We start from the raw sequence: 57,671 nt of genomic DNA, 5'->3' as shown, positions 1-57,671 counted from the left end.
GCCTACTCGGCGCACTTATCTATTCTTTTGTCGGTGCAAGTAGCGCACAAGCCCTTACACCGCAGGAAGCCACCCTGCAAATGAACAAAGAAAATGCCCAAGTGCTCGATATTCGAACAGCCGAAGAGTTCAATAAGGGCCATATTCTTGGTGCAAGTCACATCTCGTTCAATGATCTGCAACAGAAAGGGGTCGGCAACCTTGAAAAGCACAAAGAGAATCCCATTATAGTGGTGTGCGCAACCGGAGCCAGCGCTTCTCGCGCTTGTTCACTGCTTAAAAAGCAAGGTTTCAGTGCGCCATACCGCCTTAAGGGCGGCATGCTGGAATGGCAAAATGCTAAATTGCCAGTCAGCAAATAGTGGCCGCACCGATGACAGAAGTAGTTATCTACACCACTAAGTGGTGCCCATACTGCATCAGAGCAAAGGCACTGCTGGAAAAGCTGTCGCTCAGCTATCAAGAGATAGCGGTCGATGGCCAGCCAGCACTGCGAGAAAAAATGATGGAGTTAAGTGGCCGTCACACAGTTCCACAGATATTTATCGATGGAACCAGTATAGGCGGATGTGACGACTTGGTGGCACTGCATAACGGCGGCAAATTAGCAGCGATGCTGAGCCGCTAACAAAGGATATGGCAACACAAGCCACATCACAGAATTCGAACATATTACATTTAAGGTTAAGAAAATGGCTGAAGAACAAAAAACAAACGGTAGCGCAGAACAAGCAGCGGCTCCTCAATTCAACATCCAGCGTATCTACACTAAAGATATCTCTTTCGAGACACCTAACTCTCCATCTATCTTCAAAGCTGAATGGAAGCCTGAAGTGAAGCTGGACCTGGACACCAAGAGCAATAAGTTAGATGACGCTGCTTTTGAAGTCGTACTGTCGCTGACAGTGACTGCAAAAGTTGGTGATGAAACAGCATTCCTGTGTGAAGTACAGCAAGCGGGTATCTTCTCTATCGGCAACATGCCTGAGCCACAGTTGGCGCATACTCTGGGTTCTTTCTGCCCTAACATCTTGTTCCCATACGCACGTGAAGCGGTCAGCAGCTTGGTTAGCCGTGGCACATTCCCGCCACTGAACCTGGCACCAGTAAACTTTGATGCCCTGTTTGCTAGCTATGTACAGAAGAAGCAAGCTGAAGCCGCTCCAGCAGGCGCAGACGCATAAGTGATGAACGCTAACGCGTATGATATTACTGTGCTGGGGGCGGGGTCTTATGGCTCCGCCCTTGCTATTTCTATTGCCCGTAATGGCAATAAGACGCTGCTATGGGGTCATGAAGCTGATCATGTCGAGCAGCTGATTAAAGAGCGCAGTAACGAAGCATTCCTTCCCGGCATTCCATTTCCTGACACGCTGGCGCTGGAAGCTGACTTAGCAACTGCCGTTGGCGCATCGAAAAATATCTTGGTCGTTGTACCCAGTTTCGCTTTCGGTGATGTCCTTCAGCGCATGAAACCCCATTTGCAAAAAGGGGCGCGCGTAGCTTGGGCAACGAAAGGTCTAGAAGCTGACACCGGCCGGTTGCTACAGGATGTCGCCAAAGAGATCCTGGGTGACAGCTGTTCACTGGCAGTGATCTCCGGCCCCACTTTCGCGATGGAAGTCGCCAAAGGCCTACCCACAGCCATCGCGGTAGCTTCAACCGATGATGATTTTGCTACCAAGTTAACCGAACTGATGCATAACGATTCCCATTTTCGGGTCTACCGCAATCAGGACTTTATCGGTCTGCAACTTGGCGGTGCGGTGAAAAATGTGATTGCGATTGGTGCTGGCTTAGCCGATGGCTTAGGCTTTGGTGCCAATGCCCGAACCGCACTGATCACCCGCGGCTTGGCCGAGATGATCCGCTTAGGTGAAGCGCTTGGCGCACAGCCTAGCTCATTCAACGGCATGGGCGGCCTAGGAGATCTGGTGCTGACCTGCACCGACAATCAGTCGCGCAACCGTCGCTTTGGTTTGGCCCTCGGCGCTGGGCAATCGCTGCAAGAAGCTGAACAAGGTATTGGTCAGGTAGTTGAAGGTTATCGCAATACCAAAGAGGTGTACCTGCTCGCCAAACGCCTGGAAGTAGAAATGCCTATCACTGAGCAGTTGTATCAAGTGCTTTATCAGGGCAAGCCGCCAAAACAAGCGGCCGCCGCATTGCTAAGCCGCGATCAAACGTTCGAATAGCTAAGTGCCGGGGGGGCAATGACACGAACCCGGCCTTTTCCTTCATCTTTGGCTCGATAGAGCGCTTTATCTGCTTGCTGCAGTAACCAATCCTCATCCACACCGCGAAGATCTGTAGCGTGACATTCGGCGATACCGATCGAACAGTTCAACGCAATCTCGCTGGGCAGCTCAGTAATATTGGCCCATTGCAGAAGTTCCGGCATGAAATAGTGCCGCTGTGCCAATTTATGTAGTAACCGTTCAGCCACCACCTGCGCCTGAGTAGAGTCCGTGTGAGGGAACAATACAACAAACTCATCTCCGCCCCAGCGGGCAGCGACATCTTCATGGCGTAAACAGTTCTCTAGCAAACGAGCAAACTCTTTGAGCACTTCATCACCGACCCCATGACCTAAGGTGTCGTTTATCACCTTAAAATTATCCAGATCCAGATAGGCCAGCGAGCAGATTTTTGCCCCACACTGTTGCCGGATCGCCGTTAATTCCTGTTCCAATCTGGCTTGCAGTGCTTGCCGGTTGAATAGTCCGGTCAGTACATCGGTCATCGACATTTTCAATAACCGTTCGCTATGTTCCAACTGCTGTAATTGGCCGCCTAACTGACGGCTCAACAGCTGCAATGTGTCCTGATCTTGGCGGTCAAAGTAGCGGTTACAATCAAATGCACAAAGGGTCAAAATAGCAGTCAGTTCGCCACTGCTAAATAGAGGCAAGCTGACTACTGAATCATAGGTTGCTCGCTGACCACCCTCCCCTTGAAAATGGAGTCGATTGTCGACCATGATCCGTTGACTCGCTTGCACCTGCATCAAATAGGAGCTGACCTGAATATCTTCAGTCAACTCGCCTACTTGCGTCCAAAGCTGCCAATGCTCGCCCTGCCGACGATGGATCAACCCAGCCTGTAGGGTAAAATTACCGCACACCATTTTCAGGGTTTCAAAAGCTAATTGCTGAGGGCACGGGTAGCGCTCCGGCAAGGATTGCAGACGACTGATCAGCTGGATCTCACGTAACCGCTGATTCGCCTGACTCAATTTTGTGTCCTGCTGGGTCATGATCACCAGTTCATCGAGCTGTAATGACACTGGCGTTAATGCCTGATTGGGCAAGGTGCTGGTATCCACCGGCAGATTAATCTCAATATCTGACAGCATCGCCATAAACAAACGGCGAAACTTGGGCAGAGCCAAGCTATCACACATCTCAAGACTGGTAGTGAGGAGCGCATTACATGCCTGCCAGTCACCTTGACGACTGTAGACACTCACGAGCTCCATATAGCATTGCGGCAGCAGGCGTGAATCCATGTCCACCACTTGCCCCAACAAGGTAGGAGCGTCTTCGAAACGCTCCCTTGCGCCAGCGAGATTACCGGTGGCCGAACAGATAGCCCCTTGCAGTAGCGAGCGTAAAAACAGTCCTGTGCTAGATGGTCGAAAAGCCAGTCCACGCATCCGATCTAAGGATTGTTGCGCGCGCGCTAACTCACCCAGTTTAGCGTGACAAAATCCTTTGAGGCTGAACACATCATAGAGATTACGAAATGGAAAATGGGTCAGTTGCCGAATACGACAAATTTTCACCAGACGATCTAACACATGGAGCGCATCACGATAGTTACGCGTACAAAAATAGAGCCAAGCAAAATTATATAAAGTGACAACTAACTCACTGTAATCACCGAATCGACGTGCTGTCGCATAAGCCGCCAAATACTCTTTCTGCGCCTGCGGGTACTGCTCCAATAAGGTATTAAAATAGCCAATACCATTGTGCATTCGCACGATTTCCAGTGCTTCACCCAACTCTTCGCGGATCCGCGAACTGACGCCGAAGCAGCGGAATGTTTGATGGTATTGAGAGTTGTATGAGTAAATAATGCCCTTGCTGTGATAGCCTGCGGCGATGCCCTGGCGGTGCCCCATCGCTTTTGCCAAACTAATCGCTTGGTCAGTCACAACAAGCGCTGCGCTGGCTTTTAGCTGCTCATAGAACCGTAAATAATTGTAGTAATTACGCAAACAGTAGAGGCGCGAACAATCCATCTGATAGCTTTGTAACAGTTGGTTGAGCCGTTCAAACTCCTCAATATCTACTGGCGTGGTCGATTTATCGTGGGCATAGAAGTTGATAAACAGTGACTGAGCCCGAAACTTGTCATTGTCAGCGGCTTCCGCCACCTGCCGTGCCATCTGGGCATTTTGCAATGCATACTCGAAGCTCTGCCGCCGCACTTGTGTCAGCGATATCAAACACAGCAATCGCACATGGCTTTCGGGGCAGCTCAGTAACGCTTCCGCTTCCTGCAGCTGTTCCATCTCATTCAGCGCATCATCTAGCTCGCCTAAATAAAGCAGTGCTTCGGCAAGCCGCAACTGAATGCGCATCCGTGCGGTGTCAGAATTCAGTTCGCCGGCTAACAGATAGCGCGCAACCTTGACCGCCTCAGGCCAAGCCATCAGCTCCATGTTCTGCGACATCAATGCATAGCTTGGCTTATGTTGCACATGGGATTGCTTCGCCAGCTCAACCTGAGAGAAGCAAGCTGGAATGCTGTTAAGTAGATAGTGATCGTCCAACCAATCTAGAAACCCCTCCCAGCATTCATCGTCCTGCCGATGTGCCAAAGCGTATTGGGTATCCAAACAGACCATCACCATCACTGGGGCGGCTAGGCCAGCACTAACAAAAGCCTTTAACATCTCAATGGCGGATGCCGAGGCGTAATGCCAGCCTGTCACCACAATCACGGTGGGCTCAGCAAGCAGCACCTCAACCAGCTTAATCATCGCCAAACGCAACCGATCTTGTTCAAAATAGAGATCGTCAAGCACTGGCAGTTCAGTTCGCTCTGCACTGTTGCCGCCCAGCCAACCGGTTAATACCTGCTGTAACGGTTTATAATCGGTGGCGAACATCGCCATCTCATCAGCATCGAGATGGGACTCCAACATCCGCGTACGAAACAGGTCAAATAGGCTGTTATAAGGTGAGAACTCTGCGGATTTATAGTGTGGTAAATGCTTTACCGCCACGCCCTGCTGATTGGCAAAAGCCGTAGTAAAACTCAGGAAGCGCTCAGGCTCCTGGCTTTGATAGAAGCTAAAGGTAGCCTGCTCTTCATTGGCTCGCTGCCAATTAAGTTGCAACGCATCTGAAAATACCGACTGCTTAACGGACATTCCTTGGCCTGATACCTTGGGCGATATAAATAGGCAAAAAAATATACAGTATCAGGATTTTTTACACTGTTGCTTAGCTCACACTTCAACCGTAATCAGCCTATGTGAGTGAAGGGTAATTGAGCTGGCGCAAACCTTCATAGGTAATAATGGCGACCGCATTCGACAGGTTCAACGAACGGCTATCTTGGCGCATCGGGATCCGTATACGACTGTCACTTTCTATTGTATTAAGCACATCATCTGGCAGACCCCGCGTTTCCGGACCAAACAGCAGAATATCACCCGCCTGATAATTCGCCTGATGAAACGGCTGACTACCTTTTGTGGTGCATGCAAACACACGGGATTCAGGTAATGCCGTACGCAAAGCGGCTAGGTTTTTATGCCGTTTTACTGCCGCAAATTCATGGTAATCCAGCCCGGCTCGACGTAACCGTTTGTCATCCCAATCAAACCCTAGTGGTTCGATCAGGTGCAGATGGCAACCAGTATTGGCACACAGGCGAATAATATTGCCGGTATTCGGGGGAATTTCCGGCTCAAAAAGTGCGATGTTTAGCATGGGAGTCCGTCGTCGTGAAACCGCTGGCCACTCTACCAGATCCTGACGCCGAGCTCACCCATGACAAGCGATGTCCCCCAAGTATTCACTCAGCAGAGGGAGCCTTATCGTCACACATAACCCACCGAGTTCACTGCGCTGCGCCATCACTTCGCCAGCATGCGCTTCCACTGCGGCAGCCACAATCGCCATGCCGAGGCCAATGCCCCCATTTAACTCTGGCGTTCTGGCATCATCCAAGCGATAGAATGGCCGAAAGATCTGTTGTAGCTGATTATCTGGCACTCCGGGGCCATCATCTTCAACCCGTATCTCGCAATATTCAGCGGTCAGGCGTAGTGATGTCTCGATGCGCTGAGTGGCGTAGCGAATGGCGTTGCGCAGCAGGTTATCGATCGCCCGCGTCAAAAGTAACGGCTCAGCCCGATAGTGCACCTGGGGCTCCCCATGCAGCGTCAACGTCAGATGACGGTGATTGGCTTCAATCGTGGCATCATCCACCACCGACGATAGCAGGGCAAACAGATCCACCGGTTCCAAGCTTGCGCTACGGCGCTGCATTCTCGCCAACTGTAACAGCTCGGCGATCATCTCCTCCAGTTTCAGTGATTCGCTCTCGATACGTGACAACAGAGAGGACTCCCCTTCACTGCGTCGCATCAAACCGATCGCCAACTGCAAACGCGTTAAAGGGGAGCGTAATTCATGACTGACATCCCGCAGCAACTGGTGCTGCGCTTCAATCTCTGTACTCACCGCATCAGCCATGTCACTCAGTTGCCGGCTCAGCTGCCCCACTTCATCCCCACGCCGTAACAAGTCCTGCTCTGGTCTCGCCTCCAGATCACCGCTGGCTAGGCGCTGAGATACTCTGCGTAATTGGTGCAGTGGCCTTCCCAGCCGCCAAGCAAGCAAGCCACACAGCAATCCGCTCAAGACCAGAACACTACCAAACAGTGACCAGGGATGCGCCAAAATAGTGGGAAGAAACGGCAATGGCGTGTCTTTCATTGGTCGCCGCGTTACTACCTGCCACGCTTTGCCACGAATCTCAGCCGTCCACGGGCCGGCATAAAACCAGTCATCGTCTATGACACCGCGAGGCCGACCATCTGCAGCACTGGTCATCAGTAAAGAGATCACCACATCCGGCATTGGCCGGCTTGGCATCTCTCCCTCAGGGTCGATAAGAAACCAACGCTTTCCCTCCCCCGGAGGCAGACGCTCATGGCGTCGTGCTTTGCGCTCTATCTGTTCAACAAACCGATGCATATGCTCAGCCTTTCCTTGCGGAAGCAGAAAGAAAGGTTCATAGAGAAAACGCGGCAACAGCAGCACAATCAACAACATGCTGATCAGTGTCAGCCAAAACCAGAGAAACAGCTTTAGGTAGAGATTGGCTTTAAAACGTATCAATACTGTTCCATCCACAGATAGCCTTTACCCCTGACAGTACGGATCCAGTCACTTTCATCCGACCGTTGTGGCAACTTCTTGCGCAGGTTACTGACATGCACATCCAAGCTACGATCAAACGGATGCAAAGCACGCCCTAACACCGCTTGGTTGAGATAGTCCTTCGACAAAATCTCGCCCTTTGCTTTGACCAATTGCAGCAACAGGGCAAATTCGGTTGATGTCAGGTCCAGTCGCTCATCCTGCCATTTTGCTTCTTGCCGACCTGGATAGAGGCTTAACTCACCGACACTCAGTCGATCGCTTGTCGGTTCATCGCTTTTGGATACATTGGTGCGTCGCAATATGGCGCGCATCCGAGCCAACAGTTCACGATCACTGAACGGCTTTGGCAGATAATCATCAGCACCAAACTCCAACCCCAATACACGGTCGGTTTCTTCACCACGAGCCGTTAACATCAACACCGGCGTATCTTGATGCTGACGCAGCTCCTTCAGCACCGCCATACCATTGAGCCCAGGTAACATGACATCCAGCAAAATCAGATCAAACTGCGTCGTTCTGGCCTTGGCCAAGCCCAGTTTACCATCGTGAACCATGGTTAACTCATAGCCATCCAATGCCAACAGCTCCGCTAACAGTTCGCAAAGTGCGCGGTCATCATCGATGATCAATATCTTCAAACTTACCTCCACTTTTCAGCAAACTAAGCAGGCGTGACACAACTGCTAAGCTAGCAGCAAACTGCAAAAGACCTAACGACATGATACGAAAGATACACAACAACCGCAGAGGCCTTTGCAAATCTTTACTTAACCAAACCCCAGTTTGCATTCCAGTTCATACACTATGCCGTAGTTAAGCAACGCTCAAAGGAGCCTCCCATGTTAAAACGCAATCTACTTGTACTTTCGCTAGCAACCGCCTTAGTCGCCCCCATTGCCATGGCAAAACCTGGCCCAGGTGCCGGTAAGAACGGGATGCGAGAAGTGATCTCCCAACTCGACCTGAGCAGTGAACAACAAACCCAGATCAAAGCGCTATTCCAGGCACAAAAAGAGCAGCGTAAAGGGCAAAAGTCAGGTCAGCGCCAGCAGATGAAAGCCGACATGGAAGCCTTGATCACTGCCGATAGTTTTGATGAAAGCAAAGCACGTTCGCTGATCGAACAACATAGCCAGCGGATGGAAGATCGCATGGTGCAACGCCTCCAGATGCAACATCAGATCTATCAATTGCTGACACCAGAACAACAGGCTCAATTCCTGCAACTGATTGAACAGCAAAGAGATGAAAAGCGGGCTGAAAAACGTGGCAAGGGCAAATCGTAAATTTGTTTACGGTTAAAGTATCTGTCACAGAGATAACGATATACTAGGGTCATGCAAAATGATCCTGAACACTATGCGCGACTCGTACGTCGCGCAGCACTCGCTGCCACACTAACCGCCACCCTATTGATCGTAGGCAAGCTGATCGCCTGGCTAGGTTCTGGCTCAGCCAGCTTATTGGCCAGTTTGACCGACTCACTGATGGATGTCGCGGCTTCTCTGCTCAATCTAATGGCGTTGCGCTATGCCACTCAGCCTGCGGATGACCAGCATCGCTTTGGTCACGGTAAGATGGAAAGCCTTGCTGCCGTGGCACAAGCCATGTTTATCGCTGGCTCTTCCCTGCTATTGATCCTGCATGGTATCGATCGGCTGGCCCACCCTTCGCCGATTAACCAGGTCGGCATGGCAGTATTCGTCATGGTGCTGTCAACCATCGCCACTGCGGCACTATTGCTGTATCAGCGCTACGTCATCAGCAAGACCGGCAGTTTAGCAATTAAGGCTGACTCCCTGCACTACCGTAGTGATCTGTTAATGAATCTGGCGGTATTACTCGCCCTCGGCTTATCGGCCTGGGGGCTAGGCATGGCAGATGCTGTGTTGGCGATAGCCATTGGTCTGTATATGGCGTGGAGCGCGAAAGGGATCGCCGAAGATGCTATCCAACACCTCTTAGACCGAGAGTTACCGGAACAGGAAAAGCAGCAGATCCAAAGTTTGGCTGAAGCCCACCCTGGCGTCCACGGCATCCATGACCTGCGTACCCGCCAAGCGGGTGGCACCCGTTTTGTGCAGATGCATGTGGAATTAGCCGATGAGCTGCCCCTGGTAGATGCCCATCAGATCGCCGACGATATTGAAGCCAAGCTGAAAAAAGCCCTCGGCAACTGTGATGTGATTATCCACCAAGATCCAATCTCTGTGGTCACAGCCAGTCGCGCAAAAGAATGACGATACTCGTCAAACTGCTATGATGTCGGCCTGACACAAAAATTGTTCCACTTAAGTGCTAGTACACTTAGGTTTTATGGGAGAGATGGCCATGCCATTACTAGACAGTTTCACCGTAGATCACACAAAAATGCACGCACCCGCGGTTCGTATTGCCAAGAAAATGAGCACGCCGCATAAAGACCCTATCACCGTTTTTGATCTGCGCTTCTGCATCCCCAATGAAGAGCTCCTCAGTGAGCGCGGCATTCATACTCTGGAACATCTATTTGCCGGCTTTATGCGCGATCACCTGAACTCCGCCGACGTCGAAATTATCGATATCAGCCCGATGGGTTGCCGTACAGGCTTTTACATGAGCCTAATTGGTGTGCCAAGCGAACAGCAAGTGGCTGATGCCTGGCTGGCGGCGATGCAAGATGTCATCGCTGTGGCATCACAAAACGACATTCCTGAGCTCAATGAGTACCAGTGCGGCACCTATTCTATGCACTCCTTGGATGAAGCCAAGCAGATCGCGAGTGACATCATTACCCGTGGTATCAAGGTCAACCTAAATGACGAGTTAGCCTTGCCGGAAGCGATTTTAAAAACGCTTTAGGCCACTGCCGACAGCTCGTTTTTATCGCCTAACTGAGGGGCTAGCAACCCCACCCCTCAGTTAAAGAGACACCTTTCTAACACTCGGCTTTGATGGAACTGCTGTGATGAAGAGCCAGTTCAGATACCTGCTGCTACTGCGTGCCAGTTTACTCATTCTTCTCAGCCTGTTGATGCTGCTGCCTGCAGAATGGCTCGGTTCAGGTAGTCAACAACCCATCGCCACCCTATTGATCGCCTCAGGCACTTTAGGATTAATCTTCACTGCGTGGGCGGTGCGTCATGGCCATGGATTAAATACCCTCCACCTGTTTATTCAACTGCTGCTGGACACCGCCTTGCTAACTTGTTGGCTTTGGTTCAGTGGCGGAGCCAGCAACGCCTTTGTTTCACTGTTGCTACTGCCCGTTGCACTCGCCGCAATCTGCCTACCCCGCTGGCTTCTGGCCTGGCTAACCATCGCCGCTTTGGGCGCTTACACCCTCTTGCTCTGGCAGCTCCCCACCAGTCATCACGGCCACCAGCAGATGCAAAGCCACTTCATTGGCATGTGGGTCACCTTCCTCGCCTCAGTACTGATGATCACGCTGTTGGTGGCCGGACTGGCAAAACGCCTACAGCACAAAGAAAAAACCATCGCCCTATTACGGGAAGAACAGCTGCGTCACGAACAACTACTGACGCTGGGGATCGCTTCAACTCAGGTAGTTCATCAATTTGCCACCCCACTCAATACCATGCAGTTAGTCGCTGAATCGCTACAAGAACGCTATCCAGACGAGGAGTTAGTGGCTGACTTGCAGCGCCCTCTCTCGCAATGCAGTCAACAGTTATCGCAGTTCCGAAAAACCGCACAGCAGAGCCAGATCCAGCAACAGCAACCCTGTTCGCTGATACAACTGATGAATCAGCTAAAAGAGCAAACCCTGTTGTCGCTGCCCGCCGCGCAGTTAACTTTGCCCACCCAGGTTCCGGCGCTAACTGTCATCGATGATCCCGCGCTGGTTCCCGCACTAATGAACCTTATCGCCAATGCGTTTCAGGCCAATCAGTACCACTGCGAAACAACCGCCGAAGTGATCATTAATTTTCAACGCGAAGCACAAGGCGTACGGATAGAGATCCGCGACTTCGGTCCCGGCATAGAGAACTCACAACTCACTCAATTGGGATTGGAACCGGTGCCAAGCAAGCAGGGCTTAGGGGTCTCTCTGCTGCTCAGTCATGCCACATTTGAACGTCTCGGTGGACATTTGACGATGGCGAACCACCCGCAGTGCGGTGCCATCGCCACTGTTTACCTGCCGATGGCAGAAGATCAGGAGGTAGAGAGTGACACGCCTGCTGATCATTGATGATGATCTCGATTTCAGCCGCATCGTTGCCAACAGGCTAAGTAGCCAAGGGTTCGATTGTGCCGCCACACACCATACCAGTGATGCGCTACTTGCCGCTCGGGAGCATCAGCCAGAATGCATTCTGTTAGATATGAAGCTAGCAGATGACAGCGGGCTGAACCTTATCGCACCACTCAGGCAGCTGTTACCTGACAGTCGCATCGTATTGCTTACCGGATACGCCAGTATTGCGACTGCCGTTGCAGCGATGAAAGCAGGTGCCGATGACTATCTGACCAAGCCCGCCGACACAGCCACTATGACAGCGGCCTTAACTGGCTGCAGACCCGCCCCCACCATGAGTGAGGCACCGATGTCACCGGAACGGCTTGAATGGGAACATATACAGCAGGTGTTAAAAGCCAACCTCGGCAACGTGTCTCATACCGCCAAGCAGCTCAATATGCATCGCAGAACGCTGCAGCGGAAACTAAAAAAACGCCCCGCATCAGAATAACGGGGCGGCCTAAAGGCTTAACTATCAAGCAACCGAATAGCTAAGCGTGAGAGTGGCAAAAGTTGCCGCAGAGCTAAAACAGGTAGTGTCCCTGAAGCCAAACGGTGCGACCCGTACCGGGTAATCGTTCTGCCAACGCCAGTTCGCTGCCGTTGACCCGGTTGTATCCCGCCAGATGATCCTGATAGGCGTGATCCAATAGATTTTCTACCCCGGCCCTCACTTCAACTCCGCTCTGCCATTGGTAATTAAGCTCAAAGCCGACAATGGCGTAACCGGCGGTGGTTTTTTCATTATTGGTAGCAGAGACATCATCCTGCGCAGCATAGCCATGCCACTGCAGCGCCATCTGCCACTGCGAGATCTCATATTGCAGGTAAACGCCCATATTCGGCGGCGCTATGCGGTAAAGGTTGTCATCAATATCCCGACGCTTGCCGCGGATATAGGTAGCTTGGCCACCTATTGTCCATGCGGTACTCAACAGCCCATACCAACTGAGATCAGCGCCATAAAGCTCGGCATCCAAATTACTAAACTGCAGCGGCTCCTCGGCACCCATCATGGCAGCCACATTGAGAACCGCATCATCGGTCACCGGTGTTCCCTGAATATAATCATCAATACGCTGGTAGAAAACGCGTGGTGAGATAAACCAATCGTCAGACAAGTAATCAAGCCCCAGATCGATCTGCCAGGCGGTTTCGGGGTCAAGATTAATATCACCGACATAGGTTTTTCCATCGGCCAAGCCCCCAGTGGACTGCATCGGTAACCACAAATAGCGCTCTTGATAAGCGGCGGCACGCTGCTTGATCCCCAGCCCGACCACCCCACGCCAGCGCGGAGCCAGTTGGTAACCAGTAACAAAGGCGATATCGGCCAACGTATCGTCAACGCTTTTATCCGCCTGATTAAAATCCTGCATCAAGCCGCCAATATTGGGGTTCATCATCGCCGCTGAATGGTAGATATCTCCGGCATCGGCTTCGACATATTTAACCCGCGCCCCCCCAAGCCAATCCCACCCTTGGCGACTGCCTTGCCACTCAACGAAAGCACCAAACCGGCGATCTTCCACATCATTAAAATTTTCCACCAAGAACATGGCATTATTAGGGTTGGTGATGGTGGCATCATGATTGGAGATCACGCCATCCAATCCGAAAAGCAGTGTTTGTGTCTGCTTCTGTTCGGTGTTTAATTCGTGCGCTAACGTTAATCGCCAATCAACACTGTCACTGGTCGCTTTGGTCTTACGGTATCTTTGTGGTGAGCTATTTTGTCGCAAGCGATAGTTATCCATCACATGATCCGCATCGGTATAACCCACCAGTGCCGTTACCTCGCCGAGCACAGTTTGATAGCCACCTTTCAACGCCATACGGTGGGTGCGAATGTAATCAATATCCATCGGTAAGGCGGGTGTACCGGCGTCCTTGGTGTCTAGATATTGATATTCCCCGCCCATGTAGCCGGCAGCGAGGCGATAGCGATAATCGACGCCACCAGAGCGCTTGTGGTATTCAGTGGGTTGGATATCACGGCCATCGCCATCCTCTTGGTCATCTCGGCCATACAGATCTTCAACGAACAACACCGCCCCATGATCTTGCGAACTCAGATGCAAACGCCCAGCCAGATCAGAGGCTCGGCCATTGTCTTGATAGCCAGCGCGGGTTTCACCATTAATCGCCAGATCTTGACCCATGGTAAAATCTGCTTGATACGCTTGCGAGCTAACCGCGCCCCCTAAGGTGTCCATACCGGCGCTGACTGGCGCAACACCGCGGAACACCTGCAACTGCTCAGTATTAATAGCGGGCGCATAGCTTAATGGCGCATCCATCGCATTAGGGCCTGCTCCCACCACCGGACGCCCCGCGACAGAGACGCTGACACGATCACCATACAGCCCGCGATATTGAGCGATCCCCGACACCGGACCATTCTTATTGACGTCAGCGCCAGGTATCGCTTTTAGCCAGTCGGCGACATCCGGGGTTGGGGTTGGCGCTTGTATTTCGCCCATCCACTGACCGACATGCCGCTGGCCGTGCACTTCAATATGTTCAATTTCGTCGGTTTCCCCGTAGGAGGGCGGAGACAAAAGGCACAGGCCAGTCGCAAGCAGGGGTGGCAACAACACGGCTTTGTTCATCATTGTTATTATGAAGTTTTTGAAATGTAAGGGAGTTGTAGCTATTTTCGATGCAGGTAATAGCGGCGGGCAATCAACAATCGACGAACTGCGACAACTTGTCGCAGTTCATTTTTCGATACTAACAGTGTAAATAGCTTAGGGCGTAAAAGCCGGAAGAAGCAGACACATCAGACAATACTCACTGTGCCTTTTTCGGCACGCCCGCCTCTGGTTGTAGTAGCTCAGCACTAACATGCACTTCAGCCGTGTGATTGATCTTGGCAAAGAAACTGCGGTTGCGCCCTGCGGCTTTGGCTTCATAGAGTGCTTGATCCGCTCGTTTTAGCAGATCACCCATATCATCGGTAGGCAGCGCCACGGTCAGTCCAAAACTAACCGTAAAGCGCGGTTCATCCAGTAACGCTGCCAACTTAAGACGAATACGCTCAATCAGTATCTCAGCGCCATCCCGGTGGGTCATTGGCAGCACAATCACAAACTCTTCACCACCGACTCGCGACAGACTGTCGCTTCTACGCAGCTGGCGCCGCACCTGATCACAACAGCGTACCAGCACCTGATCACCGACATCATGGCCAAAGTTGTCATTAATCGATTTAAATTTGTCGATATCAAACGTGGCCACCGCAAGAGGATGGCCATAACGGCGTTGACGAGCCAGCTCACTTTTCAGCAACTCGGTAAGATAGCGTCGATTCCAACAATGAGTCAGCGGATCTCGCAACGATTTCTCTCGTAATTCCACTTCTAAAAGCTTTTGCTCACTGAGGTCCAAGCAAGATCCGACATAATTAGTCACCCGACCACGTTTATCTTTTATCGCATGGATCTCCACCAACATAGGGTGGCTGCGCGCATCCGCTAACTGACACCATACTTCACCCCGCCAAAAGCCCTCTTTCAATAAACGCTTTACCATCAACGCATAAAAAGTGGGTTTATGCTCAGCGGACTTCAGCATATCTGGCAGCTGGCCAATAATTTCTGTTTCTTTATAACCAGTAATTCGCTCAAAACTGGGATTTACATCCTGCACGTGTCCTTGCTCATCGGTCACGATCACCGCAGACATCGATTCCACCATCGCTTGAGACAAACGCCGCTGATGCTGGGCTTTAGCCCGGCCGCCACCAATACCGCCAGCAATAATCGCGAGCAAAAATACTAAGCCAGCACTTATCGATAAGGTCACCAACATACTTTTGATTGGTTCCATGGCGGCCAACTGGACGGCATTATCAGAAATGCGGAGCACCAAATAAAAAGGCTTTCTAAATTTTCGTTCCGGATCGACACGGTTGTACACAAAAGTCGCATGATTACCGGTAAATACACCGCTATGGGTGCCCACGCCTTGAGATTTCACCGTTGCCCAGGCTTCCGGGTAATCATTTTGAAACTTGTGGTGACTGCGTGATGGATAGCGGTTGCCATAAATTTTTGTCATATCGTGGTGGAAGGTGTAGTACCCGTCCTGACTCACCATCATGGGCTCACCCACCACCATCTGCGGCAACGATCTTAGACGAGCAACGAGGCGATCGGCCTTCAACGTCAGCATTAAGTAACCGGCTTTTTTGCTGGCAAACTCTATCGGTGTAAACACCCGAATGGTCGCGTCTAATGGCACGACTGGTTCGTTTTTCTCATCTTCACGGAACTCAGGCGGGGGGTAGTATTTCTCATCAGAGCCTAGCTGTTGCACATAAGAAAACTCTAAAGAGTTAGCCCAATTAAATTTTTCCTCACTAGGTAAGCGTGTAATAGAGCCATCTTCGAGCCGATAACTGCCGACCAACTCCTGGCCTGTCAAATCGATTAGAGCGAGTTTTTGATAAGCGAGTCCCGCTTCTAATATGGCAACCCAGTGTGCTTCAACAGCATGTCGGCGCCCGGCAGTATCACGGATCAAATAATCCCTGACCAAACTGTGATGCGACAACAGCTCCAAGGTTTCGTTGATCAACTCAATCTTATTGTTGAGGACCAACTCCGCCACCGCCAATTTGTTCGCCGCATTACCAATCAAGGTATCCGTTTTCAGCGCTATCACTTTGTTGTAGCTTTGAAAACCGACAGCCACCACGAGCGCTTCAAGAACAATGAACGTCGCAAAAAAATAGCCGAAAAATGCGCCCCAAGAACGTCGCCTCATAAACCAACCACTCACTACCTATCGATTGCTAACCTACTGAATCAATAGTAGTAGAGAATGGCCGGCTACTCTGTGGCTTATGTCGTTAACGTTCCGCTAATGCGACCTGCATCCGCTTTATCGCTTGTTCAAGGGTGGCGTGGGTGCAACCAAAGTTCAAACGAATAAAAGAAGGTGCGCCAAAATCGCGTCCAGGGGATAAACCCACACCCGCTTTTTCAAAGAACTGATGAGGACAATCCAACTGCAGTTCGCTGGCATCAATCCAAGCCAAATAAGTCGCTTCGATATGCGCCAAAGACAACCCGGGCATCCCGGCGATCGCCTGCTGTAAACGATCTCGATTACCACGCAGATAATCTAACTGCGCAGACAACCATTCATCACCGTCACGGTATGCCGCTTCTGCAGCGGTATAACCCAACAGATTAATATCCGGCACAATACCTCTTTTGGCACGGATAAATTTTTGCCGCAGCTCTGGGTTAGGAATGATCGCAAATGAACAGGCTAAACCGGCAATATTAAAGGTCTTTGAAGGAGCCATTAGCGTCACGGTGCGCTGCGCTGCATCATCATTGAGGCTGGCGAATGGCACATGCTTTGCGTCTTCATCTAGCAGCAAGTCACAGTGAATGTCGTCGGAACAGACGGTCAACTGGAACTCTTCGGCCACTGCTCTAATAGCCTCCAGCTCGTCACGGGTATAAACGGTTCCCCCCGGATTATGTGGATTACACAGCAACAACAGCTCAGCATCGGCTGCTTGACGGCGCAGTTCATCCAGATCTAACTGCCAGCGACCATCAATCAATAGCATGGGGGTTTTAAGTAGCTTGCGCTTGGATAACAGCACCGACGACATAAACGGAGGATACACAGGCACTGGCGTGATCACCCCAGCCCCTTCACTGGCAAGAGAGCGGGTCGCCACATTCAAGCCACAAACCAGCCCGGGCAGATAAACAATCCAGTCAGCTTCGATCTGCCAATCATACAATCTAGCCATTCGCTCGATAATGGTCTGATTCAGCGACTCTGGCGCTAAGGTGTAACCAAAGACGCCATGGGAGATCCGTTGATGCAATGCATCCATCACCGCTTGGGGAGCACGAAAATCGGTATCAGCCACCCACATAGGTAAAATATCTTGTCCCTGGTAACGATCCCACTTCTGACTGGCCGTCTGTAAGCGATCGACCGGCGTATCAAATAAGTTTCTCATCGACATTCCTCATATTTATTCCTTGCATGATAAGGAGTGTGGTGGCAAAAGTGTACCGTGGAAATAATAACTATTACTTGGAAATCACAATGCTCTGGATCGTCGTGAGTTTTGGTCTGTTCGTTGTTCTATCACTGTACCTCTATACCCGCTCAGAAGTATTAAAACGGGATCTTCATCTTTCCCGCCGTCAACTGCGGCAAGCGGTTGGCAATAGCCACAATCGCGATCAATTCTGTTTACTGCTGGTGAAAGAGGTGCAGCAGCTTTGCCTTTATCAACTGAAGCGTCAACCAGCGACTGATGACACCCCATGGCGACTGCTGTTACTGGAAAAGCTTATCGACGTATGCAGTGAAGAGATGCAACGTAAGACCAAACCCAGTGAGCTATTCATTGTGCATGAAAAACGTGGTCTAAATGCCATCTCGCTGGAACAGTGGCCGCATTTTATTGCCAGACAACCCGAAGAGTTTCAGCATCTTTGGCGCCAGGACAATGGCGAAGCATTCATACAATGTTGTCGTATGCTTGCCCAGCAGAACGCCAAATCGGATCGCCCCGCAAGCCAAACCATTGCGGTATAAATTCAATCAATATCCTTCATACTAGGTAGCAATTGACCGCGACAAAGGTTCGCGGTTACTCTGCCCTGTCAATTGCCTGATCCATTACCTAATCAGAGGCCATATGTCCCGCTATCTCGTTATTTTTTGCACGCTTTTTTTCGTTTTTTCAGCCTCAATTCAAGCTGAAACTGACACCGACTCAACCATACCGGCAGAGAAACGAGCGGCAATCATGAAGCTGATGGAGATCACTGGCTCAGATCAGATGGGTAAGATGTTCGCCGATATGTTTATCAAGCAAAGTGCAGCCGCCATGCAGCTGGCCTACCCAGATATTCCCGCTCGCGCCATTGATGTCATTGCTGATGAAGTTAATCAAGTCGTCGACGAAGAGGTCGCCAAAGGCGAGCTACAACGCTCACTCATGCCTGTATACCATCGCCATTTCACGCTCGAAGAGCTAAACGTATTGCTCGCTTTTTACGAGTCGCCAACAGGGCAAAAATCGATCCGCATCATGCCGCAGTTAACGCAAGAGAGCACATTGATTGGTCAGGCTTGGGCACAGCAACTTAGCGGTAAATTGCAATTGCGCCTCAGCCAGCGCTTCCAGCAAGAGGGTCTGCTACCCTCAGCTAATAAGCCTGCAGCAACAGAATAACCGGAATGGCTAATGCTATCTGAATCTCAACTGAACGCAGCGCAAGCGGAGTCGATCCAAGCGGAATTGGAGCAGATTGTCTGTCGCGGGCGCTTCGCTGGGATCAATGAGATTGCATTAGATTGGGCCTGTTACCACCCCGAAGGCGCCACCGAGGTCGTACTGGTGGTCAACGGGCGAATAGAAAGCCATTACAAATATTGGGAAACCATCGCTGAACTGGTCACCGCTGGCTATGCCGTTTTTACCTATGACCACCGTGGCCAAGGTGCTTCGCAGCGGATGACGCAAAACCCACACAAAGGTTACGTCGAAGCATTTCACTATTACAGTGACGATCTCCACCAGCTCTGCCAACATGAGTTATGGCCACGACAGTACCAGCAGACTCACTTACTGTGCCACTCAATGGGCTGCTGTGTCGCCGCTCACTACCTGATTGCCCATGCGCCTCATATCTGTAGTGTTGCATTTTGTTCGCCGATGTTTCAGATCCACAGTGGCAAAATACCTGAGTTCTTGGCCAAGCAATTAGTAAACAGCTGGGCTTTCTGCAGCCGATTATGCTGCCACCTATTTGGCGGTGAACCCGGTTATTTTCTGTTTGGCTCCAATTACAAAGACAAGCCCTTTAACAACAATCTGCTCAGTCACAGTAGCGCCCGCTACCAACTATTTCGCGCCCTTTACCAATCTCGTCCTGAATTACAGCTAGGCAGCCCAACGCCACAATGGGTCGAAGAAGCCGTGCAGGCCTGCGCTGCCGTGCTGCAGCATGCACACAAAATACGCCTGCCCATCCTTATTCTGGAAGCAGGTGATGATGAGATAGTCGACCGGCGAGGTATCGTCGCCTTTACCGCCGCAGCGCAAGAGTGTCGACACCACTGTATCGATGGGGCTAAGCACGAGCTACTGATCGAAGCGGACCAATTTCGTCAGCCAACGATGCAAGCCATACTCTCATTTTTTGCCCAAAATAGCGCCAAAGCGGGGCTTCAACACTAAACTTAACTAATCCATGTTGTTGCGGAGTACCATGATGATAAAAGCGATCGTTTCAGATCTTGACGGTACCTTACTAAACGACCATCACACCGTTGGCGACTACACCCAACGCGTATTGAATGCATTGACTCAGGAAAAAGGGATGAAATTGATCCTTGCCTCCGGTCGTCACTGGGCGGATGTCGAAATGATCCGGCAAAAGCTCAACATGGAGATTTTTCTCATCACCAGCAACGGCTCTCGCGTCCACAATCGTGAGGGACAGTGCATCTTTCGCCATGACATTCCCGCACCACTGGTTGAATCTCTGCTACAAGAGCAATTTTCAGACAATATTAAGATCAATATCTATCAAGATGACAACTGGTGGGTGACGCGCCCACACCCGGAAATATTAGAATTTCATAAGGATTCCGGCTTTAAATATCAGATTGTGGCTCACGAAAAGCTGCCAACATCGAATGTCGCCAAGCTATTTTGGTTAGGTGAACACGAAGAGCTGCTCGCACTGGAAAGCCGTCTAAAAGCCACCCATGGTGACGCCCTCAGTATTGCGTTCAGTTTACCTATCTGCCTGGAAGTCATGGCTGGGGGCGTTTCCAAAGGAGAAGCACTGAAAGTGGTAATGGATGCCAAAGGCCTGACAAGCGATCAAGTCGTTGCCTTTGGCGATGGCCTCAACGATCAACAACTCCTTGAAGTTGCAGGTCATGGCGCCATTATGGCCAACGGCTCAGACGAATTAAAACGCAGGCTACCAGGCCTCCCGGTGATAGGCAGTCATGTCGATGAAGCCGTCGCCCACTACTTGAGCGAGCACTTCTTAAGCCAATGATTAGTGCTGGGTTTGCACGCCAAACGCAACATCACTAATAAAGAGCTCACTTAAATGCCGTGATGATTGCCGCATTTTGTTACAACTTCTTCACAAACTGGCTCAAATTTGAGCTGAATTATGGTATTTTTAGCCGAACCACGTGCATCATACGTGTAATTACCAGTTTGTATTGATTCATCAGATTCAGGAAGTCGACATGCTTCGGTTGTTAGTAATGCTTTGCCTCGCTTTCTCGCCACTGGCACAAGCAAAGATATATCAGTGCCAAGATGGTTCATTTCAAGACACGCCCTGTGCCGACGCACCAGGCAGTGAAGTCAATGTACTGGCATCACCAGGTAGCAAACCCAAGGCAGAAATTTGGGGTGGGCTAGATGAGCCTGCAGAGTCTGACGGGCAAGTAGTCCACACCACCAAAGGCCATCAATGCCAAATGGACTATCAAACCCGCTCCGCAATCAAAGACGGTATCCGTGCTTGGACAGTTCGTCGTTGCATGACGATGGCGCAGGTGCGGAAAGTGAGTCGCGGTCTCGACTTCCGTGAGTACAGCCACGTCAATGGTGAAGGCTCAGAAGTTGTAGAATGGGTATTTCAGGATTACCGCCCGCAACGCGTGGTATTTATTGAAGGCTTGGTCGTGGATATGCGCTAACGCGCGTATCCTTCATTCCCCGTTATTTATCACCACTTAATCTGCAAACTCAGCTCACATCTCCCTCGATCAAGCTTGAAAAAATGCCTTGATCAACAATACTTTCCCTACACTAATCAATAATCTTCTTTGATATTGAATAATCAGGTTGAACCACGTTTCGCGGGAGAGTATTCATGCTGATGCCAATGCATCTCGATAATCAAACCATTATCGCCATGGTGGTCGATAATATGGAAGCGATGCGCAAAATCACCAGCGAACAATTACGCAAACTAGGGGTAAAAGAGGTGATCCACGCCAAAAACGGCGCTGATGCTCTATTACAACTAACCAAACGCCGAGTAAACATCATTCTTAGCGACTGGAACATGCCGCAAATGAGTGGCTTTGAGCTACTAGAGCAGGTAAAGGAAAACCCTTCAACCGCGAATATTCCCTTTATTTTGATCACTGCCGATGCGGAACGCGAGCATGTACAGCAAGCGATTCAGATGGGAGTGACCGACCTACTGGTAAAACCCTTTACCACTGGAGACTTAAGAAACCGTGTAATCAAAGCGCTCACCGATAAGCCAAAAGCCGCTAAAATACGACGCTCAGCCTCAGAACAGAAAGCCGCCGGTAGCTCAGCAGACGTCAAACAAAGTAACGCCCAACCAACCATTTTAGTGGTCGATGACACCCCAGATAATTTAATGTTGATCTCCGGATTACTAAAAGACACCTATCGTCTTTTATTGGTCAAAGATGGCGCCAAAGCGATCGAAATCACCCAATCAGATACGCCCCCCGACCTCGTACTGCTCGATATTATGATGCCGAAAATAAGTGGCTATGACGTTTTGCGCGCCATGCGGCAACATCCGCAGTCAGAAAATATTCCTGTCATTTTAATCACCGCCCTCCACGACATAGAGCATCAACTGAAAGGGTTCGACCTAGGCGCTGTTGATTACGTTAAAAAACCGATTGAGCCACAGCTTTTAAAGCTACGGGTACGTAACTTAATGAGTTACGTCATGCATCATAAGCAGTTGCAGGATGACTATGACACCATGCTCGAAAATCGTGAGTTACAAGATGAAGTGGAACGGATCCTGAAGAACGATCTCACGTCGCCATTAGATGACATCATCAAACTCGCCGAACAGATCGGTACCCAGCGAGGCATTGGCCCTGACATCAAAGAGAAAGCGATGCAGATCGATGAGATGGCACTGCATATCTTGAATATGGTGAATCTCTCATCCGAACTTTACAAAGTTGAATCGGGTCAATTCACACTAAAACCCAAACCCTTTCAACTCTTACCCTTGTTGGAGAAGCTGTTTGAGCAGGCAAAAAACAGCTACGCCTCAAAACGTCTCATGCTGTTTCTCAACCATGATGAAGAGGACTTGTCATTAAAAGCCAATGCCGATCCGCTTTGGTGTTACTCAATTTTTTATAATTTGATCCGCTTTGCCTGTGAATCGGCACCAGATAAAACTCAGGTATCTTTGACACTCAGGGCACGGCAGCAACTCGAGGTGATCATCAATTTCTCCGGTGTTTTGACTGCTCAGCAACAAGCAACGCTGTGGCAAAAAAATGCCAAACATCAACATGCTATCGGTAATTACACCGCCAGACTACTCACCGAGGCGCAAAGTGGCCGAGTGGAAAGCTCCAGCGATGAGATCAATGACAACACCAGCATCATGATCGCGCTGCCACAGGCTGCTTCACGATAATGACCATGTCGGGAGCTATCTCTCATGCCAGTTGAGGTGATCTTCGGCCTCGGTATCTTGCTGTTGCTAGCACTGCTGGTTAATGCTGCACTGCTATATCGTTCAACGGTACGCGCTGTGACTACACATCGCAGTGGCCAACGCTCCAAACTGCTCGCCAGTACTGCCATTTTGTTACTACTCGCCCTGATTCTGCTGATCACCCAAGCCGGCTTAGCGACATCTAAAAAACGGATGCAAAATCAGGCGGTGGATACACTGGCGGCCGTGACTGACACCATGGAAGCTGCCCTGGTCAGCTGGTTGGATGGTTGGAAATTCCGGGCGACATCCGTGACCGGCTTTCCTCGCTTTAAACATCTGACAGCTGATTTACTGAAAGTACCGCCTAACGCGATAGCACTAAAACAAAGTGCACCGCTGCAGACCCTACGGGATATGTTCCAGCGTGTTCGCGATAGTTATGGTGATATGGGCTTCTTCATTATCAGTCCAAACCGAATAAACATCGGCTCGATGCGGGACGATAATCTGGGCCAGATTAATATCATCGACCATTATCACAGCTATTTACTTGCCCGCGCTTTCAACGGCGAGACTGTGCTTATTCCCCCGATGCAGACTGACGTGGCCTTGCCTACGAAGAGCGGGGAGCTAAGCCATAATGTTGCGACCATGTTTATTGCCTCACCGATAAGAGATGATAGTGGCGAAGTCATCGCAGTGTTGACCTTGCGTATCGACCCTATCGGTGAGTTTCGTTCTCTCACGGTCAGCGGCCAATTCGGCAGTTCGGGGGAATCCTACTTTGTCAGTGATGATGGACGTATGCTTTCCCCTAGCCGATTTGAACCCTCACTCCAGGCCATGGGGCTGTTGGCAGAAGATACCAGTTCGGTGCTCAACGTTACCCTAAACAATCCTGGCCGAGATCTCCACGATGCTCCCCTACAACCATCAGAACGAGACTCTCTTCCGCTATCCTTCAGCGCAGCGCAGATCGCTGCGCAGAGTACCGGTAGCCATAGCGAAGGCTATATGGATTATCGCGGGATCCAGGTGCTGGGCGCATGGCGCTGGGTCGACGAATTGGGCTTCGGAGTCGTCACTGAGATCGATCGTAATGAGGTATTAGAAGGCTATCTAGAGCTGAGAAACATTATCTCCGTCATCATTGTCTGTATTCTATTGCTATGTCTGATGATGGCATTACTCATCTTTTGGATAGGTCGCGAGGTCACCCTAAAGCTGCAGCAAGCCAATGCCCAACTCGAACACAACGTAGCTGAACGAACCTCCGATCTCAAAGACCGCGAAAATATGCTGTGGACGTTGTATGAATACTCCCCTGTCGCCTATGCCAGCCTCAACAGCGATGGTGGTTTTATTAAGCACAACGCGGCCTTTGCCGAACTGCTCGGTTATGACCGTCATGAATTTGAGCGTCTGACTTGGAACAACTTGTTACCCCCAACACAAGTCGAGGCAACGGATACCGCCTTTGATCACCTCGCTGCAGGCGACGAGATAAAAGATAAAGATGTCATACTACTGCGGCACGACAACACCAAGGTGACTGTCTCGCTGTCGGTAAAACCGACCGAAAACAGCAACGAATTGAACCTCTCTGCGTTAGATCTCTCAGCCCGAGAACAAGTCTTACAGCAACTTTCAGCCAGCGAATACCAGTTCCGAACCCTGACAGAGAACCTGCAAGGCGCCATCTTCCGCTATGAAATACACAACAATAATCTGGCACATGCCAACGCCGTCTATATCAGTCCACGCTGGCAAGAGATCATCGGTTTTCCAGCAGAAGACTACCTTGGCAGTCAACCAAAGCGGAAGCTGTCGGAACTCATAATCACGGAAGATCAACACATCATTCCGCAAGCGTTATTCATATCCCAAAAAGAGCGCAAGCCGACCGATGTAACAATAAGACTGCACCGAGGTGGTGATGCCAATGACATGAGGATTGTCAGCATCAGTGCGTCATTCAATTTTGACGAACAGGGTATAGCAACCCTGTTCGATGGCACCATGTTCGACATTACCGAGCAACAACAGCTGCAACTAAAGCAGCAAGAGAGCGATGCGCGAATACGCAATATTCTGGAAACCGTTCCTGACGGTATCATCGTTATTAACCAACAAGGGATAGTCGAAACATTCAGCCCTGCCGCCGAACGTATGTTTGGCTATGCCGCCTCAGAGGTGGAAGGACAAAATGTTTCCATGCTGATGCCCGCAGACATCGCAATTCAGCACGATAATATTTTAGCCAATTACTATCCTGGCAAACCCTCTAGCGTCGTTAACAATGAACGTGAAGTGACAGGTAAAACTAAAGCTGATGAAGAGTTTCCGATGAGCCTGATGGTTGGCAAATCAACTCGAAATGACCAGCTCAGCTTCACCGGTATTGTCAGAGACATCACTAAGCGCAAACAAGCAGAGGACAAACTGAAAGAGAGCGAAGACCGACTTGATGCCGCTTCATCAGGGGCCGGTCTTGGGGTCTGGGATTACTATCCCACCCAAAATATCGTCATGGTCAATCAACATTTCGCTCATATGCTGGGCTATTCAGCCAAAGAGCTCCTGGTTTCCAACGAGAAATGGTCAAGTATCAAAGGGGGACATCAAGGCCTGCAGCAGGTGATCCACCCTGATGACAGAAGCATTAACGATGAACATTTAGCTGAACTAAAAAGAGATCCCAGCGCCCCTTATCAGAGCGAGATCAGACTAAAGCAAAAAGATGGTCAATACCGCTGGTTTTTAAACGTTGGTCAGGTCTCACGCAAAGATAGTCGAGGCTACCCAGTACGATTCAGCGGTGTATTTCTGAATATTCAAAAGCAAAAAGAGCTACAAGCGGAGACCTCCAAGGCAAAAGAGATAGCAGACTCAGAACGACAACGGGCAGAAGAGGCTAATCAGGCGAAAAGTGACTTTCTCGCCAATATGAGCCACGAAATCCGCACCCCAATGAACGCGATCATCGGCATGTCGCATTTGGCCCTGCAAACAGAGCTCAGTCATAAACAAAGAAACTATATTGAAAAAGTGCATCGCTCTTCAGAAGCGCTGTTGGGCATCATCAATGACATCTTAGACTTCTCGAAAATCGAAGCTGGCAAGCTGGATATTGAATTGATCCCATTTCGTCTCGAAGACGTGCTAGATGGTTTAGCCAATCTTGTTGGGCTTAAAGCTGAAGAAAAAGAGCTGGAATTGCTGTTCGATATTGAGCCTGACCTGCCCACAGCACTGATAGGTGACCCCCTGCGTTTAGGGCAGATCCTAACAAACCTGGGTAACAACGCAGTGAAGTTCACCGAGTCTGGCGAGATAGTGATCTCAGTAAATAGCAGTAAGCTCAGCGATGACTCAGCCACTCTCTCTTTCGCTATCAGAGACACTGGCATAGGGATGACGGACGCACAGCAAGCCAAGCTGTTTCAACCCTTTACCCAGGCCGACAGCTCCACCAATCGGAAGTACGGTGGCACAGGACTGGGGCTGGCCATCTGCCGCAAATTAACAGAGTTGATGGGCGGCGAGATCAGCTTACAAAGCCAACCAGACGTTGGCAGTACATTTAGCTTTACCCTGACATTTCAAAGACAACAGGTGGAGCTCGCCCCCACACGAGCTGGCGAAGATGCCGTGGCCAAGCTCAATATCCTGGTGGTTGACGACAATGCTTCAGCCAGAGAGATCCTTTGCAGCCAGCTATCCCGCTTTGGTTGCCAAGTAGATGCTGTAAACAGTGGTCAGCTGGCCATTGAAGCCCTCCAGCAACAGAGTTATCAATTGGTCTTGATGGACTGGCGCATGCCTGCCATCGATGGTGTAGAAACAGTGAGAAGAATACAAAATTCCACACTCATCGAGCCGCAGCCAAAAATTATTATGATCACCGCTTATGGCCGCGAAGAGTTATCTGCCGCCGCCCATGGTATAGAGTTTCACGGCCTACTCACCAAACCCCTGACCCCCTCATCACTGCTTGATGCGCTCATGCTGGCAATGGGGCACCAGGTCGCCGACATTAGCCGCCACCAGCAGCGGCAAGGGCTCTCGCTTGACGCGATAGACAGATTGCGAGGCGCGAACGTTTTGGTCGTCGAAGACAACGAAGTCAACCAGGAGCTGATTGAGGAGCTACTGACACAACAACAGATCAAGGTATCCCTGGCAAATCACGGTGAACATGCATTAGAACTGCTCAATGAGACCAGCTTTGATGGGATCCTGATGGATTGCCAGATGCCGGTGATGGACGGCTACACCACCACCACTCTGATCCGCCAGAATCCGGAATGGAAGAGCTTACCTATTCTCGCCTTAACCGCCAACGCCATGGCGGGAGACCGTGAGAAAGCAATCAAAGCGGGTATGAACGACCACATTCCAAAACCGATTGATGTACAAGAGATGTTCACCACAATGGCACGCTGGATCACACCGGCGACACCGATCCAACGGCAACCGGAAACTACTGAGACAGCTGGTGCTGACGCAGAAGCTATGCCCATACCGGAGATCGCTGGTGTGAACATCCAAGAGGGGTTAGCCCATACTCAGGGAAACCATTCGCTCTATCTCAGATTACTCTCAAGGTTCGCCACGAGTCAGGCGGCGATGCCAACTCGCTACCGCGATGCTTGGCAGCAAAATAATCAAGAAGCTGCAGTAAGGGAAGCGCACACGCTAAAAGGTTTGGCCGGCAGCATTGGCGCCTCACAACTCGCCGAGCAAGCGACATTGCTGGAAACTGCAGCACTGGCAGGTGATGTAGCCGAAGAGTTAGCCCAAGAGGTTGAATCTCAGCTTGAACCGCTGATAGCGGCACTTAGTGCATTAAATAGTGATAGTGCTGAACAAACGACCGGATCGGCAGAGGCCGCTCCTATCGACAAGAAGCTCGCAGAGGAAATCCTCAACCAATTGGCTGAGTTGGTGAGTAATTATGATGCCGATGCCGGTGATTATCTCGCTGAAAACAAAGCGGTATTACAAGGCAACACGCTACAACCGCTGATCAACAAGCTCAGCAATGCTATCGATGAATATGAATTTGAAACCGCTCAGGCAGTCGTAGAGCAGATGAAACAAGTGATCATTTCGCCGTAACTGACGGCGACTAAGAGAGTGAGGTGAAGGACGTGACGAACGATAAAGCAACGATCCTGGTGGTCGATGACACGCCAGAGAACATTGACGTTCTGGCAGGGTTGCTAAGAGATGATTACAACGTCAAAGCAGCTAAAAATGGCGAGATTGCGCTGAAGATCGCTCATTTGTCACCCCCTCCTGAACTGATCCTACTAGACATCATGATGCCTGGCATTGATGGCTACGAGGTGTGTCGCCGACTAAAAGAAGACCCCGTAACCAAACATATACCGGTGATCTTTGTTACCGCCAAAATCAGTCCGGAAGATGAGCTACGCGGCTTGGAGCTGGGAGCTGTGGACTACATTACCAAGCCCATTAGCCCACCAATTGTTAAAGCTCGGGTAAAGACCCAACTGGCGCTCTTTAACCAAAACCGAGAACTCGATAGAAAGGTAAAGGAACAGACCGCAACCATCGCTGAAACCCGGCAAAAAGTGATTGAGCGCCTCGGCCGTGCCGCTGAATATAAAGATAATGAAACGGGGATGCACGTTGTTCGGATGAGCCATTATTCACGGATACTAGCGGTCGCCGTCGGCATGAATGAAGCCGATGCCGATCTACTTAAGGCCGCCGCCCCCATGCACGACATTGGCAAAATCGGTATTCCCGATCGCGTTCTACAGAAACCAGGCAAACTGGATGCAGAGGAGTGGGAGGTTATGCAAAGCCACGCCGTTATCGGTGGCGAGATCCTTGGCGACGACGAATCGGAACTACTGAAACTGGCAAAACTGGTGGCACTAACCCACCACGAAAAATGGAATGGCAAAGGTTATCCCAACGGTCTTGCTGGTGAAGATATCCCCCTGGAAGGGCGCATTGTCGCCATTGCTGATGTCTTCGATGCCCTGACCTCAGAGCGCCCTTATAAAAAGGGCTGGTCAGTGGAGGACGCCATTGCACTGTTAGAAAAAGAGGCGGGCGAGCATTTTGACCCTCGCTTGGTAAAACTGTTTGTTGCTGAATTACCAAAGGTACTCGAAGTCAAAGCGTCCTTCTCTGACTAGCCGAAGAGATTAATAAGCATAAAAAAGGGTGCCAGATGGCACCCTTTTTTAGTCGTCAACAATCACTGAATTAGTCTTGATACAGCACAGTTACAGCCGTACCTTCAGCCACAATAGAGCCACTGACCTGACGTCCATTACCCGCCGCTGGATCAGATTTCTCCATTGCCACTTTCCAAGTACCCGATGGCAGCTGGTAAGTGAAATTGTCAGAACTGTTGTAGATGACGATGATCTGCTTCCAGCTATCACCGTGATACTCAGCAGCGATGCGGTTTACCAACACACCGTATCGTGGGCGCTCGCTGATCACATCATTGTTAATCGCATCCCAACTGGTCAGCCTAAATCCTGGGTGTGCATTGCGCATGGCGATCACATCCTGGTAATAGGCGAATACATCAGCGTTATCCTGCTTCCAGTTCCAGTAGTACTGGTTGATGCTATCTGGTGAACGGTAGCTGTTATGATCTTCCTGTTTGTCACGCATGATCTCGACACCACCATGCAGGAAAGGCACGCCCTGACTGGTCAATACGATACCATTGGCAAACATCTGAATACGGCGCAGGTAAGTCGAACTGCGGGACACACCATTAAGGTCAGCCCACTGTAGGATCTTATCCCTTAGTGCCAGATTATCATGGGCAGACACATAGTTGATGGTCTGCTCCGGATCCATCGCAAACATCGGATCCCAAGTATCGATAGCCTCATTAGGATTGCTGTTGGAGTAACGGATAGCGCCACGAGAGCCCACTTCTATGCGCCAAACATCAGGGTTGTTGTTGAAAGCAAAACAATCACCGGCATTACATCCAGCTTGATCATTCAGGCCTTTAATCGCTTCACGGAATTTAGGGTTGAACACACCAACGCGGGCATCGGCAATTCGACCAATAGTGCCTAAACGTACGCGCTCAGCTTCTCTAGGATCGCTGGCATAGCCGTTCCATGGTTCACCATAAATAAGCAGGTTACGGTCAGGGAAAGTCGCGTTCAGGTGGCGTCCCCACTCCCCTACTTCGTCATAATCAAAGATACCAATCAGGTCAAAGCGGAAGCCATCAATGTTGTACTCGCGCACCCAATACTCCAACGAGTCGCGGATCATCCTGCTCACCATTGGCACATTAGCATCAACAGAGTTACCCGTACCGGAGAGGTCGCTGTCGGTGTAGTACTTGTCGGTAATGTTCTCAAACATCTCATCGGCGTAGGTATGGTTGTACACCACGTCCATCACTACCCGGATCCCAGCTTTATGGAACCCATCGACCATCTGCTTGAATTCACGAGCACGATTTTCATAATCGTAAGGAGTTTGTGAATAGCGCTCTTCTGGCACATTAAAGTTACGTGGATCGTAACCCCAGTTATAACAATCGGTATCTGCCACATCAGGACAAGAGCCAAAGTCATACACAGGTAGCAACTGCACATGAGTAACACCCAACTCTTTCAGGTGATCAATACCTGTCGCCACGCTGTTATAGCGGGTACCAGGCTCAACCATACCTAAGAATTTACCGCGCTTCTCGGCAGACACACCGGCACTGGCATGGATGGTGAAATCACGAATATGCACTTCATAGATCACCGCGTCTTCACGGGCGGCAAATGCTGGCGTAGGAGCCCAGTCTGCCGCTAGATCTGTACGGCTCATATCCATGACGATGTTATTTTGCGTATTCGGCTCAACCATCTTGCCGTATGGGTCGCGAACGGCGATATCGTTGATCATGAAGGAGTAGGTTTTCAGATGCCAATCACCGTCGACGGTGACCTGGTAAACATCATTGTAGCCCTCAAACCCAGCAACTTTAGCCATCACATAGGTTTGACCATCCAATCGCAACTCTACATTGCTGTGGTCGGGAGACCAGATAGAGAATGTCGTTTTATCGGCACTATAGACCGCACCTAATGTTGCGACCTCGTCGCCACCGCAATCAGTTTCACAACAATCCGTCTCACAGCAATCTTCAACACAGATATCGAGCGGGGTGACGGTGTAAGCCAGCGAGAGATCGTTGACTGTGATCTTATAATCACCTGAACCCGTGTTAAAGATATCACCACCGGTCTGCTCTAATACACCATCAGCATTATTGTCGCCGTAGTTGGTCGCCCAATCACCATAGAGGTCAAACTTAAACCGCTGGTTTGGCTGACCATCAAGATTGACCTCCAGCTCCCACGTATTGTCCGCCACTAACGCCATTGGGGTTGCCGTCCAACCATTGGCTGTGCCGCGGAAATTCAGGCTGGTAAAGTTCTTTTTGAAACCGTCAGGATCTTCATCACAACTGGCAACCGGCACCACATCAAGGTCATGACTGTCGCTAAAGAATGTGATCTGGTAGCTCGCATTACCCGCCACGCTATAATCCGCACCAGGGTAGTTTTCACTCCAATCGCCATAACGGTCAATTTTGAAACGCGGACCACCATTCCCGTCGCCATTGCCGAAGCTCTGACAAAGGGTGAGCTCGGTACCGCTACCAGCAGTTAGTGCCGTTGTCGCCCAGCCGTTTGGCGTACCACGAAAAAACCAATCCGCGTATGCGTTCGGTACCAACAAACCAGCAGCGATTGTGATTGCACACAATCGCTTTGCCGGGGTTCTCAGTAATTTAATGTTCATTTTAAGCCTATGTTTATTTTGTAATTTTAATCAACAAGAAACTAATAATGGGATACAGGTATATTGCAAAACAGGATGTCTAAGAGCCGATGAGCTAGTCTTAACCCACATGGTTACAAATTAACCAATTATCGTTATCAACTCAACGGATATTGGTTGCAAAATGACGCCAATGTGATCGCTATCATCTTATTTTTCACCATTGATAAAAAGCACTCATTCATCACAGCAAAGAAGACAAAAAAGGGCTGGCTCAACAATTGAGCCAGCCCTCTGATTTGCCTAATCCATTGACCAATGCCAGCGAATTAGTACATGGACACCGAGTAGCTCATGTCCTGATCATTAACTGTGACGATATAGAGTCCAGACAGACCAGTGAAGATGTCACTCCCAGCCTGATCCAGTACACCATCACTGTTGTTGTCGCCGTAGTTTTGTGACCAGTCACCATTCACATCAAACTTATAGCGCTGCTGATCTTGGCCATCAAAATCCACTTCCAATTGCCATGTATTGTTAGCGATCAGCGTCATTTCTGTGGCCGTCCAACCATTGGGCGTACCGCGGAAATAGAGCTGAGCGAACGTACTGGTGTAAGTCGTGCAATCACTGCAGACACTGATTGGCTGCAAGTCGTAGGCCATGGTGCTGTCATTAACAGTCAACAGATAGGTACCAGCAACGTCGGTATAAATATCACTACCCGTTTGCTCTAACACACCATCATTGTTGTTGTCGCCGTAGTTCAGACTCCAATCACCGTTTACGTCGAGCTTGAAACGCTGCTCGCTTTGACCATCGAACTCCACCTCTAACTGCCAAGTGTTGTCAGCCGTCAAAGTCATCGCCGAAGTTGCCCAGCCATTCGCGGTCCCGCGGAAGTAGATCTGATTCCAGTTGGATTGATAGCCACCACTGCTGACAGTGATAGTGGCTTCGGCCGAAGCGCTGGCACCTTCATCATCAGTCACTGTGACACCCACAGTCATAGTGCTGTTTGCCGTCACGGTGATACTTGATGTGGTCTCACCTGTGGTCCAGAGATAGCCGGCAATAGCACCGTCCGCATCACTGGAACCTTCTGCGCTTAACGTCACCAGCGTGCCCGCGTCTACAGTCTGGCTGGCTGGCGTAATAACAGCCACTGGTATCTGGTTAGCAGGTACGGTCAAGGTGACTGACGTGGTGGAGGTTTTTCCGCCGTCGTCCGTCACTGTCACAGAGATATCCTGTGTCTCATTCACGGTGACAGAGATCGCTTCGCCCGTTTCACCGGTACTCCAGCTATAGCTAACAATCTCACCATCACTATCCGTTGAGCCCGCAGCAGACAGCGCAACAACAGTGCCTTTCGCTACCGTTTTGCTCGCCGGAGAGATACTCGCTACTGGTGCTTGGTTGGTATCAATGTTTGGCTTGCCTGCAGTAATCACACCCGCAGCCAACGACCAGTCACCGCCAGTCACTTGATAGTTCTGGCCACCATTGTTGTCCCAAGCTCCGCTACAGTTGTTGGCGACAAACTCCAACGGCAGATCATCTTCCAGTTCAACGGTATAGCTGAACCAGTTTTCACCCAAGCTTTCCATCTGTACGCCAGGTGCCGTGGTCCAGGTTGTCGTGCCATCGATGGTGTAGTGCAGGCAGACTTGGCCCCAGCTATTGGTGTCCTTGTAGTACAAGTTTGAGCTGACCGTTTCACCAAGAATACTCATGGTGACACTGGTGGCATCAGTCTTACCGCGATCATCCGTCACGGTCACTGAATAAGTGCTTTTCTCATCCACAGTGACTGTAATTTCAGCAGTGGTTTCACCTGTGCTCCATTCATACCCTGCGATGGTGCCATCAGCATCAGTAGATTCTGCAGCACTCAGTACCAATTCAGTACCGCGTTCTACTTTTTGACTGCCTGGGTTGATCACGGCAACAGGACGCTTGTTACCATCCCAATCATCACTAAAGAAAGCACGCTCACCGGCGACATCACCATTGACGTCTTCGATCAACTTGCCGCCTTCATTCTTGAATCGACCAGCACCAACATATACCTGCTGGATCTCACTGCGAGTGACGTTGCCTTTGGTATCAACGGCTTCGATGTAGTAATCGAGCAACTGCTCCTGATACTCATCGATGTAGGTGTAGAAGAGGTTACCGATCTTCTGTGCCGGTACCACTTCAAACATCTCTTTGCCCGCAGGTTGCCACTCAACACCATTGATGTCTGGGGTCAGATCCCGCTCCACCATGTCAAACGACTTCCAGTCACCCACACGCGACGGATCTACCGCAGGATCTGAGCTATGAGCTTTAGGATCGTAAAGCTTAAATGTCTTATCGTTGGCGTCTGCCCACTTGTTCGTGTGGGTACGCACCTTCACTTTGATGTCCTGCATGCCACTGACATCAAAGGCATAGGTGTAGATAGCAAACTTGGTGTCGGCGTACAGCGATGCCCAACCTTCCGCTTTACTCTTGTTTGCGCTGCCCGGATTGTATGGATAGCGCTGCGGCCACCAAAGTGATGGGCCAATGCTATCTTTGCTGATGTTGGCTTCAACGTACGGCTGGGTAAAGTGCAACGACTGATTGAACGAAATGGTCGGTTTAACACCATCATCCACGTTCTCATCGTAGTAACCGAAACCAGAATCAATTGCGGCGATCAGGAAGTACCAACCCAACTCGGCGGGGTTTGCACCACCGGCGTAGTTATTATCCGCATCACCTTTCACCGGATATGAAAGCATCCAAGGGTTCAGCTGGTTACCCGGATAGGTCACTTCGTGATCCATAGCCGTGGTTGGCTGCCAGTAGTTCGGGTTGTCCAGTAACCAGATCTGCTCTGCAGTCTTGGCATAGTTCTCTGCCGCTTGCAGCAAAGCAAAGTTACGCTCTAGGTAGTGATAACCAAACTCCATCGATACCATGTGCTGGCGCTCAGCTACATACTCGGTGTCATTGACACGATTAAAGTCTGCCATCTGACCTGACCATACGCCCATCGGAATATGCCAGTGATACCACGTAGGATCCGCAGAGGAATCGCGGGTATCGATCCATGAACCATCCTGTACATGAACCACGTCATTTTCAGGGATTGGATGGGCTTTCAGATATTCATCAACCCCTTTACCGGTGACGCCAGAATCGGCATAAGTCACACGACCTGAGTTATACCAAGTGTTGGAGTCACCAGCACAGCCCTGCGAGTTATCGCCGTCATGAGCGATAACGAAGTACTGCGTACGACCGATAGTGGTGGCATCCAGCTCATACGCCTTAATCGCATCAGCGGTGACCTTACATTGATAGCCCTCTTCCCATGAGCTGGCTTGCTCGACTGGAATACCGGCCACCTTATGCTGCTCGGCAGTGTCAGGATCAACGTACTGTACCCAGTGCGGTATCGACGCAAACGGGAATTTATTCTGGGTGACCTGCGCTTCGTTAAACATAGGTAACGAGACCCAGTCACCGACATTGCTGACATTTTGCAGGTCAGCGCGGTTTGGTGGTGACACCATGGTGTCGACCCCAGGATCATTGAGGTAAGGATAGTCACGCAGGGTGCGTGAGTAGTGCACATTACCCAATACCGACCACTCAATACCCAACTTAGTCAAAGCTGGAATTAAACGCTCGGAAAAGCCTAACTCAGTAGGGAAAAAGCCTTTCGATGATCTGAATGAATCACCGAGAAAATAGTCCTGCGCCAGCGTTACATTCTGATAGATCAGATCTTTCAGGAAGTAATCATTACCCACCAACGGCCCCATCGAGTGGTGACCAGTGAAATGGATAGTATCCAAGGCATTAAAGCCACCGCTGGTTTTGGTGTTTTGCTGGGTTTCACGCCAGTAGTTGCCCCAGCCTGAATGGTAATCGCCCAACAAGCCCAGCTCAGTAAAACTCTGCACATTGTTGATCACTGAGGCTGACATAGTGACATGAGTCTGGCTCAGAGGATGACTGCCATTGTTCGCTTTTGCCGTGTCTGAAGGCCAGCCCTGATACGCACCTACTTTGGCATGATGCGAGTAGTAGGCAACCAAATCATCATGGGGCATGGGTGCACCACTGCCCGGAATAAAGAAGCTGTAATTAGCTGGCGGATTCTGCTTGAGCAGGATCACCTGGCCGTCATAGGTATAACGGATAGGCGCACCAACCGCCGTTGCATCATATGTCGACACATCATAAAACGGCCAGAAGTTGGGCATATGGTTATGGTAGATATGGGTGGCTGCGATCTCAGCATGAACAGCTGGCAAGCCGCTCAAGCCCAAACCTAAGCCAAGCGCGATCGCAGAGACGCTGCGCTTTAACTTAAAACACGAGGGTACACATTTAGTTTTCATTATTTTTTCTCTTTCCAAACGATGATTCACGTTCGGGCTCAGACCAGTGCCGAGATACGTAACGCGTCGAGGCGAATACGTAGATTATTACGGGGGTACGAACCCGCTGCGACGCAATCAATACGACGCGATGTAGGGGTAAAACAAAGGGTAAAGAAGGTGCCACCCACCTCCCAAAGGAGAAGAGGCGGATGGCTAAGGGGTTACATGACTTATGGCGTTGTGAAGGTATATGTCATGTCGGCATCATTTACCGTCACGCCCAACGTTTCATTGGCGTTAGTGTAAATGTCAGCACCGGTTTGCTCTAAGCTACCATCAGCACCGTCATCGCCGAAGTTGTAGCTCCAGTCACCATGGACATCAAACTTGAAACGCTGGTCAGCTTGACCATCAAAGGCCACTTCCACGAACCAAGTGTTATCGGCAACCAGCGTCATCGCTGTTGTCGTCCAACCATTGGGCGTACCGCGGAAATAGAGTGAATCTAAGTTGCTGTTAAAACCGCAATCATCGCAAGCAACTGGCTTGATGGTGTAAGTCATGGTGTCGTCATTAACCGTCACTAGATATTCACCAGAAACATCAGTGTAGATATCAGCACCGGTCTGCTCCAAGCTACCGTCAGCACCGTCATCACCGAAGTTGTTACTCCAGTCACCCAGCACATCAAACTTGAAGCGTTGCTCAGCTTGACCGTCAAAGCTTACTTGGATCTGCCAAGTGTTATCCGCAATCAGGGTCATTGCAGAAGCATTCCAACCATTGGCAGTGCCACGGAAATTAAGTGAATCAAGATTGCTCTGATACTCACCAGGGTCAACAACAGTCACAGTGGCAACCGCAGTATCCGTTTGACCAGCAGTGTCGATAACAGTAACCGTCACTTGCTGCGTGCCCAACTGATTGAATGTCACCTGGATGGTGGCATCGCTGTCACCTGTGCTCCAGTCATAACCATCAATACCCTTATCATCGGTAGAGTCGGTCGCGCTGAAAGTCACGGTATCACCGAGATCAACCGTCACTGACGAAGGTGTAACCACTGCGACTGGCTTCTCATCAACACCCTCTATCAACTTCAGTTCATAGGTCATGGTGCTGTCGTTAACACGTACAGCATACTTTCCTACCACATCAGTAAAGATGTCAGTACCGGTTTGCTCAAGCGTGCCATCAGCACCGGTATCACCGTAGTTTTCACTCCAGTCACCATTCACATCAAGCTTGAAACGCTGATCAGCCTGACCATCAAATGTCACTTCGGCTTCCCAAACATTTTCTTCGACACATGTCATTTCAGTCGCTGCCCAGCCATTAGCTGTGCCACGGAAGTACAAGCTACCAAAGCGACATTCTGCTGGTGCATCACCGACCTGGATCTTCACTTCAGCAGTACCAAACAGGCCGTCGTTATCTTCAACAGTCACGCTGAATGTCTGCAGACCTTCGGTATCCAGCACCTTAGTGATCGCAGCAGTTGTCTCACCAGTACTCCACTTATAGCCAACGACATAGCCGTCAGCATCAGTTGACGAACTAGCGTCAAGCAAAACAGATGTGCCTACGTCAACACGGGCAGGTGCACCAGTAATCACAGCAACAGGCTTATCTTGGTTGAATGGCTGGAAGCCAACATGGATCGCCGCAGCGCTATATCCAGCAACCGCGAAAGTAGCAACACCATTGTCATCCACAGTGATAATGTCGCCTGCGCATTCGTCGAGGCTAGACATCACATCGCAGTACTGACCTGCTTTTAGGCCTGTTTGCAACGACTGGTTCAAGGTGCCGCCTTCGTTATTGATCACAACAAAACCGCGGTCGCCACGACTGAAAGCGATCTGACTGTTGCCGTTATCCCACCAGTTAGCCACTGGTGCGTCTCCGGCTTCATTGCGGAATGCAACCATGTTGGCAATGTTGCCCCAGCGATGCTGACATACCCACTCATTGCTTGAGCAATCTGCGGTGCTATTTGGACGGCCTTGATCGCCATCGCTAAACTCAAAGCTGGTATGCACTTTTGGCGTACCGAAGGGGTGAGCCAACATAAACACGGTGGCAAGGTTTTGCGCGCCGTTCGGCTCGCTATAGTGGATAGTGCCGCCGCCACCATGGCCACGCTCACGGTCATGGTTGGTGATGAATACCCAAGCTTTATCGCTATTAATAGACATCCAGCTGTCGCCGAACGTGCTTAGCCAGCTGAGTTTACCGCCATCAACAAACAGCTCGCGCATTTTGGTCGCATAACCAAATTCAGTCAGCAACGAATACATCCAGTCGTAATCATCCAAACCAACGGCATCACCGTTGTCGATCACTTCAAGGAATGCCCAAGGATTACCGGCTTTTTCCAAAATAGTATTCAGTTCGCTAGGACGAATAGATTTAGCCGCATCGATACGGAAGCCAGCCACACCCATGCCTGTCAATTTGTTCAGGTAGGCGGCAAGTTTATCCTGTGTCGCTGGGTTTTCAGTTCTGATATCAGGCATGCCGCTGAGTTGGCAGCCCCAAGTAGATTCTTTGTCGTTCCAGTTAATCTCGTCAAGACACGTATGGAAATCATTACCCCAACCATCCATATCTGGGTAGTCAGCATTGTTACTGTTCCAAACGGAGCCGCCACTACCTACACCGAAACCTGCAGGGTAGTTAGCCATATGGTTGATCACGGCATCCGCAATAACCTCTACACCCACCGCGTTACAGCGTTGGATCATATCCTGCAATTCCGCTTCGGTACCGCTGCGGCTAGTTAAATTTACGAAGCTGACAGGCTGATAACGCACCCACCAAGCATCATTGTTCTCATCGCCAGGTGCATCAACATGCTCATTAGGCGGGGAGATTTGTACTGCGTTATAGCCTTTTGGCCCGAGGAATGTTTCACATTCGTTGGCGATCTCTGTCCACTTCCATTCAAACAGGTGAACAGCCACATCTTTCGAATATGCCTGGCCTGATAGTCCTAGCATCGCCGCCGCGATGGCGCTGATACTGGCTGTCTTTGCTAGCCGCTTCATGATATTTCCTTCGTGTATGAACCTGTCTCGGTTCTTGCTTAAAGTTTCCACGCGACTGCTTCCTGCGCGGATTAAAAAAAAGGTCGCCTCACTAACGAGTCAAACCTTTGAATTCTTCGCCCCAATGACGCTTTGTCACCAATAAAACGACGTTAAATACCCTTCACAATGAAAATGCTGTGCTCCTTTTCATCCCCATCAAAGACGGCTCTCGATCCAACAGCACCTTCAGCCAAAACTGAAGCAGGGTACGTTACCGCTACCATATTTAACATCAAAAATATGGCAATAATGAGCTTAGCCTGACAAATGTGTATGCGTTTACCGCGTCATCCAAGCAAGCTGATAACTTGGAGCAAGTCGCCAAAGCAGCGAGTAATCACATCCGCACACAAAGTAGAAAACCAAATTAACTCATATTTATCAGCAGCATTTGCAACTAATTTTCGATGATAAAAAAAATACCGAATACAAATCTACTAACGGGTAACCAACGTCAATTTTATGACAGATGATAAAATAGCCAGTTGGCGTTTGTTATTCAATCAAAATGTTAGATCTAAGTTACACAGTGAGATCGGTATCATAAGGCTGTTTAAATTACATACAGAGGCAGGGTTAGTTAAGTAAAAACTGTTCTGGATCAATGCGAGAAAAGGTTTTCAAATCGCTTTTTGTTGCAGTTGAGAAAGCTGTCGCTATTTGTATATTGATTGGCGCAATATGATAAGTTTTTAACATACAGGCACGTGAATTCAGCCATGAGATCGGATCGCGCAGCTAGCCATTGGCAACATCAATGCCGCAAAATGACCACCGCGGCGATAGGAATCAAATAAAGCAAACACTAAAACAGTGAGCGTTAAATCCATTCGAGCGAAACAAAAGAAACATGGATCTGGCGCCAATTTTAACTCTTATTTCAGTTCAGCGAAGCAACTCAAGACAACGCCATGACGATATCAAGCTCGTTTGAATTACGCTGTTGATTTCATGACGAATATAGATCACTTCACACAGACACATTTTGTAAAACATCTACCAATAACCCTACCCATAACGAGGTGGTTCCTATGTTAATTTATTGTTGCCAGTTTCAAGTGAGGAGCCAGCAGAAACTTCTCGCTGCCACCTCAGGGTGATTGGCTCTAATAAATCCAGGGATCGAATTAATATGATAAAAAAAACTATTAAATGGCTGGGTGCCAGCTTACTCACCCTCGTGCTGCTTGCTGGCGCCTTTGGTGCCCATGAATGGTACGCCGACAAGCCCATACTATTCCGCGCCTTTCTTGACCGCGAAGTGGTCAAAATCGCGTTTGATAGCCCAGAAACGCTCACCTCGCTAGGCTTTCTTGAGTCGGTCGGTATTACGGGGCACAACGCCAAACTTGATGATGACAGACCGGAGAAAACGACCGAGCTGTTTGCCACAATTAATCAGTTCCGCGCCGGGTTAGATCAGTACGATGACCTTGAGGGGCAAGAAGCATTGTCACAAGAGATCACCGCCTATTTACTCGATACTTTTATCGCTGCGGAGCCATACAAGCTACACACTTACCCGGTCAATCAGCTATTTGGCGTACAAAATGGCTATCCCAGCTTTATGGAGGCACAGCATCAAGTAAACAGCCTCAAAGACGCAGAGAATTACATTGCCCGCCTTCAAGATGTGCAACGTAAGTTCGCCGAGAACCTACAAGGGCTCAAATTAAGAGAAGAGGCTGGGATCATCCCTCCCCGTTTTGTTATCGACCGCGTATTGGATGAGATGCAAGCGTTTGTTGCCACGCCTACCGATGAAAACATTCTTATCACCTCTTTCGGTCGCAAGCTAGAAAACGTAGATAGCATCAGTACGGAGCAAAGCGCTGCATTATTGGCACAAGCCACTACAGAGATGACAAACCATGTCTATCCTGCCTACCAGCTGTTTATTGACTACTTCACCGCCCTAGCAGACAAAGCAGGCAGTGACGACGGCTATTGGCACCTACCCAATGGTGATCAAGCCTATGCCCTAGCACTCAAACTGTTTACCACCACAGATTACACCGCCGACCAGATCCATGATCTGGGATTAATTGAAGTCGACCGCATTCAAGCACAGATGCTGGCGATACTTGCAGCACAGGGCATCACGACCAGTCACGGTTTTACCGCCGCAATGGCCGAATTGTCAGACAAGCCCGAGTTCTACTATGAAGACAGTGATAGCGGACGCGAGCAGATCCTGGTCGACTACCAGCTGATCCTCGATGAGATCAGTGCAGGCCTCGACGAGGCTTTCCGCATTCGTCCAAAAGCAGGTATGGAAGTGGTACGTATTCCCGAGTTCAAAGAGAAAACCTCCCCTGGCGCGTACTACCAGCAGCCCGCCATTGACGGCAGTCGCCCCGGTCGATTCTTCGCCAATCTATACGACGTCAAAGCAACCCCTAAATATGGTATGCGTACCCTTGCCTACCACGAAGGCATTCCTGGTCATCACTTCCAAATAGCCATCGCCATGGAGCTGGAGGGAATGCCTTTCGTCCGCCGCATGGCACCCTTTACCGCTTATACCGAAGGCTGGGCACTCTATGCCGAGCAACTGGCCTGGGAACTTGGCTTTCAGGATGATCCCTACGACAACATCGGTCGGCTAGGTGCTGAGCTGTTCCGCGCAGTGCGCCTGGTCGTGGATACCGGTATTCACCATAAACGCTGGACTCGCGAACAGGCCATCGACTATATGTTGGCCAATACCGGTATGGCAGAAAGCGATGTCGTAGCAGAGATTGAACGTTATATCGTTATGCCTGGTCAGGCAACGGCCTATAAAGTAGGGATGATCAAGATCCTCGAGTTGCGCCAACGCGCGCAGCAGCAGCTAGGTGATAGATTTAATCTACGGGACTTCCACGATGTGGTACTGAAAAATGGCGCTGTACCCTTGGATATCCTCGAACGTCTGGTGGATAACTACATCGCAGAGAACAGCATCTAGTTCACCCACAAGCCGATAAAAAAGGCCCCGAATCGCAGGGCCTTATCTCAATAAGCAAACAGTAGGCGATCAGAACTTAAACTGGCCAACCAGCCCCTTTAAGCGATCCCCTAACTCTGCCAGCTTTTCACTGACACCCTGCGCATTCACCGCAGAGCCTTCGGCTTCAGTGGCGTTATCTGCAATCTTGATAACGCTCTGATTAATGGATTCTCCCACCGTGCTCTGCTCTTCTGAAGCGCTGGCGATCTGCTCATTCATATTGCTGATCAGACCGATGGCATCGGCAATCGCTTGCAGCGCTGCCGTAGCTGCAGTCGCTCTCTCCACTGCGGTTTCTCCCGCTTCACGGCTATTGCTCATCGTCGTGATCGCTTCCCTGGATCCGCTTTGTAAGCGCTCAATCATCTGCTGGATCTCTGCAGTACTCTCCTGCGTCCGTTTCGCCAATGAGCGCACTTCATCCGCCACCACGGCAAAGCCGCGCCCCTGCTCACCAGCCCGCGCCGCTTCAATCGCTGCATTCAATGCCAACAGGTTGGTTTGCTCTGCGATACTACGGATCACATCCAGAACGGTAACAATCGATTCCACATCATTGGCCAAGGTCTCGATGGCACTGGCACTGTGGCCGATCTCTGATTCCAATTGATTGATCGCATCAGCCGTTTGCGCCACCACATGCTGTGCTTCCGCCCCACCTTCATCCGCTGACGAGGCGGCTCTCGCCGCATCTTCCGCCGAACGTGCCACTTCCGCTGACGACGCACTCATCTCATTCATTGCGGTCGCCACCAAGTCGGTCTCTTCACGCTGCGCCTGGATCGTGGATTTAGTGCCATGGGCTAAATCTGCCATTTCGATACTGGTATCAGTTAACTCCGATACAGCGCTGCCAATCTGCGCAACCGTCTTATGCACCTTATCAACAAAATCGTTGAATGCAGCAGCAAGCGCACCAATCTCATCATCAGCTTTAATCACCAGCCGCTGAGTCAAATCACCGTCACCTTGCGAGATCTCTAACAGACGATCTTTCACCGTGGTCAGGCGCTGAGTTAAACGCTGGGACACTATCAAGACAAAGCCCAAAGCGATAGCGAAAACGACAATGGCGACGGAGAGATAAAGCGCCAAGATGCTATTCAGCGTTTCGCTCTGCTGCGCTTCAAGCTCAGCAGCCTTCTCATCGATAAAATCGATATAGGTGCCGACACCAATCATCCAATCTAATTCTGGTAACGAAGCGGCGTAACTTACTTTTGGTTTAGGGTCGCTCGAACCCGGTTTCGGAAAGCTATAAAACACATAGCCTCCCCCAGCTTGCGCTTTGCTGATCAGATCCTTCACTAAGAATACACCGTCAGCATCCTTTAAGCCGATAAAGGATTCTCCGAGACCTTTATCTGAGCTGCCGAGCAAGCGACGCACGCCCTGGCCGTCATAACCAAAAAGATAGCCATCTTCACCAAATTTGATATGACTAAGCAGCTCTTTTACCCGCAAAGCCTTTTCATCACGACTGAGACTAGCGTCATTGAGTATCGGTTGCACCGACGACTTGGCAGACTCAATCAGATTTTTCAACTTTAACTTCTCTGCCTCTAACAAGGTCTGCCTAGCGGAGTCGAGACTCACCTGAGAGATCTGATTTAACTCATATACAGTGAGAAATGAGGTGATTAAAAACATCGCTAGCGTTGGCAATAACGCCAACAGCAGCATTTTCTTACGCATACTCATGAAAGGATCCTTTTGGCAGATGCTTCATGCATCAAAAGTAATGGTTAACGCCATCCATAACGCTAAAGCATTAAATACCTGTCTACTTTTATAGGGTCTTTTGACCTTTTCTGTGTGTTTTTGCAGCAATTTGTTGACGATTTAGGCGAGGCAGAGGCTGTGAAGTTGAGTGGCCCTCAATAAATAGCCGATAACGAAGCATAAATCGCCAGCAAATGCTGCCCGAAGGGTTCGTTGAAACACGTTCTGAACTGCGTCATTCACTACTTACTTAGATAGCTAAGCTACGCAGCTCACTTCTTGCTCAAAACGTGTTTCATTCGAACAAAATTCATACACTAAAGGTCAACAAACCCTAGCACCGTGAAGTCAAAAAAGACAGTCAAAACAGCCGTTACTCGACTAAAGTCGCAATCTCTTCTATCTGTTCAGGCAAGACAATCTGCCAGCGCTTTAACTGCTCACGACTAAAGATGAAATAGCCCGAATTTTCGGTAGAGGGGAAGCTGCTCATAGGTATTTTGTGGATAAACAACTCAGCCCGTTTTGCCGCAGCCCGCCCCTGCTCTTTTCCTGACATGACCAAGCCGCCAATCGTGCCACGCTTGCCGACTGCGAAGTCCCAAAAAGAGAAAATAGGTAAAGGTGTGTGTTGCGATGTCCACGCCAGTAAGGCGCTATCATCCACCTGCAGATCTTGCTCATCTAATAGCTTTTGATACAAACCCACCACCACGGCGTCAAAGCCCTGTTGTTGACTCGTCACGATAGATTGCTGCCACGCACTGACATGACTGACCTGTCGATGTTCCACCTGAATACCATAGACTGTCGTTGTCCCCCCACCATCAAAGGACTCTACTAAAGTACGCTGCGCTGTCGGGCTATCATCCCATAACACCAACACCTTTTTCGGCGGCAACGGCAGCAGTTCTCGTAGGTATGCCAGCGAACGCTTAAACAATGGCCGCTCAACCAATCCGGAAACATTCTCCAATTTCAGCAAGCCGTGATCCCTGGCATCACTATTGACGCCAAAATAGACCACCGGCGTACCGTGGTTGGAGATCCTTATAGTTAGCAAGGCCACCGCTTCATCATCACACAAGATCACCACATCAGGTTTCAGTGCAAGGTAAGTTTGCCACGCCTGTTCGGCTCTATTCTCATACGCATCGACAGGCAAGCGCTTGGCATCTAATTGATAAAAATGCAGTTGTGCTCTTTTAGCTAAAGCTTCTGTGATCCCCTGTTGATAATGGTCAACCCAACCGTAGCCTTGGTGATAACTATCAATCACTAACACCACAGGTCTTTTGGCGATGACGCTGAAACTGACACAACACAGCAATACACAGAGCAATTGGCGACTGAGTTTTAAGAGAGAGAAATGCTCGGTATCACTGATGAAAAAGCGCCGCATTAGCGTTCTACATAATACGTATATGGCCGTTTAGTTTAGTGAGCGAACAAGGGTAGAAATAGAAGTAACGTCACAAACCAATAAATCAGCCAGTTTTTTTACTCGCAAGATGATGTTCGTCAACCTTCCACAAAGCAGGAAGTGACTGAAAGATGCAAATGACCAGTTCGGTATTTGATGGCTTAATTCACCGAACATCAGGCAAGAATTAAACATCAGCGCATTAAAACTGAGAATGAAAACCAACAATCACCGTTATCCTAACCGCAGTTGAGGTCACAAAAGTTCAGCCAAGACCTCTGCAACAGCAAACCTTAACTAATCGTTATGGTTTGGATTAAAAACCATCATTTCACGCCGTGCTTAATCCTCGCTAAAAAGCCGTCTACCAATAAAAAATAAAGAGGAAGGCTATGAAAATCTGGACCCCCGTACTGGCACTCACCCTGAGTTTCGGACTGACCGCTTGCGATGATGACGATACCGAAGTAGTCGAGATCTCGCCCCAATTTTCCAGTGCACAGCTGGTGGGTACGCTGCATGATTACCGTGACCGCTGGAACCCGTTCAGTGAGCAAAACAACATGACCCGGGTGCATGCCAGCGGCGATCTTTTTACCGCAACCTATTCCCTTTCGCCCACGGGTGGTCGAGCCGGTGACGGGGTTTATGCGATCCGTTTCTTTACCGACCATGAACTGTCGCAAGTCTATAAACATGAATTAACGGCGCCAGGACACCTGCTTACCGGTGAACAGCAAGCACTTGGTAACAACATTGTTTTTCAGGTCAGTGAACTAGCCGACTACACCATCAGCTTCGATCCGGTAGGACAAACTTTTACGATCTCGCCAGAGGTCGCATTGATCACCGAGATAAGCTCAATGCAGGTCAACGGATTTGCTTACCCTAACGAGGGCTCAGAGGAGCGTGTTATCGATGGTCGCACCATGCCTGCTGAAGTATGGGACGAAACTCGTAATGAACACAATATGACCGCAAATGGAGACGGTACCTTTTCCAAAACCATGCCGTTGACAGTTGATGGCGGTCATGAGGGCAACGGCGTCTACCAGATACTTTTCAGTGCCAACCATATTGCCGACTTTGCTTTCGCTGCCGTCAATAATCGACCCGGCGAACTATCAGGAGGCAACGGCTATAACTCAAAAGTCGGCTTGGTTGAAGAAGCATCGTTGGTCTTCCAAGTTGAGCATGACAGTGACTACACCATCACCGTCGATCCAGCATCAGCGACCTATCATATCGACCCCAGCGTAGCCGTGTTCAATGATGGCATAGTTAGCTATCAGGTGAACGGCAGCGCTGTCAGCAACCCTTGGGACCCAACAGATGATGCGCATCAGATGCAGCAAGAGGATGATGGAAGCTGGAGTCTGACGGTGCCATTAGCGACCGACGGCGGTGATGCCTCTAATGGTAGCTATGTCATTAACTTCAGCGCCAATAAGAGTTGGTCACTGGATAGCACAGGGGCGGGCGGCGTTTGGGGTAAAGCGCTTCATGCTCTGCCGCAAGAGTCCAACATTCTATTTAAAGTCAATGAAACAGGCGATCACACTATTCGTCTCTGGCCTGATAGCAATCGCTTTGAGATAACACCAGAAGTCACACCGCTACTCACCGTGGCATCCCTGCGCTTAGTCGGTTCGATGAGCGAATGGAACGCCAACGACCCCAGCTTTAATATGTCGACGCCTGACGGTAAGTACTTCTATATCGATATCGATCTCACCGCAGGTGACGAGCACTGGTACAAATACACAGCTAACGATGCGGCATGGGGCATGGTATTCGCAGACTACAACTATGATGGCTACCGTGAGCTTTCTCTTCACGGTGATCCTGCCGCCTTCAATATGCAGGTAGAAACCGACGGTACCTATCGCTTCTGGGCCAATGTGGATAGTGGTGATTACGGTATTACCTTACTCAACTAGTTAACCGACCGAGTAACTCCCTTCGGCGGATGCTGCTCATAGCATCCGCCTTGTTTTGCCACAAAGGCAGGAACACAACGCAAATTACAGCAAGGTTTATTCATAAGTGTGAACTCTTAGCTGCATCGAACTGGCATCATGGATTAGTATATGTGAAATTAAATTTCATATATGAACAGAATTGATGGTCATGGTTAACCCTGCTTGGCTAAAAACCTATGTAGCACTTTTAGAACTAGGTAGCTTCACGCTGGCTGCGGATCACTTAGCAATGACCCAACCCGGCGTCAGCCATCACATGCGTAAGCTAGAGGAATATTACGGTACCCCTCTGCTCAGCCGTTATGGAAAACGCTTCGAACCGACCCTGGCAGGCACCCGCTTATATCGGTATGCCAAACAGCTCTTTGATGAACATACTAACCTTGTCACCCACCTCAAAGATGACCATCCCAATAGAGGCGTCTGTAAACTGGCCAGCCCGGGTTCGTTTGGCCTAATGATCTATCCCTACCTGTTATCACAACAAGCACTGATGCCCGATCTACAAATCGACTTTCGCTTTGCGCCAAATGAGAGCATCAGAAAAATGGTGCTTAACAGCGAAATTGATGCGGGTTTTGTTACTCGGTATGAAGAGTGTGAGCTGCTGAGTTACCGGCAATTTGGTCAGGAACAACTGCACCTGTTGGTGCCCAAAGCATTCAAAGGAGCAGATTTCTCTGCATTAGATAGGTTAGGGCTAATTGACCATCCCGATGGAGAGCACCATACCAACCTGCTGATGCGCGCCAACTTCCCTGATCACTACCCAGGATTCGAGCAACTAAACCGCTCAGGTTTCAGCAATCAAATCAGCATGCTACTCATGCCTGTCGCGGAGGGTCTTGGCTATACTGTGCTCCCAGAAAATGCTTACCGAGGCTCATGCCAGCGGGATAGAGTGTGTAGCCTGCCACTGTCGCAGCAGATTTTTGAATCTATCTATCTGGTTACCAAACGCCACAGCACTTTACCGATGCGCTACCACCAAATATTTGAAAACTACCAACTACAAACCGTGACTTAGGTCGAAGTAGAGGTAGACGCAACTTACTGACGCTTTAATAGGTGAGTATCTAGCAAAATAAGTCCACTGTATCAGGGCTATGCCGTCCTAAGAATAAAGAAGGGCAGCCTATTGGCTGCCCTCATGCAAAGCTAATTCACAGCAGCAAACTTTAGTTACCAATCAGCGCCGGAATACCTGGCAACTGACCAACGACGGCCAGAGAGCCAACACAAACCACAAAGGCCAAACCAGGGATCAGATACTTATCTTTCGCTGACAGCTCTTTGGCACGCTCGTGATCACCAATCAGTCCCATGTTGTCCAGCAGCATGGTGGTCGCCCAACCGAATACCGGGTTAACAAAGGCACAAGCGAAAATACAGATACCTGCACTCAAAGAATCTTTATGTTTGTGGATCATCTGCATACCCGCTTCCAGCAATGGCAGGAATACACCCACAATCAGTGCCACACGCAGTACCGGCTCCCACATTGCCAGATCCATTGGGTAACCCAGCACTGCAGCAAGAATACACAGAATACCGGTCAGCAACGCACCGCCAGGAATGGGGCGTTTGGCGATAGCCGCTGGGATCATATAGGTACCCCATGATGACGCCAGATTACCGCCTCCAAGGAAAGAACCCACGCCCTGACGGATCGAAGCGCCGACCATGGTGTCATCGACATCCATCAGTACGCCTTTTGCTTCTTTTGGATAGTTAAGTTCCTGAAACACTCGGTGACCGAGATAGTCTGGCGACCACATAGCCACAGCCAGCAATGCAAAGGGCATTACCGCAATAAAATGGTTCAGGGAAGGCCAGCCCAACTGCCAACCGGTATCTTCACCCCACCAGTAAAGCGGACTAAAGTGGGGCAAACCCGGCTCTGAAGAGAACGCGAAGTCTGCGCCAAGGCCAAAGGCAACAATACCAGCCAATGCAGAACACAGCGGGATCGCCAACCAACGCTTACCAATTTTCGCTAGGTAGGCATAAACAAGTACGGTTACGCCAATCACCGCGAAACCGATATAGCCCTGATCCGTCGACGATGCCCACGCCTCAGTCTTGTTAATCTGCCCCATCAGGCCAAATGCCCCGAGATAGATCAACAGACCCCCTCGGACCCCGACCCCGGTGAGGGTCATTAATTTCGAGCCCCCCTTGGTATAGGCGAGTATCAGACCAAACACGCACACCATAATACCCAGTGCCAGTGGATGCCCTCCGGCCGCTGCGATAAGCGGGATAAGCGGGATCATCGGGCCATGGGTACCTGCCAGATTGGCATTCGGGTTCAGGATGGCAGAGAACAGAATAACGAACAGTGCACCTGCGATGAGCAGTTCATAGCGCACGTTTTCAGCCACAAATTCCGGCGACAAACCAAACTCAGCAGCAAATGCCGCAACCATGGCCGCCACCATAACAACTTTACCAATGGTGGCCGCTAATGCAGGCACCCAATCTTCAATCTCGATACTGTAGTCGCGGAATGGCAAATGAATGCCCCAGCGACGAAAGCTCATAATTTTAAGATCGTGATTCAAAAACTCTTCACGGCTTTCGAATTCCTGCGCTTTGCGGCGCATATCGCGATAAAACTTCTGTTTATCTTTCGACATCTACTTTCTTCCTATGCTTTTTGCGGGGCTGTAGAGCGGCGCATAAATACTCCAATTACGCTCTGTATGCCGATCTTCAACCGGCACGAGACGACATCCCAGACGCTACAGAACACCTTTAAAACCTGTTCGCTTTAAAGGAGGAAATTCATGGCTGCTTGGCTATCCCCGCTGGGGATAAAGGGTGCAATGTGAACCCTATGTAACTTGTAATGTTAAAAATTTGTCACAGTGTACGAGTGCTAACAGAAACTACTTTGATTTAGGTTGTTTTGTGGGCAGTTGAATTGTGTATTTTGAAAGGGGCTTGGCCGAGATGCTAAGCCGCGCACATTTCCCATGTGGTGGTGGTTATACTGACAACCCAAGGGCTATTGACCTGAATGCGTAGTGACTTGAGTAGTGGATTGATATGAAAATTTCCGAACATGCGGATCACACCGAGCAACTGTTTGGTATCAGAGCGGAAGATATCCATAAATGGATCGACGGCTTTTTCGATCATGATGGCTTTGACCATTATCTGCGCCAAGGCAAGATAATGAATTACGACCCCTACGATCACCGCCGCTTTCGCCACTGCAAAGAAGCACTGGCAGAGGCCTATCAGGAGTTTGGCGATAAGTACTCCCGTAGCCAAATTAAAAACGTGGTGGAAACCCACATCAAGGATGATTACGACGGCTACCTGCCCTCTCGTGCTGACTTTGAAAACGGCACCTTCACCGCAAAATATCACGATGCGATCCATGCCGAAGAGCTAAGCGCGATACTCGATGCCAATGAGTTAGCCGACTACTTTAACGGCATCCGCGATGACGACCTGCCCGGTAAAAGCTTTGTCAGTAGTTTTGGTTTTCGCATCGTCATGCCCACCATCTTGGCCATTCTGCTGTTTGTCACCGCCATTATATTTTTCATCGTACCGCTGGTTGAGGACTCGATGGAGGGGCAAAAACGGCAGATGATCAAAGAGCTGACCTCATCCGCCGTGAGCATTGTCGATAGCTATGTCGCCCTTGAGCAACAAGGGGAATTAAGTTTGGCACAGGCACAAAGTAAAGCCGCCAGTGAAATAGAAGCAATGCGCTACGGCGATCAGAACAAAGACTACTTCTTTATCACCGACATGCACCCGCGCATGGTGATGCACCCCTACCGTCAAGATCTTAAAGGCCAGGATCTTACCCACTATACCGACAGCGAAAGCACCAACGGCAAGCAGATCTTTGTTGAATTTACCAAGCTAGTCGAAGCGGAACAGGAAGGTTACCTGAAGTACCTTTGGCAGTGGAAAGATGATCCCGACAAAACCGCGAAGAAACTCAGTTATGTCCATGGCGTAGAAGAGTGGCAATGGATAGTCGGCACCGGGGTGTACTTTGATGACGTACAAAAGGCGATCGATAAACTTGAACGCGCGCTGTTCTCCACCTTCTTCCTTATCACCCTCGGACTCACCGCGTTTATGGGGTATATCATCACCCAGAGCCGTACCATCGATAACCGCAAAAGACGCGCAGAGATCGCCCTGCATGAAGCCAAAGATCGCTACCGTGCATTAGTCGAATCATCCAACGAAGGTTATATCCTCGAAGCTGACGGCGACATTCTCTACTCAAACAACCGCCTGCATCGCATGGTGGGTTATACCGACGCCGAACTAAAATCAGACAATATCTGGCATCAACTTTTTCCTGACAACCAACAAAACGCCCGCGTATTACAGCACCTGTCGCTGTTATTTAGCCATGCCGCCGAGCCCGGCGAATTTGAAGCACAGCTACAAACCAAAAGCGGTAAACCGCTCGATATTATTCTCAGCTCAACCAAACTGTTTTTCTCCGAGAAACATGGCCATGTGATCTCGTTTCGTCCCATCACCCGCAAGATCTATGGCGGCGCCTATGGCTTGGTGAAACAGGTCAACGACTATCAGGGCCTAGCCAGCCGTATCGTCGAAGAGATAGAACAGAGCGACAGTCAGGGCCATGTCGTCGAATCGCTGAATCAGTTGCCAGAGCTGGTCCGAGAGATGATTGATGCAGGGTCGCGCCCCGACAATCTGCGCCGTGCCATCGGCAGCGCTTATGACGCCGCGATCTGCCGCTTTATCGATCTCTCCATCATCGAACTGGGTGAGCCGCCAGTGCCCTTCTCCTTTATCTCATTTGGTAGTAACGCCCGCCACGACATGACGCTGTTTTCAGATCAAGACAACGGCATCGTATTTGAGGCACCGGATGACAGTGACAGCCTAAAGCAGGTGCGCCGATATTTTCTGCATCTGGCAGAACGGGTCTGTGGCTTACTGAATCAGGCGGGCTACAGCTATTGCGAAGGGTTGATCATGGCCACTAACCACCAGTGGTGTTTAACCGTAGAGGAGTGGCAGGCCAACTTCAGTGAGTGGATAGAGAACGCCACCCCCAGCACCATCCTGGAGCTGAATGTGTTCTTCGATATTCGTGCCACCTATGGCAAAGCCGCTCTGGTCGATCAGATCCAGCAACATATTGTTGAGCAGTGCCGCGGCAACGATGCATTTCTGCCGAACTACGCCAAAAACTGCCTCTCCTACAAAGTCCCGCTGAACGCCTCGCAACAGATCAAAACAGAAAACTATGACGGCGTGGCATCGGTCAACCTGAAAGAGTGCCTGCGGCCGATGGAGATCTTCTGCCGCATCTACGCGTTAAAACACGATATCCGCGAAGCCAACACCATGACCCGGCTAAAACAGCTGGCCACGAAACAAGAGATAGACCAAAACACTTTTCGCGAAATGGTCTATATCTTCGACCATATCTGGCATCTGCGCTTTATGAATCAAATCGTTGAATACACCGACCTGCGTAAGGTCAACGACGTATTAGCGATTAACGATTTGACCGAACTAGAGCAGCAAAACTTACGCAATGTACTGATGCGGATATCCCTGTTCCACGACAAGATTAATCAGGACTTTTTTGCTGGCGGGGGCGGCTAATGGGTGATTATAGAAGCCGCTATATTGGTACAACCAACGTACACAACATATCATTAGCAATGCGGGTTTCACCGACAACCCTAAAAAAAATAGACGGCGCCTAAACCCACCCACGAAGAGTCAATATCATCAGATGATAATGTCACCTAGCTCAACTCTGACGCCGATCTGATCAGTAAACTTATATTCTGCGTCAAACGAGAAATAAAAGGCGCCACCATCATCATATGAGGTTTCACCCAACTCATTATTAACATCAGCATTTTGTTTCGCACCACCAAGATTAACTGTCATGGCAAAGCTGTCAGATATACGCCACTTAGGTGACCACGTCAGATAAAGGTATTGAACCTCCACGGTTCCCTTAAGGTCAGTCTCGCCATCAAATTTTGTACTGCCCACATAACTGAACTCACCGTGATCAGTGTAGCCCAACCTAAAATTCAACAACGGGTGCCATTCGGCTCCTACAAACAGGTCGAATCCACTACTTGTATCATCGTCGATCTCTTCATTGGCAAATAAACCCGATAGCCCGAAAGCACCATCCGTAAATTCTGTCGATAGGTAACTAGCGCCAACGTAAAAATCCGCGTCAGCCATGGCAGCGGTTGGGAAGCAAGATATACAAGTGAAGCCAATTATAGGTAGGTATTTCATCGCCACTCTTCCTTAAGCTTTTGATTTATTAATTCTTTAGGCTTTCAAAGCCTAGCACGGATTCATTACTTTTCTGTTCCAGTACGGCTCTCCCCACTTCTTGCCTAAGAGGCCGAACTACGCTCTTTAGATAGACCAAAACACTTTTCGCGAAATGGTCTATATCTTCGACCATATCTGGCACCTGCGCTTTATGAATCAAATCGTTGAATACACCGACCTGCGTGAGTTCCACGACAAAATTAATCAGGGCTTTTTAGTCATTGCGGACTGTAGATAGGTCACTCCATCTCAAGCCATGCTTGCTCAGATACTTCTGTAGCCGACTCGAGTCATTCGGTTGTGCTTTCAGTGTACGGCTAACGTTGAATAGCTCCCTACCAGCAGACGCCATGCTGTTGTGGCGCTCACATACAGCAAGCACATAACTCAGCTGATTAGCGTCAAAGGTATCGAGTTGTGATATTTGTGCTGTTGATAAATAGTGATGAAGATTATCTGCAAGTGACTGCTGGCCTGCAGGACACCAAGACTGACGCAGGCGCTCGATTTCATCCTGCACATCATCCGTCGTGATACGCGAAGAATCAGCCAGCGTACAAAGCCGAGTAATGGCAGAGCTCAAATCTCGAAAATTACCCGTCCATAGTGCTTCATTTGAGATCGCAAACGTCACAAAGGCAGTTCTAGCTTCTTTGTTAAACTGCACACGTTGTCCTGTTTTTTGCGCAAACAGATCAACTTCAAAATCCACGTTCGCCGAAATGTCTTCCTTCCTATCTTTCAGTGCGGGCAATTCGTAAGTCCAGAGGTTAATACGCGCAAGTAAATCTTCGCGAAAGGTACCCTTCCCAATCTCTAACTTCAGGTCTCTATTAGTACCGGCAATCAGCTGAAAATCACTTTTCACAGGCGTATCACTACCGACAGGATGAAAAACTTTGTTTTCAATCGCGTGTAACAGCATGGCTTGCTCTTCCAAACCCAGCTCACCAATTTCATCCAGAAACAACACGCCATCATTGGCCGTCAGTAAAAAGCCATCCCTCGCCTTCTGCGCCCCAGTGAAAGCCCCTTTGGTATGGCCAAACAGCGCAGCCATCGCATTTTCGCCTTTTAACGTAGCGCAGTTAACGGGGACTAATTCGCCTTTAAGCTTGGCGCGCATTTTTTTCAATTGATAGATACGTGTTGCCAATTGGCTTTTACCCGCGCCTGTTGGCCCTGCTAGTAACATAGGATCATGGGAGCGAATAGCCACTTTCTCTATCTGAGTAATAAGCCGGTTAAACTGAGTATTCTTCGTCTCAATTCCCCCTTTTAAAAACTCTTTTCCTTCCTCATGCTCGACATCAAATCGCGTGGCCAATTGGTCATACTTGGATAAATCCAAGTCAATTATCTGGATGCGACCAATCGACTTATTTTTATTCTTATGGTCTGGAGAGGATTGAATTAAGCGGCCAGGAAAATGCTGGCTTTCTGTGAGCAAGTAGCTGCAGATTTGCACAACGTGAGTGCCGGTGGTTATATGAAATAGATAGTCGTTTTTATCAGTATCGAACCGTTGCTGCTTACACCAGTCAAATAACTTCGCATACACCTCTTCAAAGTCCCAAGGATCACGAAAGCTAACCATATGAAGCTGGACATCGGTTTCCGGTGAAACAGACTGAATATCAACGGCAACATTATTGGCCAGGCGACTGCTGTGGTTGTCATGCAACATATGCAACTGATCAACAATCAAGTCCGGCTGACTGCACAAGGAAACATTTGGTCGCCACTTAGCCCAGCGATCAACTCTTTTACCGACATAGTCTAACTGTGTACCGATCAAGCTTACTGCAACGGTTTTCTTTTGCATAACGTATCCAAATAGATATATACCACACCCACCAAGATACAAACATCCGATACAGCATACAACGCCAAGTCACCACACAATGAAGGGCTCAAACATAAAAACCTTATAAAACAATCTGTTGAGAAATAATTTTGATGCCCCCCCCTTCTGGCACACGACTTGATAATACCTGACTGTCTGATTATTTGGTTGTGATTCAAAAAGTCACCCCGGTGCGCTGAGCGTTGCGACTGCGTATACCTAATCAAACATCCATTTAAGTAGCTCAGTTGGGTAGAGCAGCGAACGAGGGTTCGTCGGTCATGGGTTCAATTCCCATCTTAAATACAGGTAGCTCAATTGGTAGAGCATCGAAATATTAATTCGATTGTTGTGGGTTCGATTCCCACCCTATATCCAATGAGAGTGAATAAACGTTAGTGAGCCGTTAGTACCCATGTTTGGTAAATGCAAAAACGTACGAGTGCTGGCAAGCAGGAAGCCACCCAGCACTTTGCAGTTTTCAGCCTTTATCAAATAAGTACCCAACCCTTGCTAACACTTTCCACACTGATGTGTGAGTAGAAAAATAAGGAAATTTAAGATGTTTAAAGCGCTTCAGATTAAAAAAACCGTCTTGGTGACAGAAAACCAAAGAGTATTCGTGTTTAAAGATCAAAAATTCAACCGTGTACTGGAGCCAGGAAAGCACAAATTCTGGGACATAAAAAATCAACTGGCGTTCATCAATTTTGATATTAACAGCCTCTATTTTTCAGAGAAAAATGCTGAACGACTGTATAAAAATCACAGTGAAATCAGAGAGCACATTACTCACTGGAAATTAAACAACAGCGAAGTGGGATTACTCTACTTTAATGATTTGCTCAGAGGCGTAGTCGCCCCAGGTGAACACTTATATCTATGGAAAGATGCCGGCGAAGCAAGGCTGGAAAGGATCTCTATTGATGAAAATGTTGAAGTGGATGAAAACGTACTCTCCTTAATCAACCGTGCAGGCGCAAATACTGCCACACGACTCATCAGAAGTGAGCGTACTGTGCCAGTCAAACCCATTGCAGATCTGAATGTGGCAAAAGACCATATTGGCTTGCTTTACATTAATGGCCAATTAGTAAAACGGTTAGCGCCCGGTCTGCATGGTTTCTGGCAGTTTGACCGCACCGTCGAACTTAAGTCTTTTGACTGCAAGACCCAGATGCTTGAGATCTCCGGACAGGAGATCCTTAGCAAAGACAGAGTGAGCTTACGTATTAATTTAAGCGCCAGCATTACTGTACAAGATGCAGAGCTGGCGGCACGTAGCGTCGATAAAGTGGATGAGTTTGTTTATAAAACCCTGCAGTTAGCACTGCGAGAGGCGGTAGGCACTAAGTCACTGGACGACATTCTTCTGGATAAGTTGTATGTCAATGAAACAGTTAAAGAATTAGTCGAAGAAAAGTTATTAGGCATTGGTATATCACTGATGAGCGTTGGCGTTAAAGACATCATTTTACCCGGTGAAATGAAAGCCATCTTAAATCAGGTGGTTGAAGCGCAAAAAGCCGCGGAAGCCAATGTCATCAAGCGGCGAGAAGAAACATCAGCCACCCGAAGCCTACACAACACAGCAAAGGTGATGGAAAACAATCCCACACTGATGCGGTTGAAAGAGCTCGAAGCGCTTGAAAAAGTTGCTGAGCGGATTGACAGCTTAACCGTGTACGGCGGCTTGGAAGGATTGATGAATGGCGTCGTAAAAATCGCCTAATTTTGCGGGCTACATGATGAAAGAATCAGTAGCCCGAGCGCTAAATAGTATTAAAGAAATTGGAAACAATGAGATGTGTAAAAACTACAACGTGATTGAACAACCAGGACATGCACCAATCAAGGCATGGACCAAGGGCGTGCCATTTGAAGAAGAAGCACAACAACAGCTGCGCAATATTGCCAGTATGCCATTGGTTCACTCGCACATTGCCGTGATGCCTGATGTTCACTTGGGAA

At 49.6% G+C, this 57,671-nt stretch carries 38 protein-coding genes and 2 tRNA genes (2 of these 40 running past the window's edge); 25 read left to right on the top strand and 15 right to left on the bottom strand.

Going from position 1 to position 57,671, the window contains the following annotated elements; all coding sequences use genetic code 11:
* From EZV61_RS07490 to gpsA, 4 genes are all read left to right on the top strand, one after another.
* A protein-coding gene (locus EZV61_RS07490; protein ID WP_233496438.1) for a rhodanese-like domain-containing protein crosses the window boundary here: on the top strand, positions 1–362 show its 3' portion. The gene continues 58 nt to the left of window position 1, outside the view; the window shows 362 of its 420 coding nt (coding positions 59–420); the start codon falls outside the window, past its left edge; its stop codon occupies positions 360–362.
* An 11-nt stretch (positions 363–373) separates the two neighbouring features.
* Positions 374–628, top strand: a complete 255-nt coding sequence (gene grxC / locus EZV61_RS07485; RefSeq protein WP_114337763.1) for a glutaredoxin 3 — start codon at positions 374–376, stop codon at positions 626–628.
* A 64-nt stretch (positions 629–692) separates the two neighbouring features.
* Positions 693–1,184, top strand: a complete 492-nt coding sequence (gene secB, locus EZV61_RS07480; protein WP_114337558.1) for a protein-export chaperone SecB — start codon at positions 693–695, stop codon at positions 1,182–1,184.
* Positions 1,185–1,187: 3 nt separating this feature from the next.
* Positions 1,188–2,195 (top strand): NAD(P)H-dependent glycerol-3-phosphate dehydrogenase, encoded by a 1,008-nt coding sequence (gpsA, locus tag EZV61_RS07475; RefSeq protein WP_114337557.1) that lies wholly within the window; start codon positions 1,188–1,190, stop codon positions 2,193–2,195.
* On the opposite strand, the gene EZV61_RS07470 is transcribed toward gpsA, so the two are convergent.
* The 4 genes from EZV61_RS07470 to EZV61_RS07455 form a co-directional block, all read right to left on the bottom strand.
* Entirely contained in the window at positions 2,180–5,383 is a 3,204-nt protein-coding gene (locus EZV61_RS07470) for a diguanylate cyclase (protein WP_131414842.1), read from the bottom strand. The two genes, gpsA and EZV61_RS07470, sit on opposite strands and share 16 nt — an antisense overlap.
* Positions 5,384–5,483: 100 nt before the next feature.
* A complete protein-coding gene (gene trmL, locus EZV61_RS07465; protein ID WP_114337555.1) occupies positions 5,484–5,948 on the bottom strand; it encodes a tRNA (uridine(34)/cytosine(34)/5-carboxymethylaminomethyluridine(34)-2'-O)-methyltransferase TrmL in 465 nt (154 codons plus the stop codon).
* A gap of 54 nt (positions 5,949–6,002) precedes the next feature.
* On the bottom strand, positions 6,003–7,364 hold the full coding sequence (locus EZV61_RS07460; protein WP_131414841.1) for an ATP-binding protein: 1,362 nt from the start codon (positions 7,362–7,364) through the stop codon (positions 6,003–6,005).
* Positions 7,361–8,050: a response regulator gene (locus EZV61_RS07455; RefSeq protein ID WP_240695166.1), complete on the bottom strand. Its 690-nt coding sequence runs from the start codon at positions 8,048–8,050 to the stop codon at positions 7,361–7,363. Before EZV61_RS07455 ends, EZV61_RS07460 begins: the two co-directional genes overlap by 4 nt.
* A 201-nt stretch (positions 8,051–8,251) precedes the next feature.
* On the opposite strand from EZV61_RS07455, the gene EZV61_RS07450 reads away from it, so the two are divergent.
* From EZV61_RS07450 to EZV61_RS07430, 5 genes are all read left to right on the top strand, one after another.
* Positions 8,252–8,698 carry a Spy/CpxP family protein refolding chaperone gene (locus EZV61_RS07450; protein WP_130566846.1) on the top strand — a complete coding sequence of 149 codons (447 nt, stop codon included), beginning with the start codon at positions 8,252–8,254 and terminating at the stop codon, positions 8,696–8,698.
* Positions 8,699–8,749: 51 nt separating this feature from the next.
* Positions 8,750–9,652 (top strand): cation diffusion facilitator family transporter, encoded by a 903-nt coding sequence (locus EZV61_RS07445; RefSeq protein ID WP_114337552.1) that lies wholly within the window; start codon positions 8,750–8,752, stop codon positions 9,650–9,652.
* A 91-nt stretch (positions 9,653–9,743) separates the two neighbouring features.
* Entirely contained in the window at positions 9,744–10,253 is a 510-nt protein-coding gene (gene luxS / locus EZV61_RS07440; protein ID WP_130566844.1) for an S-ribosylhomocysteine lyase, read from the top strand.
* A gap of 106 nt (positions 10,254–10,359) precedes the next feature.
* A complete protein-coding gene (locus tag EZV61_RS07435) occupies positions 10,360–11,607 on the top strand; it encodes a sensor histidine kinase (RefSeq protein WP_131414840.1) in 1,248 nt (415 codons plus the stop codon).
* On the top strand, positions 11,585–12,106 hold the full coding sequence (locus EZV61_RS07430) for a response regulator transcription factor (RefSeq protein ID WP_130566842.1): 522 nt from the start codon (positions 11,585–11,587) through the stop codon (positions 12,104–12,106). The genes EZV61_RS07435 and EZV61_RS07430 overlap by 23 nt, the downstream gene beginning before the upstream one ends.
* A 73-nt stretch (positions 12,107–12,179) precedes the next feature.
* Here the strand turns inward: EZV61_RS07430 and EZV61_RS07425 are convergent, their stop codons facing one another.
* From EZV61_RS07425 to EZV61_RS07415, 3 genes are all read right to left on the bottom strand, one after another.
* Complete coding sequence (locus EZV61_RS07425; RefSeq protein ID WP_131414839.1) at positions 12,180–14,270, bottom strand: TonB-dependent receptor; 2,091 nt, start codon at positions 14,268–14,270, stop codon at positions 12,180–12,182.
* A 178-nt stretch (positions 14,271–14,448) separates the two neighbouring features.
* On the bottom strand, positions 14,449–16,425 hold the full coding sequence (locus EZV61_RS07420; protein ID WP_131414838.1) for a sensor domain-containing diguanylate cyclase: 1,977 nt from the start codon (positions 16,423–16,425) through the stop codon (positions 14,449–14,451).
* A gap of 85 nt (positions 16,426–16,510) precedes the next feature.
* The gene (locus EZV61_RS07415) at positions 16,511–17,650 is read right to left on the bottom strand and encodes a MalY/PatB family protein (protein WP_205695342.1); all 1,140 of its coding nucleotides are present in this window, start codon (positions 17,648–17,650) and stop codon (positions 16,511–16,513) included.
* An 89-nt stretch (positions 17,651–17,739) separates the two neighbouring features.
* On the opposite strand from EZV61_RS07415, the gene EZV61_RS07410 reads away from it, so the two are divergent.
* The 8 genes from EZV61_RS07410 to EZV61_RS07375 all read left to right on the top strand — a co-directional run bounded on the left by EZV61_RS07410 (position 17,740) and on the right by EZV61_RS07375 (position 29,317).
* Positions 17,740–18,237, top strand: coding sequence for a hypothetical protein (locus EZV61_RS07410; RefSeq protein ID WP_131414837.1), 498 nt, complete (start codon positions 17,740–17,742; stop codon positions 18,235–18,237).
* Between the two features lie 214 nt (positions 18,238–18,451).
* A complete protein-coding gene (locus EZV61_RS07405) occupies positions 18,452–18,880 on the top strand; it encodes a DUF2059 domain-containing protein (RefSeq protein ID WP_158537986.1) in 429 nt (142 codons plus the stop codon).
* Positions 18,881–18,892: 12 nt separating this feature from the next.
* A complete protein-coding gene (locus EZV61_RS07400) occupies positions 18,893–19,888 on the top strand; it encodes an alpha/beta fold hydrolase (RefSeq protein WP_131414835.1) in 996 nt (331 codons plus the stop codon).
* Positions 19,889–19,919: 31 nt separating this feature from the next.
* A complete protein-coding gene (locus EZV61_RS07395) occupies positions 19,920–20,723 on the top strand; it encodes a Cof-type HAD-IIB family hydrolase (protein WP_158537985.1) in 804 nt (267 codons plus the stop codon).
* 199 nt (positions 20,724–20,922) lie between these two features.
* A complete protein-coding gene (locus tag EZV61_RS07390) occupies positions 20,923–21,381 on the top strand; it encodes a DUF4124 domain-containing protein (protein ID WP_114337541.1) in 459 nt (152 codons plus the stop codon).
* Positions 21,382–21,557: 176 nt separating this feature from the next.
* On the top strand, positions 21,558–23,117 hold the full coding sequence (locus tag EZV61_RS07385; protein ID WP_131414834.1) for a response regulator: 1,560 nt from the start codon (positions 21,558–21,560) through the stop codon (positions 23,115–23,117).
* Positions 23,118–23,141: 24 nt separating this feature from the next.
* Positions 23,142–28,262, top strand: coding sequence for a PAS domain S-box protein (locus EZV61_RS07380; RefSeq protein WP_131414833.1), 5,121 nt, complete (start codon positions 23,142–23,144; stop codon positions 28,260–28,262).
* Positions 28,263–28,285: 23 nt separating this feature from the next.
* The gene (locus tag EZV61_RS07375) at positions 28,286–29,317 is read left to right on the top strand and encodes a response regulator (protein ID WP_114337538.1); all 1,032 of its coding nucleotides are present in this window, start codon (positions 28,286–28,288) and stop codon (positions 29,315–29,317) included.
* A gap of 70 nt (positions 29,318–29,387) precedes the next feature.
* Here the strand turns inward: EZV61_RS07375 and EZV61_RS07370 are convergent, their stop codons facing one another.
* The 3 genes from EZV61_RS07370 to EZV61_RS07360 form a co-directional block, all read right to left on the bottom strand.
* Entirely contained in the window at positions 29,388–31,964 is a 2,577-nt protein-coding gene (locus EZV61_RS07370; protein ID WP_131414832.1) for an alpha-amylase family glycosyl hydrolase, read from the bottom strand.
* A 308-nt stretch (positions 31,965–32,272) separates the two neighbouring features.
* Positions 32,273–36,331, bottom strand: a complete 4,059-nt coding sequence (locus EZV61_RS07365; RefSeq protein WP_131414831.1) for a carbohydrate binding domain-containing protein — start codon at positions 36,329–36,331, stop codon at positions 32,273–32,275.
* Positions 36,332–36,543: 212 nt separating this feature from the next.
* On the bottom strand, positions 36,544–39,363 hold the full coding sequence (locus EZV61_RS07360) for an alpha amylase C-terminal domain-containing protein (protein ID WP_130566829.1): 2,820 nt from the start codon (positions 39,361–39,363) through the stop codon (positions 36,544–36,546).
* A 1,174-nt stretch (positions 39,364–40,537) separates the two neighbouring features.
* Between EZV61_RS07360 and EZV61_RS07355 the strand changes: the two genes are divergently transcribed.
* The gene (locus EZV61_RS07355) at positions 40,538–42,355 is read left to right on the top strand and encodes a DUF885 domain-containing protein (RefSeq protein WP_240695165.1); all 1,818 of its coding nucleotides are present in this window, start codon (positions 40,538–40,540) and stop codon (positions 42,353–42,355) included.
* 69 nt (positions 42,356–42,424) lie between these two features.
* Here the strand turns inward: EZV61_RS07355 and EZV61_RS07350 are convergent, their stop codons facing one another.
* Both EZV61_RS07350 and EZV61_RS07345 read right to left on the bottom strand, forming a co-directional pair.
* Entirely contained in the window at positions 42,425–44,098 is a 1,674-nt protein-coding gene (locus EZV61_RS07350; RefSeq protein ID WP_131414830.1) for a methyl-accepting chemotaxis protein, read from the bottom strand.
* 394 nt (positions 44,099–44,492) lie between these two features.
* On the bottom strand, positions 44,493–45,521 hold the full coding sequence (locus EZV61_RS07345; protein ID WP_130566827.1) for an ABC transporter substrate-binding protein: 1,029 nt from the start codon (positions 45,519–45,521) through the stop codon (positions 44,493–44,495).
* A gap of 413 nt (positions 45,522–45,934) precedes the next feature.
* Between EZV61_RS07345 and EZV61_RS07340 the strand changes: the two genes are divergently transcribed.
* Together EZV61_RS07340 and EZV61_RS07335 are read left to right on the top strand one after the other, a co-directional pair.
* Positions 45,935–47,482, top strand: coding sequence for a hypothetical protein (locus EZV61_RS07340; protein WP_131414829.1), 1,548 nt, complete (start codon positions 45,935–45,937; stop codon positions 47,480–47,482).
* A 184-nt stretch (positions 47,483–47,666) separates the two neighbouring features.
* On the top strand, positions 47,667–48,551 hold the full coding sequence (locus EZV61_RS07335) for a LysR family transcriptional regulator (protein WP_131414828.1): 885 nt from the start codon (positions 47,667–47,669) through the stop codon (positions 48,549–48,551).
* A 151-nt stretch (positions 48,552–48,702) separates the two neighbouring features.
* Here the strand turns inward: EZV61_RS07335 and EZV61_RS07330 are convergent, their stop codons facing one another.
* The gene (locus tag EZV61_RS07330; protein ID WP_131414827.1) at positions 48,703–50,163 is read right to left on the bottom strand and encodes a DUF3360 family protein; all 1,461 of its coding nucleotides are present in this window, start codon (positions 50,161–50,163) and stop codon (positions 48,703–48,705) included.
* Positions 50,164–50,575: 412 nt separating this feature from the next.
* On the opposite strand from EZV61_RS07330, the gene EZV61_RS07325 reads away from it, so the two are divergent.
* Entirely contained in the window at positions 50,576–53,152 is a 2,577-nt protein-coding gene (locus EZV61_RS07325; RefSeq protein ID WP_131414826.1) for a DUF294 nucleotidyltransferase-like domain-containing protein, read from the top strand.
* A 129-nt stretch (positions 53,153–53,281) separates the two neighbouring features.
* On the opposite strand, the gene EZV61_RS07320 is transcribed toward EZV61_RS07325, so the two are convergent.
* Both EZV61_RS07320 and rtcR read right to left on the bottom strand, forming a co-directional pair.
* Positions 53,282–53,812, bottom strand: coding sequence for an outer membrane beta-barrel protein (locus EZV61_RS07320; protein ID WP_131414825.1), 531 nt, complete (start codon positions 53,810–53,812; stop codon positions 53,282–53,284).
* Positions 53,813–54,068: 256 nt separating this feature from the next.
* On the bottom strand, positions 54,069–55,679 hold the full coding sequence (gene rtcR, locus EZV61_RS07315) for an RNA repair transcriptional activator RtcR (protein WP_131414824.1): 1,611 nt from the start codon (positions 55,677–55,679) through the stop codon (positions 54,069–54,071).
* Positions 55,680–55,933: 254 nt separating this feature from the next.
* Between rtcR and EZV61_RS07310 the strand changes: the two genes are divergently transcribed.
* The 4 genes from EZV61_RS07310 to EZV61_RS07295 form a co-directional block, all read left to right on the top strand.
* Positions 55,934–56,006: transfer RNA gene (locus EZV61_RS07310), tRNA-Arg, on the top strand.
* 2 nt (positions 56,007–56,008) lie between these two features.
* Positions 56,009–56,078: transfer RNA gene (locus tag EZV61_RS07305), tRNA-Asn, on the top strand.
* A 184-nt stretch (positions 56,079–56,262) separates the two neighbouring features.
* Positions 56,263–57,432, top strand: coding sequence for a slipin family protein (locus tag EZV61_RS07300; RefSeq protein ID WP_131414823.1), 1,170 nt, complete (start codon positions 56,263–56,265; stop codon positions 57,430–57,432).
* 73 nt (positions 57,433–57,505) lie between these two features.
* Positions 57,506–57,671 carry the beginning of an RtcB family protein gene (locus tag EZV61_RS07295; RefSeq protein WP_131414822.1) on the top strand. It continues 1,061 nt past the right edge of the window, so the window shows 166 of its 1,227 coding nt (coding positions 1–166); the start codon lies at positions 57,506–57,508; its stop codon lies off the right edge, out of view.

It is taken from the genome of Corallincola luteus (assembly GCF_004336975.1).
In the GTDB taxonomy this organism is placed as follows: Bacteria; Pseudomonadota; Gammaproteobacteria; order Enterobacterales; family Neiellaceae; genus Corallincola; species Corallincola holothuriorum.
This window is presented reverse-complemented; position numbering and strand designations above follow the sequence as displayed.

What these genes read in the sequence shown, in the direction of transcription:
- grxC (WP_114337763.1), top strand. Translation starts at nt 374, where the DNA reads ATGACAGAAGTAGTTATCTACACCACTAAGTGGTGCCCATACTGCATC.
- secB (WP_114337558.1), top strand. Translation starts at nt 693, where the DNA reads ATGGCTGAAGAACAAAAAACAAACGGTAGCGCAGAACAAGCAGCGGCT.
- gpsA (WP_114337557.1), top strand. Translation starts at nt 1,188, where the DNA reads ATGAACGCTAACGCGTATGATATTACTGTGCTGGGGGCGGGGTCTTAT.
- EZV61_RS07470 (WP_131414842.1), bottom strand. Translation starts at nt 5,383, where the DNA reads ATGTCCGTTAAGCAGTCGGTATTTTCAGATGCGTTGCAACTTAATTGG.
- trmL (WP_114337555.1), bottom strand. Translation starts at nt 5,948, where the DNA reads ATGCTAAACATCGCACTTTTTGAGCCGGAAATTCCCCCGAATACCGGC.
- EZV61_RS07450 (WP_130566846.1), top strand. Translation starts at nt 8,252, where the DNA reads ATGTTAAAACGCAATCTACTTGTACTTTCGCTAGCAACCGCCTTAGTC.
- EZV61_RS07445 (WP_114337552.1), top strand. Translation starts at nt 8,750, where the DNA reads ATGCAAAATGATCCTGAACACTATGCGCGACTCGTACGTCGCGCAGCA.
- luxS (WP_130566844.1), top strand. Translation starts at nt 9,744, where the DNA reads ATGCCATTACTAGACAGTTTCACCGTAGATCACACAAAAATGCACGCA.
- EZV61_RS07435 (WP_131414840.1), top strand. Translation starts at nt 10,360, where the DNA reads ATGAAGAGCCAGTTCAGATACCTGCTGCTACTGCGTGCCAGTTTACTC.
- EZV61_RS07425 (WP_131414839.1), bottom strand. Translation starts at nt 14,270, where the DNA reads ATGATGAACAAAGCCGTGTTGTTGCCACCCCTGCTTGCGACTGGCCTG.
- EZV61_RS07420 (WP_131414838.1), bottom strand. Translation starts at nt 16,425, where the DNA reads ATGAGGCGACGTTCTTGGGGCGCATTTTTCGGCTATTTTTTTGCGACG.
- EZV61_RS07415 (WP_205695342.1), bottom strand. Translation starts at nt 17,650, where the DNA reads ATGAGAAACTTATTTGATACGCCGGTCGATCGCTTACAGACGGCCAGT.
- EZV61_RS07410 (WP_131414837.1), top strand. Translation starts at nt 17,740, where the DNA reads ATGCTCTGGATCGTCGTGAGTTTTGGTCTGTTCGTTGTTCTATCACTG.
- EZV61_RS07405 (WP_158537986.1), top strand. Translation starts at nt 18,452, where the DNA reads ATGAAGCTGATGGAGATCACTGGCTCAGATCAGATGGGTAAGATGTTC.
- EZV61_RS07400 (WP_131414835.1), top strand. Translation starts at nt 18,893, where the DNA reads ATGCTATCTGAATCTCAACTGAACGCAGCGCAAGCGGAGTCGATCCAA.
- EZV61_RS07395 (WP_158537985.1), top strand. Translation starts at nt 19,920, where the DNA reads ATGATGATAAAAGCGATCGTTTCAGATCTTGACGGTACCTTACTAAAC.
- EZV61_RS07390 (WP_114337541.1), top strand. Translation starts at nt 20,923, where the DNA reads ATGCTTCGGTTGTTAGTAATGCTTTGCCTCGCTTTCTCGCCACTGGCA.
- EZV61_RS07385 (WP_131414834.1), top strand. Translation starts at nt 21,558, where the DNA reads ATGCTGATGCCAATGCATCTCGATAATCAAACCATTATCGCCATGGTG.
- EZV61_RS07380 (WP_131414833.1), top strand. Translation starts at nt 23,142, where the DNA reads ATGCCAGTTGAGGTGATCTTCGGCCTCGGTATCTTGCTGTTGCTAGCA.
- EZV61_RS07370 (WP_131414832.1), bottom strand. Translation starts at nt 31,964, where the DNA reads ATGAACATTAAATTACTGAGAACCCCGGCAAAGCGATTGTGTGCAATC.
- EZV61_RS07365 (WP_131414831.1), bottom strand. Translation starts at nt 36,331, where the DNA reads ATGAAAACTAAATGTGTACCCTCGTGTTTTAAGTTAAAGCGCAGCGTC.
- EZV61_RS07360 (WP_130566829.1), bottom strand. Translation starts at nt 39,363, where the DNA reads ATGAAGCGGCTAGCAAAGACAGCCAGTATCAGCGCCATCGCGGCGGCG.
- EZV61_RS07355 (WP_240695165.1), top strand. Translation starts at nt 40,538, where the DNA reads ATGATAAAAAAAACTATTAAATGGCTGGGTGCCAGCTTACTCACCCTC.
- EZV61_RS07350 (WP_131414830.1), bottom strand. Translation starts at nt 44,098, where the DNA reads ATGAGTATGCGTAAGAAAATGCTGCTGTTGGCGTTATTGCCAACGCTA.
- EZV61_RS07345 (WP_130566827.1), bottom strand. Translation starts at nt 45,521, where the DNA reads ATGCGGCGCTTTTTCATCAGTGATACCGAGCATTTCTCTCTCTTAAAA.
- EZV61_RS07340 (WP_131414829.1), top strand. Translation starts at nt 45,935, where the DNA reads ATGAAAATCTGGACCCCCGTACTGGCACTCACCCTGAGTTTCGGACTG.
- EZV61_RS07335 (WP_131414828.1), top strand. Translation starts at nt 47,667, where the DNA reads ATGGTCATGGTTAACCCTGCTTGGCTAAAAACCTATGTAGCACTTTTA.
- EZV61_RS07330 (WP_131414827.1), bottom strand. Translation starts at nt 50,163, where the DNA reads ATGTCGAAAGATAAACAGAAGTTTTATCGCGATATGCGCCGCAAAGCG.
- EZV61_RS07325 (WP_131414826.1), top strand. Translation starts at nt 50,576, where the DNA reads ATGAAAATTTCCGAACATGCGGATCACACCGAGCAACTGTTTGGTATC.
- EZV61_RS07320 (WP_131414825.1), bottom strand. Translation starts at nt 53,812, where the DNA reads ATGAAATACCTACCTATAATTGGCTTCACTTGTATATCTTGCTTCCCA.
- rtcR (WP_131414824.1), bottom strand. Translation starts at nt 55,679, where the DNA reads ATGCAAAAGAAAACCGTTGCAGTAAGCTTGATCGGTACACAGTTAGAC.
- EZV61_RS07300 (WP_131414823.1), top strand. Translation starts at nt 56,263, where the DNA reads ATGTTTAAAGCGCTTCAGATTAAAAAAACCGTCTTGGTGACAGAAAAC.